At 34.1% G+C, this 57,671-nt stretch carries 51 protein-coding genes and 1 tRNA gene (1 of these 52 running past the window's edge); 38 read left to right on the top strand and 14 right to left on the bottom strand.

Annotation, left to right across the window (positions count from 1 at the left end):
- Together FEM21_RS14160 and rimK are read left to right on the top strand one after the other, a co-directional pair.
- Positions 1 to 178, top strand: partial view of an ATP-dependent Clp protease ATP-binding subunit gene (locus FEM21_RS14160; RefSeq protein ID WP_035661665.1) — the end only. 2,372 nt of this gene lie to the left of the window's left edge; the window shows 178 of its 2,550 coding nt (coding positions 2,373-2,550); the start codon falls outside the window, past its left edge; its stop codon occupies positions 176 to 178.
- Between the two features lie 147 nt (positions 179 to 325).
- Positions 326 to 1,717, top strand: a complete 1,392-nt coding sequence (gene rimK / locus FEM21_RS14155; protein WP_035661661.1) for a 30S ribosomal protein S6--L-glutamate ligase — start codon at positions 326 to 328, stop codon at positions 1,715 to 1,717.
- Here the strand turns inward: rimK and FEM21_RS14150 are convergent.
- The 3 genes from FEM21_RS14150 to FEM21_RS14140 all read right to left on the bottom strand — a co-directional run bounded on the left by FEM21_RS14150 (position 1,698) and on the right by FEM21_RS14140 (position 4,621).
- Positions 1,698 to 2,546, bottom strand: coding sequence for an EamA family transporter (locus FEM21_RS14150; RefSeq protein ID WP_035661658.1), 849 nt, complete (start codon positions 2,544 to 2,546; stop codon positions 1,698 to 1,700). The two genes, rimK and FEM21_RS14150, sit on opposite strands and share 20 nt — an antisense overlap.
- 66 nt (positions 2,547 to 2,612) lie before the next feature.
- On the bottom strand, positions 2,613 to 3,947 hold the full coding sequence (locus tag FEM21_RS14145; RefSeq protein ID WP_035661656.1) for an inorganic phosphate transporter: 1,335 nt from the start codon (positions 3,945 to 3,947) through the stop codon (positions 2,613 to 2,615).
- 29 nt (positions 3,948 to 3,976) lie between these two features.
- Entirely contained in the window at positions 3,977 to 4,621 is a 645-nt protein-coding gene (locus FEM21_RS14140; RefSeq protein ID WP_035661653.1) for a DUF47 domain-containing protein, read from the bottom strand.
- A 666-nt stretch (positions 4,622 to 5,287) separates the two neighbouring features.
- Here FEM21_RS14140 and thrA point away from each other — a divergent pair.
- The 8 genes from thrA (at position 5,288) to FEM21_RS14100 (ending at position 15,602) form a co-directional block, all read left to right on the top strand.
- The gene (gene thrA, locus FEM21_RS14135; RefSeq protein ID WP_035661650.1) at positions 5,288 to 7,735 is read left to right on the top strand and encodes a bifunctional aspartate kinase/homoserine dehydrogenase I; all 2,448 of its coding nucleotides are present in this window, start codon (positions 5,288 to 5,290) and stop codon (positions 7,733 to 7,735) included.
- A gap of 99 nt (positions 7,736 to 7,834) precedes the next feature.
- On the top strand, positions 7,835 to 8,755 hold the full coding sequence (locus FEM21_RS14130; RefSeq protein ID WP_035661647.1) for a homoserine kinase: 921 nt from the start codon (positions 7,835 to 7,837) through the stop codon (positions 8,753 to 8,755).
- A 123-nt stretch (positions 8,756 to 8,878) separates the two neighbouring features.
- Positions 8,879 to 10,168: a threonine synthase gene (gene thrC / locus FEM21_RS14125; protein WP_035661644.1), complete on the top strand. Its 1,290-nt coding sequence runs from the start codon at positions 8,879 to 8,881 to the stop codon at positions 10,166 to 10,168.
- Positions 10,169 to 10,369: 201 nt separating this feature from the next.
- Positions 10,370 to 12,721 (top strand): AAA family ATPase, encoded by a 2,352-nt coding sequence (locus tag FEM21_RS16340; RefSeq protein WP_051627616.1) that lies wholly within the window; start codon positions 10,370 to 10,372, stop codon positions 12,719 to 12,721.
- On the top strand, positions 12,718 to 13,536 hold the full coding sequence (locus FEM21_RS16335; protein ID WP_051627615.1) for an HNH endonuclease family protein: 819 nt from the start codon (positions 12,718 to 12,720) through the stop codon (positions 13,534 to 13,536). Before FEM21_RS16340 ends, FEM21_RS16335 begins: the two co-directional genes overlap by 4 nt.
- A 221-nt stretch (positions 13,537 to 13,757) precedes the next feature.
- The gene (locus FEM21_RS14110) at positions 13,758 to 14,285 is read left to right on the top strand and encodes a hypothetical protein (RefSeq protein WP_152547417.1); all 528 of its coding nucleotides are present in this window, start codon (positions 13,758 to 13,760) and stop codon (positions 14,283 to 14,285) included.
- 289 nt (positions 14,286 to 14,574) lie between these two features.
- The gene (locus FEM21_RS14105; RefSeq protein WP_035661636.1) at positions 14,575 to 15,108 is read left to right on the top strand and encodes a dihydrofolate reductase family protein; all 534 of its coding nucleotides are present in this window, start codon (positions 14,575 to 14,577) and stop codon (positions 15,106 to 15,108) included.
- A gap of 98 nt (positions 15,109 to 15,206) precedes the next feature.
- On the top strand, positions 15,207 to 15,602 hold the full coding sequence (locus tag FEM21_RS14100; protein ID WP_035661633.1) for a VOC family protein: 396 nt from the start codon (positions 15,207 to 15,209) through the stop codon (positions 15,600 to 15,602).
- 122 nt (positions 15,603 to 15,724) lie between these two features.
- Here FEM21_RS14100 and FEM21_RS14095 read toward each other — a convergent pair whose 3' ends face one another.
- Positions 15,725 to 16,204 carry a hypothetical protein gene (locus tag FEM21_RS14095; RefSeq protein WP_035661630.1) on the bottom strand — a complete coding sequence of 160 codons (480 nt, stop codon included), beginning with the start codon at positions 16,202 to 16,204 and terminating at the stop codon, positions 15,725 to 15,727.
- Between the two features lie 142 nt (positions 16,205 to 16,346).
- On the bottom strand, positions 16,347 to 17,132 hold the full coding sequence (locus FEM21_RS14090) for a glucose 1-dehydrogenase (RefSeq protein WP_035661628.1): 786 nt from the start codon (positions 17,130 to 17,132) through the stop codon (positions 16,347 to 16,349).
- Positions 17,133 to 17,392: 260 nt separating this feature from the next.
- On the opposite strand from FEM21_RS14090, the gene FEM21_RS14085 reads away from it, so the two are divergent.
- On the top strand, positions 17,393 to 18,595 hold the full coding sequence (locus FEM21_RS14085) for a PAS domain-containing sensor histidine kinase (RefSeq protein WP_051627614.1): 1,203 nt from the start codon (positions 17,393 to 17,395) through the stop codon (positions 18,593 to 18,595).
- Positions 18,596 to 18,704: 109 nt separating this feature from the next.
- Here FEM21_RS14085 and FEM21_RS14080 read toward each other — a convergent pair.
- The 4 genes from FEM21_RS14080 to FEM21_RS14065 all read right to left on the bottom strand — a co-directional run bounded on the left by FEM21_RS14080 (position 18,705) and on the right by FEM21_RS14065 (position 21,261).
- Positions 18,705 to 18,778 (bottom strand) — tRNA-His (locus FEM21_RS14080).
- 75 nt (positions 18,779 to 18,853) lie between these two features.
- Entirely contained in the window at positions 18,854 to 19,570 is a 717-nt protein-coding gene (gene bshB1 / locus FEM21_RS14075; protein WP_035661625.1) for a bacillithiol biosynthesis deacetylase BshB1, read from the bottom strand.
- A 155-nt stretch (positions 19,571 to 19,725) separates the two neighbouring features.
- Complete coding sequence (locus FEM21_RS14070; protein WP_035661621.1) at positions 19,726 to 20,787, bottom strand: chorismate-binding protein; 1,062 nt, start codon at positions 20,785 to 20,787, stop codon at positions 19,726 to 19,728.
- 45 nt (positions 20,788 to 20,832) lie between these two features.
- A complete protein-coding gene (locus FEM21_RS14065) occupies positions 20,833 to 21,261 on the bottom strand; it encodes a PaaI family thioesterase (RefSeq protein ID WP_035661618.1) in 429 nt (142 codons plus the stop codon).
- A 139-nt stretch (positions 21,262 to 21,400) separates the two neighbouring features.
- Here FEM21_RS14065 and FEM21_RS14060 point away from each other — a divergent pair, with 139 nt between their 5' ends.
- The 7 genes from FEM21_RS14060 to FEM21_RS14030 all read left to right on the top strand — a co-directional run bounded on the left by FEM21_RS14060 (position 21,401) and on the right by FEM21_RS14030 (position 30,725).
- The gene (locus tag FEM21_RS14060) at positions 21,401 to 22,912 is read left to right on the top strand and encodes a hypothetical protein (protein ID WP_035661615.1); all 1,512 of its coding nucleotides are present in this window, start codon (positions 21,401 to 21,403) and stop codon (positions 22,910 to 22,912) included.
- A gap of 278 nt (positions 22,913 to 23,190) precedes the next feature.
- Positions 23,191 to 26,844: a phosphoribosylformylglycinamidine synthase gene (gene purL, locus FEM21_RS14055; protein WP_035661613.1), complete on the top strand. Its 3,654-nt coding sequence runs from the start codon at positions 23,191 to 23,193 to the stop codon at positions 26,842 to 26,844.
- Positions 26,845 to 26,965: 121 nt separating this feature from the next.
- A complete protein-coding gene (locus tag FEM21_RS14050) occupies positions 26,966 to 27,412 on the top strand; it encodes a DUF2059 domain-containing protein (RefSeq protein ID WP_035661610.1) in 447 nt (148 codons plus the stop codon).
- Positions 27,413 to 27,474: 62 nt separating this feature from the next.
- On the top strand, positions 27,475 to 27,900 hold the full coding sequence (locus FEM21_RS14045; protein WP_035661607.1) for an HIT family protein: 426 nt from the start codon (positions 27,475 to 27,477) through the stop codon (positions 27,898 to 27,900).
- Positions 27,901 to 28,076: 176 nt separating this feature from the next.
- Positions 28,077 to 28,469, top strand: coding sequence for a hypothetical protein (locus FEM21_RS14040; RefSeq protein ID WP_035661605.1), 393 nt, complete (start codon positions 28,077 to 28,079; stop codon positions 28,467 to 28,469).
- Positions 28,470 to 28,528: 59 nt separating this feature from the next.
- Positions 28,529 to 29,944 carry an aminotransferase-like domain-containing protein gene (locus tag FEM21_RS14035; protein WP_035661756.1) on the top strand — a complete coding sequence of 472 codons (1,416 nt, stop codon included), beginning with the start codon at positions 28,529 to 28,531 and terminating at the stop codon, positions 29,942 to 29,944.
- Position 29,945: 1 nt separating this feature from the next.
- Positions 29,946 to 30,725: a PhzF family phenazine biosynthesis protein gene (locus FEM21_RS14030; protein ID WP_035661603.1), complete on the top strand. Its 780-nt coding sequence runs from the start codon at positions 29,946 to 29,948 to the stop codon at positions 30,723 to 30,725.
- Positions 30,726 to 31,091: 366 nt separating this feature from the next.
- Here FEM21_RS14030 and FEM21_RS14025 read toward each other — a convergent pair whose 3' ends face one another.
- The 4 genes from FEM21_RS14025 to FEM21_RS14010 form a co-directional block, all read right to left on the bottom strand.
- A complete protein-coding gene (locus tag FEM21_RS14025; RefSeq protein WP_035661601.1) occupies positions 31,092 to 31,280 on the bottom strand; it encodes a hypothetical protein in 189 nt (62 codons plus the stop codon).
- Between the two features lie 131 nt (positions 31,281 to 31,411).
- Entirely contained in the window at positions 31,412 to 31,963 is a 552-nt protein-coding gene (locus tag FEM21_RS14020; protein ID WP_035661600.1) for a hypothetical protein, read from the bottom strand.
- 3 nt (positions 31,964 to 31,966) lie between these two features.
- Entirely contained in the window at positions 31,967 to 32,446 is a 480-nt protein-coding gene (locus tag FEM21_RS14015) for an RNA polymerase sigma factor (protein WP_035661598.1), read from the bottom strand.
- 35 nt (positions 32,447 to 32,481) lie between these two features.
- Complete coding sequence (locus FEM21_RS14010) at positions 32,482 to 32,676, bottom strand: hypothetical protein (protein WP_035661753.1); 195 nt, start codon at positions 32,674 to 32,676, stop codon at positions 32,482 to 32,484.
- Between the two features lie 134 nt (positions 32,677 to 32,810).
- Here FEM21_RS14010 and FEM21_RS14005 point away from each other — a divergent pair, with 134 nt between their 5' ends.
- The 3 genes from FEM21_RS14005 to FEM21_RS13995 are packed head-to-tail and all read left to right on the top strand — an operon-like array spanning position 32,811 to position 34,574.
- Positions 32,811 to 33,149, top strand: coding sequence for an ArsR/SmtB family transcription factor (locus FEM21_RS14005; RefSeq protein WP_035661596.1), 339 nt, complete (start codon positions 32,811 to 32,813; stop codon positions 33,147 to 33,149).
- A complete protein-coding gene (locus FEM21_RS14000) occupies positions 33,127 to 33,630 on the top strand; it encodes an SRPBCC family protein (protein ID WP_035661593.1) in 504 nt (167 codons plus the stop codon). The genes FEM21_RS14005 and FEM21_RS14000 overlap by 23 nt, the downstream gene beginning before the upstream one ends.
- Positions 33,627 to 34,574 carry a DUF6807 family protein gene (locus tag FEM21_RS13995; RefSeq protein ID WP_035661592.1) on the top strand — a complete coding sequence of 316 codons (948 nt, stop codon included), beginning with the start codon at positions 33,627 to 33,629 and terminating at the stop codon, positions 34,572 to 34,574. The genes FEM21_RS14000 and FEM21_RS13995 overlap by 4 nt, the downstream gene beginning before the upstream one ends.
- Before the next feature lie 33 nt (positions 34,575 to 34,607).
- Here FEM21_RS13995 and FEM21_RS13990 read toward each other — a convergent pair whose 3' ends face one another.
- Positions 34,608 to 36,140 (bottom strand): SulP family inorganic anion transporter, encoded by a 1,533-nt coding sequence (locus FEM21_RS13990; protein WP_035661589.1) that lies wholly within the window; start codon positions 36,138 to 36,140, stop codon positions 34,608 to 34,610.
- Between the two features lie 273 nt (positions 36,141 to 36,413).
- Between FEM21_RS13990 and abc-f the strand changes: the two genes are divergently transcribed.
- The 17 genes from abc-f to FEM21_RS16325 all read left to right on the top strand — a co-directional run bounded on the left by abc-f (position 36,414) and on the right by FEM21_RS16325 (position 56,563).
- Positions 36,414 to 38,000 carry a ribosomal protection-like ABC-F family protein gene (abc-f, locus tag FEM21_RS13985; RefSeq protein ID WP_035661587.1) on the top strand — a complete coding sequence of 529 codons (1,587 nt, stop codon included), beginning with the start codon at positions 36,414 to 36,416 and terminating at the stop codon, positions 37,998 to 38,000.
- Between the two features lie 25 nt (positions 38,001 to 38,025).
- Positions 38,026 to 38,478 (top strand): DinB family protein, encoded by a 453-nt coding sequence (locus FEM21_RS13980; protein WP_035661585.1) that lies wholly within the window; start codon positions 38,026 to 38,028, stop codon positions 38,476 to 38,478.
- 418 nt (positions 38,479 to 38,896) lie between these two features.
- Complete coding sequence (locus FEM21_RS13975; protein WP_035661584.1) at positions 38,897 to 40,138, top strand: ribulose-bisphosphate carboxylase large subunit family protein; 1,242 nt, start codon at positions 38,897 to 38,899, stop codon at positions 40,136 to 40,138.
- Positions 40,138 to 41,523, top strand: a complete 1,386-nt coding sequence (locus FEM21_RS13970) for a four-carbon acid sugar kinase family protein (protein ID WP_035661583.1) — start codon at positions 40,138 to 40,140, stop codon at positions 41,521 to 41,523. Before FEM21_RS13975 ends, FEM21_RS13970 begins: the two co-directional genes overlap by 1 nt.
- A 72-nt stretch (positions 41,524 to 41,595) precedes the next feature.
- The gene (locus tag FEM21_RS13965) at positions 41,596 to 42,258 is read left to right on the top strand and encodes an aspartate/glutamate racemase family protein (protein WP_035661581.1); all 663 of its coding nucleotides are present in this window, start codon (positions 41,596 to 41,598) and stop codon (positions 42,256 to 42,258) included.
- 12 nt (positions 42,259 to 42,270) lie between these two features.
- Positions 42,271 to 43,560, top strand: coding sequence for a bile acid:sodium symporter family protein (locus FEM21_RS13960; protein WP_035661580.1), 1,290 nt, complete (start codon positions 42,271 to 42,273; stop codon positions 43,558 to 43,560).
- Positions 43,561 to 43,774: 214 nt separating this feature from the next.
- Entirely contained in the window at positions 43,775 to 45,172 is a 1,398-nt protein-coding gene (locus FEM21_RS13955; protein ID WP_035661578.1) for a Gfo/Idh/MocA family oxidoreductase, read from the top strand.
- A gap of 11 nt (positions 45,173 to 45,183) precedes the next feature.
- Positions 45,184 to 46,734: a glycoside hydrolase family 43 protein gene (locus FEM21_RS13950; RefSeq protein WP_035661576.1), complete on the top strand. Its 1,551-nt coding sequence runs from the start codon at positions 45,184 to 45,186 to the stop codon at positions 46,732 to 46,734.
- Between the two features lie 39 nt (positions 46,735 to 46,773).
- A complete protein-coding gene (locus tag FEM21_RS13945) occupies positions 46,774 to 48,129 on the top strand; it encodes a glycoside hydrolase family 28 protein (protein WP_035661574.1) in 1,356 nt (451 codons plus the stop codon).
- A 91-nt stretch (positions 48,130 to 48,220) separates the two neighbouring features.
- Entirely contained in the window at positions 48,221 to 48,556 is a 336-nt protein-coding gene (locus FEM21_RS16330) for a cupin domain-containing protein (protein ID WP_051627612.1), read from the top strand.
- A gap of 42 nt (positions 48,557 to 48,598) precedes the next feature.
- Positions 48,599 to 49,270 carry a 3-keto-disaccharide hydrolase gene (locus tag FEM21_RS13935; RefSeq protein WP_081824709.1) on the top strand — a complete coding sequence of 224 codons (672 nt, stop codon included), beginning with the start codon at positions 48,599 to 48,601 and terminating at the stop codon, positions 49,268 to 49,270.
- Positions 49,271 to 49,294: 24 nt separating this feature from the next.
- Positions 49,295 to 50,074, top strand: coding sequence for a class I SAM-dependent methyltransferase (locus FEM21_RS13930; RefSeq protein ID WP_035661572.1), 780 nt, complete (start codon positions 49,295 to 49,297; stop codon positions 50,072 to 50,074).
- A gap of 114 nt (positions 50,075 to 50,188) precedes the next feature.
- Positions 50,189 to 50,875 carry an ABC transporter ATP-binding protein gene (locus FEM21_RS13925; RefSeq protein WP_035661569.1) on the top strand — a complete coding sequence of 229 codons (687 nt, stop codon included), beginning with the start codon at positions 50,189 to 50,191 and terminating at the stop codon, positions 50,873 to 50,875.
- Between the two features lie 151 nt (positions 50,876 to 51,026).
- Complete coding sequence (locus FEM21_RS13920; RefSeq protein ID WP_035661566.1) at positions 51,027 to 51,596, top strand: cob(I)yrinic acid a,c-diamide adenosyltransferase; 570 nt, start codon at positions 51,027 to 51,029, stop codon at positions 51,594 to 51,596.
- Between the two features lie 207 nt (positions 51,597 to 51,803).
- Positions 51,804 to 52,025 (top strand): DUF2795 domain-containing protein, encoded by a 222-nt coding sequence (locus FEM21_RS13915; RefSeq protein WP_007138072.1) that lies wholly within the window; start codon positions 51,804 to 51,806, stop codon positions 52,023 to 52,025.
- 85 nt (positions 52,026 to 52,110) lie between these two features.
- A complete protein-coding gene (gene secA, locus FEM21_RS13910) occupies positions 52,111 to 55,458 on the top strand; it encodes a preprotein translocase subunit SecA (protein ID WP_035661563.1) in 3,348 nt (1,115 codons plus the stop codon).
- Positions 55,459 to 55,795: 337 nt separating this feature from the next.
- Entirely contained in the window at positions 55,796 to 56,563 is a 768-nt protein-coding gene (locus FEM21_RS16325; RefSeq protein ID WP_051627611.1) for a toll/interleukin-1 receptor domain-containing protein, read from the top strand.
- Positions 56,564 to 57,671: the final 1,108 nt, after the last annotated feature.

The raw sequence follows: 57,671 nt of genomic DNA, 5'->3' as shown, positions 1-57,671 counted from the left end.
ACAATTTGGTGCAAGACCATTAAAAAGAGCTATTCAAAAGTATGTAGAAGATGCACTTGCCGAAGAAATTATTACTTCAAAAATTGCTGCCGGTGACGAAATTTTCATGGATATCGAAGATGGCGCTCAGGAATTGACCGTTAAAATTCATAAAACAGGAGAAACAACTAATCAATAAACGTTGCTATGCAATTTAACAACAGAACCCGTTACGTTTTCATAACATAACGGGTTTATTCATTTAACATCATTTCCTTTCATCTGGAAAACAAATAACTACTTTTGACGTTGTAACAAAACAATCCCAATTTCAATAAAAATAACAATGAATAAAGTTGTCGTAGGTAGTGAAGAATGGTGTTCTTTTCCTGATTTAGGAATTCCAACAATAAAAGCCAGAGTTGATTCGGGGGCAAAAACCTCTGCATTACACGCTATCAATATTGCACCTTTCATCAAGAATGATACTAATTGGGTAAAATTCGATATTAACCCAATCCAAAATAACTCTAAAACAATTATTCACTGCGAAGCGCCTTTGATAGACAAAAGGATTGTAAAAAGTTCCAGCGGTTTTAGAGAACAACGCTATGTTATTCAAACCAATTTAGAAATTGGCGAAGCCACCTGGCCTATCGAAGTTACTTTAACCAATAGAGATACTATGGGCTTCAGAATGCTTTTAGGCCGCGAAGCCATGAGCGGAAGAGTCTTAGTCGATCCAGAAAAACAGTTTTTATTAGGACAGCCAAGCAACGACAATCTAAAAGAAATCTATAAAAATTCAGAAAAAGCACCTAGCGGATTACGAATTGGATTATTAGCCAGTAATCCTGAATTGTATAGCAATAAAAGAATTATGGAAGCTGGCGAAATGCGTGGTCACGAAATGCATTTCTTAAACATCAAAGAATGCTACATCAAACTGGATGCTAAAAAACCTGAGATTCATTACCGTGGTGGAAAAATCTTAAACGAATTTGATGCTATCATTCCCAGAATCCGTCCGAGTGTTACCTTTTATGGTTGTGCTTTAACACGCCAGTTTGAGGCTTTAAATGTGTTTTGTTTAAACTCTTCTACTGCCATTACACAATCCAGAGACAAACTCTTTTCGTTACAATTATTACTTCACAGCGGTATTGGAATTCCAACAACCGGATTTGCTAATTCACCATTAGACACTGACGACTTAATCAAAATGGTAGGCGGACCTCCATTGGTTGTAAAATTATTGGAAGGAACTCAGGGAAAAGGAGTTGTATTAGCCGAGACTAAAAAAGCTGCCGAAAGTGTTATTAATGCTTTCAAAAGTTTAAATGCAAACATTCTGGTTCAGGAATTCATTAAAGAAGCCAACGGAAAAGACCTAAGACTGTTTGTGGTTGACGGAAAAGTAGTAGCTACCATTCAGCGTGAGGCAATGCCTGGCGAATTTAGAGCTAATATTCACCTTGGCGGAACAGCCTCAATTATAAAAGCTACTCCTGATGAGAAAAAAATAGCTATAAAAGCCGCTAAAGCAATGGATTTAAGAGTTGCCGGTGTAGATATTATTCGTTCTTCAAAAGGCCCTTTGTTGCTTGAAGTAAACTCTTCTCCCGGACTGGAAGGCATCGAAGCAGCAACTAACAAGGATATTGCCGGAGAAATGATTAGAGCTATTGAAAAAAACTTCAAATTAGACACTGCAAATCCTAAACAGAAAGAACAATAAAAAGTATCGAAAGAAGAGCCAAAACTAAACCGAAAAAATTCAGTTTTGATAATTTTTCTTTAAAAATAATTATACCTACAATACTTCCTAGCAAGATAACTCCCATATTCATTCCTGCAAAAACAGTGGATGGATTAGAGGAAAAAGCTTGGTGTGCCTTTAAATAAAATAATATATTTCCAAAATTAAAACAGCCTACTAAAAAACCAAAAACAAGATTCTTAATATCGAATTGTTTTTTACTAATTATCATTTCATACAACACTGCACAAATCATAAAAAACAAGGCAATACTAAAAATTACAAACAAAGAAGTAGTGTAAGGAACGGCCGTAAAAGCAGCTACTTTTTTGAATAGAATATCAATAAATCCGAAACCAAAAAAAACTAAAACAGGATATTTTAAATCTGATTTTGTAGTATCTGCAGTTTTATACAAAACACAAAATAAAGCCAGAAAACCAATTGTGATTCCGATTAGTTTGGTAATCGAAAACACTTCTTTAAAAAGCAACCAAGCCGCTACAATAGACACAAAAAGGGATAATCTTTGAGCTGCATCGGTCTTTACAATTCCTATATTTTTAATCGAATAAATTAAAAACAAAAATACCACAGGCAATAAAATACCTAAACTCACATACAACAAAAATGGTGCATCAGTAGTAACTGCTTCTAAATTGGGAGAGAAAACCGTATAACACAGTAATAGCGCAAAGAAATAATTAAACAATACTATTTGCTTTGCATCTATAGGCCATTTACGGGCAACTTTAAAAATTACACCTACAGCAACACTACAAATTACACTCAACAACAAATACAACATAATAACATTTTTTAAAAAGAAAAGCCATCTGAAATATCAGATGGCTTAGCATATTTTGATTCTTTTTTACAAGAAAATATTCAATACATAATAGCAAATTGCTGCTAAAAGTGCTGAAATAGGAATGGTTAAAATCCATGCCCAAATCAAACTTACGGTTACTCCCCAGCGTACTGCCGAAACACGTTTTGTTAATCCAACACCAATAATAGAACCTGTAATAGTATGCGTTGTACTTACCGGGATTTTTAAATGCTCTGTAAAATACAAGGTTAAAGCTCCGGCTGTTTCAGCCGCAACACCTTCAAAAGAAGTTACTTTGGTAATTTTAGAACCCATTGTTTTTACAATTTTCCAACCTCCACTCAAAGTTCCCGCAGCAATAGCAGAATAACAGGCTAACGGAATCCATTCAGGCATGATTCCCGGAGTTTCACCTTCCGGTAAAGCCACACGCAACCATGTTGGCATAGCATTCAAATCCACACCTTCACTATTCGTATAAACAATTACTGCAGCTGCGATAATACCCATTACTTTTTGAGAATCATTACCTCCATGACCTAAACTAAATGCTGCCGAAGATAACAATTGCATCTTTTTTAGCATTTTCTCTGATTGATGGTAACTCAAACTACTAAAAACCAAGCAAAATAAACTTACTGAAAGAATAATAAAACCTACTAAAAACCATTTGATATTATGCGGATCAAAAGCTACATTCCAAAAATGAGATTCAAATCTTGATTCACCTACGTCATTGATAATCATTTTACTGATAAACCAAATTGTAGCAATCATTAAAGCTACCGTAAAAATCTTTGGATAAATACTTTTTCTGGCTGCATTTAATAACCAAATAGAAATTAAATAAGAAGCTAAAACTCCTAAAAAAGGTGCTAAAAAGATAAAAACAACAATTATAACAACTCCGGTAGGCATCGCTCCTGGTTTTCCGGGATCGTACCAGTTTACAATATTATACCAATGTCTTGTAACAGTCACCCCATCTTCAATCACAGTATAATCTGAAAAACCGTGCATATAAATAGCATGAGCAATAGCAGCTCCGGCAAATCCACCAATTAAAGTATGCGAAGAACTCGACGGAATTCCTAACCACCAGGTTAATAAATTCCAACAAATTGCCGCAATAACACCCGCCAGAATAACAGTTAAATTAATATCAATAGTGTGCGCTGTTTTTGCCACAGTATCGGCTACCCCAAAACCAAAGACCCAATAAGCTAAAAAATTAAAGAAAGCAGCCCAGACAACCGCCTGAAAAGGAGTCAATACTTTTGTAGCAACAACTGTTGCAATAGCATTAGCAGCATCATGAAAACCGTTTATGTAATCAAAAATAAGTGCTAAAACTATAATTGTGATAAGTAAAGTCATAAGTGATTACTTCAAAAAATAAATTAAATTTAAGAATGCTTAACCGAAATCGATTCTAAAACACTCGCTACACTTTTACATTTATCAGTAGCTGATTCTAAGATTGACAATACTTCTTTGTATTTAATGATATTCTTAGCATCGGTTTCGTTTTCAAAAATTTCAAAAACAGCTTTGTTATACACATTATCCGATTTGTTTTCTAACTTCGAAATTTTAGCACAAGCCGCTTTAATTTTATGAGCATTTTTAAAATCTCTCAATTCTTTTACAGCAACTTCAATATGCTGACAAGCTTCAAGATTAATTTCTGTCAATTTTCGAATAGATTTAGTAATCTTATCTACCTGATACAAACGCATAATACTTGATGCACCATGCAAACGATCGGCAACATTATCAATAGAAGTAACCAGTGAGTGAATATCTTCACGGTCAAACGGAGTAATAAAGTTTCTACTCAACTCTAAATTTGTCTGACGCGTAATGTCTTCTCCTCTTTGTTCTAATTCATCTATTTTTTGAAAAAGCACTTCTCTTTCTTTCAAAGGAAGATTTACAGCTTCATGTAAATTAGAAGCCAATTCAATCAAATTACTAGAAGCTTCTTCAAAAAGTGGGAAGAATTTTTTATCCTTTGGTACTAAAAATTGGAAAATACTGTTTATTGACATTTTTTACTTTATTTTTTAGATAGCAAAAATACTTTTTTTTATTTCATGTTAAAGTTATTTCAAAAATTAATCCTGCCTTACAGTGGTTTTTTTCGACTATTTGTTCTTTTTTAAATAAAAAATTAACCAAAACAGAAAATACTTTATGCTACAATGTGCGTAAAAACTGCTTTCTTTTAAAAATTAAACTATTTGATTTGTCAAATTCCTAAAAACAAAAATTGAGGTTCTTAAATGCTAAAATATATTCGGTCTAAATCTTTTTTATTCCTGATGTAGTTATACATTTTCTTAATACAACAAATTATCAAAATAATATTTTCACAAAAAACGGACTAATTCAAAAAAATTAAAAGAAAATCACTATAATTAGACGCAGTAAAACTATATATTTGCTCTTTTTTTTAAAATTTTTCACAAAAACCCAATAAAGGTTTTTGCTTTTTATAAAAAACTGTATTTTTGGGAACTCTTATGATAAACAACAGAACTACATATCAATCTCCGATAGCAACTCAAATTTGGGTTTCAATTTCTGTTACAACTACTACTACCCCTTAGGGGTATTCATCATTACATATAATCCTGATTGATACATACTTTTTTATTAGAAGAAAGATGTTGGGTGTATATAAAATATTGCATTTTTAAAATAAAACAAACAAAATGAAAGTATTAAAATTTGGTGGAACTTCGGTAGCCAATGCAAAAAATATAAAACTAGTTTTAGATATTGTTCTCAACAAAGCTAAAAATGACAAACTTATTGTAGTTGTTTCTGCTCTTAGTAAAGTAACCGATTTATTGCAATTAGCAGCTTCAAAAGCAGCTTCTAATGATGAAACTTACAAAGACATTGTTGCTGAAATTGAGAAAAAACACTTAGACGCTTTAAAAGAATTAATTCCTGTAAGTGAACAAAGCGGTTTATTAAGCCATATTAAAAGAATCATCAACCACCTTGAAACTATTCTGGACGGATGTTTCCTTTTGGGCGAATTATCAGCAAGAACATCGGATACTATTTTAAGTTTTGGCGAATTACTTTCATCTTATATCATTGCCGAATCTTTAAAACAAAATCTAAAAAATAGTAGTTACAAAGACAGTCGTGAGTTGATTAAAACAAACAACAACTACGGAAAAGCCATCGTAAATTTTGAAGTTACTAATTTATTAACAACTGCATTTTTTAGTTCGAATGATTCTCAGGTTGTAGTTATGCCTGGTTTTATTGCTTCGTCTCTTGACGAAATCAATACTACTTTAGGCCGCGGTGGATCTGATTATACTGCAGCTATCATGGCTGGAGCATTAAATGCAACTGAATTAGAAATCTGGACTGATGTAAACGGGATGTTTACTGCTAATCCTAAAATTGTAAAACAAGCTCAACCTATTGCTGCAATTTCGTATCAGGAAGCAATGGAATTGTCACATTTTGGTGCCAAGGTGTTGTATCCGCCAACAATCCAACCTGTTTTAAGAAAAAACATTCCTATTCATATCAAGAATACTTTTGAACCGGAAGCTGAAGGAACTTTTATTTCGAATGTTTCTACTTCAAATGGAAATCCGGCAAGAGGAATTAGTCATATTGACAATATTACTTTGATTACATTGGAAGGTCCAGGAATGATTGGTGTTTCGGGTTCTTCTAAAAGACTTTTCGAAGTTTTATCTAATGTAAATATCAATGTGATTTTTATCACTCAAGCTTCATCAGAGCATTCTATCTGCATCGGAATCCTGACTAGTGATGCCGAAGCAGCTGAATATGCCATCAACAAAGCTTTCGAAATCGAAATTGCTCAAAACAAAATCGATTCCTGCATTGTTGAGAAAAACCTTTGCATCATTGCATTGGTTGGTGAAAACATGAAAAATCACCAGGGACTAAGCGGTAGAATGTTTAGTACTTTGGGTAAAAATAACGTAAACATCCGCGCAATTGCTCAGGGTGCTTCTGAAAGAAATATCTCGGCGGTAATTAACGAAAGAGACGTTAAAAAAGCTTTGAATACTTTGCACGAAAATTTCTTTGAAGAAAACACTAAACAATTAAACTTGTTCGTGATGGGTGTGGGTAATGTAGGTGAAAAATTCATCGAACAAATCCACCAGCAAAAGAAATTCTTAAAAGAAAATCTTAAAATCAATGTTCGCGTTATTGCGTTATCTAATTCAAGAAAAATGCACTTTGATGACGATGCGATTGATTTAGATTCTTGGCAAACAGCTCTTGATAATGGAGAAACTGCTAACAGAGAATTATTTATCGAAAAAGTAATCGCATTAAATTTACGTAACTCTATTTTTGTAGATATTACTGCAAATGCTGATGTTGCTGCTATTTACGAGCACTTCTTAAAACAAAGTGTAGGTGTGGTTACTTGTAACAAAATTGCCTGTGCTTCGGCGTATGACAATTACAAAAACCTGAAAAAATTATCAAGACAATACAATGCCCCATTCTTGTTTGAAACGAATGTTGGTGCAGGATTACCAATTATCGATACGGTTAAAAACTTAATCGCTTCGGGTGATAAAGTACACAAAATTCAGGCGGTTTTATCAGGAAGCCTAAACTTTATCTTTAACAATTTTGACGAAAACAACTCGTTCCATGATGTGGTTAAAGAAGCAGGAGTACAAGGATTTACAGAGCCTGATCCAAAAATTGACTTAAGCGGAATTGACGTAGCAAGAAAAATCCTGATCTTAATTCGCGAAAGCGGTTACCAAATGGAAATTGAAGATATTGAAAACCAATCATTCTTACCTGCTGCCTGCATGGCAACAACTAATAATGAGGATTTCTTCAAATCATTAGTGGAATACAACAGTCATTTTGAAGGAATTTTGGCAGAAGCCAAACAAAAAGACAGTAGATTGAAATTTGTGGCGCAATTTGAGAATGAAAAAGCAAGTGTAGGCTTGCAATTTATTCCAAAAGACCATCCTTTCTACAATTTAGAAGGAAAAGACAATATCGTTTTATTCTACACTGATCGTTATGTAGATCAGCCTTTATTGATAAAAGGTGCCGGTGCGGGAGCTGCGGTTACGGCTTCGGGAATTTTTGCCGATGTAATCAGAATTGGAAATGTTTAAAAGGAGTTGCTAAGTCACTAAGCTGCTAAGATTCTAAGAATAGAAAAAATTTAGAAACTTAGGAACTCAGAATCTTAGAAACTGAGAAACTATAAAAAAATGAATGAAGTAAAAGTATTTTGTCCTGCAACTATTGCCAACCTTTCCTGCGGATTTGACGTTTTGGGATTGTGTTTAGACAATGTAGGTGACGAAATGATTGTTCGAAAAACAGCCGAAAAAGGCATTCGCATCACTAAAATTGAAGGTGCCAATTTACCTTTGGAAACTGAGAAAAACGTTTCAGGAGTTGCTTTATTAGCGATGCTGGAAGAAGTAGATGCCGATTTTGGTTTCGAAATCGAAATTTACAAACACATCAAGGCCGGAAGTGGAATTGGTAGTTCGGCGGCTAGTTCGGCGGGAGCGGTTTTTGCTGCCAATGAATTATTAGGTAGACCTTTTTCCAGAAAAGAATTGGTAAAATTTGCAATGCAAGGCGAAAAACTGGCTTCAGGAAACGCCCATGCTGATAATGTTGCCCCTGCCCTTTTAGGCGGATTTACATTGGTAAGAAGTTCAAATCCTTTGGATATTATCAAAATTGATAGTCCGGACGAATTGTACGCAACTGTAATTCACCCGCAAATTGAATTAAAAACATCCGATGCGCGTTCGGTATTAAAACAAACTGTTTCGCTAAAAAGCGCCATTACCCAATGGGGAAATGTAGGCGGATTAGTGGCAGGATTATACACTCAGGATTACGACCTAATCGGGCGTTCATTACACGATGAAATCGTTGAGCCGTTACGAAGTGTATTGATTCCGGGATTTGATTTAATCAAACAATCAGCATTAGAAAACGGAGCTTTAGGTTCAGGAATTTCAGGTTCAGGACCTTCTATTTTTGCGTTAAGCAGAGGAAAAGAAACCGCCGAAAAAATCGCCAAAGGCATGACCGCCGTTTACGACGAAATCAATTTACCGTATGAAATTCATGTGTGTAAGGTGAACGATACGGGGATGAAAGTAATTTAATTCCTCCCCAACCCCTCCGAAGGAGGGGCTTTAATATAAACGATAATAGTAAATGATATTCCCAGTTTTACCTCCCTCCCCTTTGGGGAGGGCTGGGGTGGGGATTCTAAAATATAGCATAAAATGAAATATTACAGTTTAAACCATAACGCAGCAAAAGTTTCTTTTCAGGAAGCCGTAATTCAGGGATTAGCAGCCGATAAAGGATTGTATTTTCCGGAAAGTATTACACCGCTTCCAAAATCGTTTTTTGACAATATCGAAAACTTAACTAACGAGGAAATTGCTTTTGAAGCGATCCAACAATTTGTAGGAGACGAAATCCCTGCATCGACATTAAAACAAATCATTTCAGAGACTTTGTGCTTTGATTTCCCAGTAGTTCCTGTAGAAAACGGAATCTATTCGCTTGAATTATTCCACGGGCCTACTATGGCATTTAAGGACGTTGGAGCTCGTTTTATGTCTCGTTGTCTGGGTTATTTTAACAAAGATAAAAAAGACAATACGAATACTGTTCTTGTAGCTACTTCCGGAGACACAGGAGGCGCTGTTGCCAGCGGTTTCCTTGCCGTACAAGGCGTTGAAGTGGTTATTCTTTACCCTTCCGGAAAAGTGAGCGATATTCAGGAAAGACAATTAACTACGCTGGGACAAAACATCAAAGCATTGGAAGTTGACGGTGTTTTTGACGATTGCCAGGATATGGTGAAGAAAGCATTCTTAGACGAAAGCTTAGCACATAAAAACCTGACTTCGGCTAACTCGATTAATATTGCACGCTGGTTGCCACAAATGTTTTATTTCTTCTTTGCTTACAAAGCATTGAAATCACAAGGGAAAGAATTGGTTTTCTCTTGTCCAAGTGGAAATTTCGGAAACATTTGCGCAGGAATCATCGCTAAAAAAATGGGTTTACCTGTTACTCATTTTGTGGCTTCAACGAATGTTAACGATACCGTTCCAAGATTTTTAGTAGACGGAAAATACGATCCAAAACCATCTATCGCTACGATTTCTAACGCTATGGACGTAGGAAATCCAAGTAACTTTATCCGTATTCAGGAAATGTATGGAAATGATTTGGAGCAGTTTAAAAAAGATTTCTCTTCTTATACTTATAATGACGAAGAAACTTTAGAAGCACTAAAAAATATTTACAAAACCGACGGTTACATTGCCGAACCACACGGAGCAGTAGGTTATTTAGGTTTGAAAAAAGAATTGGAAAACTACCCGAATGCTATTGGCGTTTTCTTAGAAACCGCGCACCCTATCAAGTTTTTAGATGTGGTAGAACCAGCCTTAGGAATAACATTGCCTATTCCAACTCAAATTGAAAGCGTACTGAACAAAGAAAAAGTAAGTACTAAAATCAAGACTTATGACGAATTGAAAGCCTTTTTAGGATAAGATTCAAAAACACAAATACACAAACGGCTAGGAAGTAATTTCTAGCCGTTTTTTTGTGGTTCATAGCTAAAAAACATTAAGTAAAATAATACAGTGAACTAATTTTTGTAAGATTTATTTATATATTAGCAAAAAAAATAATGTATTGTAAAATCATACATATAAGCGAGTTATGATCAATACAAACAAAACCAGTAAAATATGCCAACTATTTTAAATAAGCAAGGATTAACTTCATTACCGAAAATACCTTTAGCAGAGGTTCATCTACACGCTGAGTACAACCAATTATCTGAAATACCGGACTCGATAGGTTCCTTAGTTAATTTAAACCGACTATATTTAAGAAACAATAAAATTAAAATTTTATCAAAAGAAATTGGCAATTTAAAAAAGCTACAATTATTGTTATTGGGAAATAATCAAATTGATAATTTACCTTTAGAAATTGGTAATTTGACTTCGCTAACACAGTTGAGAATTGAAAATAACAAGTTGAGTGATTTACCTAGTGAAATAGGACTCTTAACTAATTTGACCCATTTATTTCTAGAAAACAACCAATTAAATTATCTTCCTGAAGAAATAAAAAAACTGACAAAACTAGTACATCTTTCAATTAACGGTAATAATTTAAAATTACCTGAAGATTATGCCCCTAATAATCCAAAAAAAACAATTGAATATATTCTTCAACATCAAGATAATTTATCAGCAAAAAACTCATTAATAACTGATAAAGCTTATTATTTTATTAATGCAAGTAAAGAAAACATTACAGAAAACTATAAAAAATTAGTTAAAGATTTTTCAATTTTAAATTCTATAGAATTTATTCCGATTATTTCTGAAGAAGAAATTAATAAAGATACAAACATTGTATTTATTATATGTCCAATTGATGCTCACACAGACACGAGTCTTTTAAATAAAATAGCGAAACAGTGTAAAAAAATGGGAAAAAGATTCTTCATTTTTATTCAAGATCAATTCATCGAAACTGATTTTAATTCAGCCAACCTTGATAATTGGAATACATTCCAGAAAACAAAGGCTTTGGTCAATAAAGATTTCTCAAATGAATTTAACCCATTCAGTTCATATGAAGAATTAAATAATTTAACCTTTGAGGCACTTAAACAACACAAACCAAATATTAAATTAGAGAAGTTAACATTAGAAAACATTGGGCACTTTGACAATTTGGAGATAACATTTGATGATGAAATAACCTGCCTAATTGGAGAAAATGGAAGTGGAAAAAGCACAATCCTAAAATCAATTGCTTTAGCTATTATTGGTGGAAACCATAAAAATATCCAAGAATCAGCTAAACGCAGTTTTTTAAAAATCCTAGGTTTTGATAACGATAAATTTACATATCAAAATGGTCTTATTAAACTCGATTATACTATAGATGGAAAAGAAAATTCTAACGAGATAATTTTAGTTCCAAATGATAATGGTAATGATATTAATTTTTCAGCTACTAATGAATCTAAAATTATATATAACAATTACAACTTAAAATCACTTGTAATTGGTTTTCCACAAGAAAGAGGAATTGATAATAATAGTAATTCAAATTTTATTCAAAGTAAAAACACTCAGCCTCATATCAATGATTTAATTCCTTTAATTAATGGAAGTGATGAATTTAGGTTAAGGTCTTTTTCTGATTGGATTGCAAACCTATATTTTGATTCAATAAAAAAGAACGAAGGCGGTGATTCTTCCTATTCAGAGAGAGTATTAATCGAGACAGTATTTTCAGTTATTTCAAATATTACTAAAAAAGAAATTAAATTCAAGACAGTTACCAAAGTTGCACCTCCTGATGTTTGGGTATTTACTAATGACGCACCAAATGGTATTCCTCTAAGCTTGATTAGTCAAGGATTTAGAATGATGATTGGTTGGATTGGTCATCTTATGCAAAGATTTGTCGATACTTTTCCTCTTTCAAACCCAATCTCTGCTTTTCAAGAAAATGCAATTGTAATAATAGATGAAGTAGATATCTCTATGCATCCATTATGGCAAGTATCTTTTATCGAAATATTAAGGGAAATTTTTCCAAAAACACAATTTATATGCTCAACACATGATCCATTAATTATTGGTGGCTTATTAAAATCACAAGTTCGAATATTCAATGAAACAGATGGAAATATAAATGTTTTTGAACCAGATATTGATCCTAAAGGGTTAGGTGTTGCCGGTATCCTTACTAGTGAATTCTTTGGCTTACCTTCTATTCTAGATAAAAAAACTTTAGAAGACTTACAGGAGAAACGAAGATTACAAATTTTATTCAAAGACGATAAACTTGATGATGATCAAAAAAAGAAACTGATTGTACTGGAAGACAAACTTGAAAAATATGGTTTTACGAAATATCAGAGAGATCCTTTATACCAGAAATTTATTTTTGCTTTTATGCAAAGAGAAGAACTGAAAAAGAATCCAATAAATAGCGTAGAAAAGGGAATTCAGGATAAAATAATGGTAGATATTTTAGATGAAATACTAAACGAAGAGAGAAAATCATGAGGTATATTGACCTAACAAAACTTGAATTACCGGCTGATTGGGAAAATAAAGCTAAAGCTTTAAATAATAAATTATTAGCAGCTAAAGATGACACAGAGAGGGCAGAAATTTTAAAAAAAAATCCCATTTGGCAAGAATTATTTATTCCTTTACAAAAACTTTCCATAGGAAAATGTTGGTATTCGGAAGCAAAAGATATAATGTCAGATAGAGATATTGATCATTTCAGACCTAAAAATGAAGCAAAAAATCTTGACAATATGACTAGAGATGGTTATTGGTGGTTAGCATATGATTGGGAAAATTATAGATTTTCATCAACTTATAGTAATCAAAAAAGATACGATAAATTTGATACAAACAAAGAAGTAGGTGGCAAATCTTCATATTTCCCCCTTTTCCCAAATAGTTATGTTGCATTAACAAAACGAAGGCTAACTGATGAAGATATAATGCTTTTAGATCCAATTGACGAAGATGATCCTTGTCTTTTAACTTTTGATAGTTTTGGTGAAGCTATTCCTAATACAGTTTCATCTAAAGACATTGAAAGAGTAAAAGTTTCAATAAGATTATATCATTTAGATCATACTCCGTTAAAGGAAGAAAGACAAAAGGTTTGGGACAAGTGTCAACGATTTATAAATGAAATTCAAGAAATCAACCTTTTACCAGACATGAGTATTTCAGATAAATCAAGAGTGAAATTTTTAAAACAACAAATTAAAAATATGACTAAAATTGACGAAGAACTTTCATCCGTAGCAATCGCTTGTATTGAGCAGAATAAGCTTTCAAGAATGTTAAGAATATAACGAAATATTACCCTCACTGGCGCTCGTTTCCAACGAGTTCCTACCTATTTCAATAAACAAACGAAGTGTTTGCAACGCGAGTCCCGATAGCGAGGATTTGCAATCCGTGCCCGCAAAGATGAGCAAATACAAATACTTTGTAGAGTTAATTGATGAGATTCTTCCTTCGTCAGAATGACAAATTAAACAGTAACTCTTCCATATTAAAACAAAAATCAAACGTGAAAAAAAACTTTCTCTACCTAGCATTCTTAGCTATATTAACTATTTCAACTAGCAGCTGTTCTGGCACAATTAACACCGTAAAATATTCCGTTCCTGAAAACATAGCACAAAAGAAAGCCTATATAGTTTCGGCTGAAAACTCTCAATACATCCAATTTAAGCCTGGTGTAGTCTTGCCAATGGTAGGCTATATTGTTTTACCTGACGACTCCTCAAAAGAACACGAAATTATTGGCAACACAGATCTTGTTATAAAAAACGAAGTCGAGAAATATGGAATTAAAGCTGAAATTGTAAAAAAAGATGATAAACTTGGGGATTTTGATTTTTTAATTGAATACCATGACACCTGGAGATGGGATTTTAAAAAAATATTAGACAAACTAGAAATAGTGATTATTTCGCCAGAGGGAACTGTGATTTCAAAATCAGAATACAATATTTATAAGAATAAAGAACTACATAACTTCCCCACTCCTGAAAAAGAAGTTCCTAAAATGATTAAAGAACTTTTAGAAAAATAGTACCATAATTGCAAATAACTACAGCAATTATAAACTACCATCACCAAAGTTACAAATACCTTTGAGGAACTTACAATTGCCGTTGAGGAAATTAAAAATGTCGTTGAGCAATTTACAAATACCGTTGAGGAAGTTGTAAAACTCCTTGAGGAAACTGCAAATGCCTTTGAGTGAATTGTAAATAACTTTGAGCAAAATCAAAATGATATTGAGCAATTTGTAAATACCTTTGAGTAAAATAAAACTGCACACTTAACTGCTATTTATTACACCATAAAATTCAAAACAAATGCGAAAACTAGCACTTTTTATTGCCACAAGTGTAGATGGCTACATTGCAAAACCTAATGATGATCTTAGTTTTTTAAAACTCGTTGAAAAGGAAGGCGAAGACTATGGTTATGCCGAATTTACAGCCACTATTGACACCATAATCATTGGCAGAAAAACCTATGATTATGTAGTAAAAGAAATTGGTGTATCTCATTACGATAACGGACAACGCGATGTTTATGTAATAACACGAGAACAAAAACCGCAAGTAGGCAGAACGACTTTCTACAGCGGAGATCTGACCGAATTAGTAAACCGGTTAAAGCAGGAAAAAGGAAAGAATATTTATTGTGATGGCGGAGCTGAAATAATCAATGAATTACTGCAACGCGATTTAATAGACGAGTTGATAATTTCTGTCATCCCCATTTTATTGGGCAAAGGAACAAGACTCTTTAAAGACGACAGACCTGAACAATTACTTGAATTTGTAACTGCAAAAACATTTGATACAGGACTAACACAGCTACATTACAAACGAAAAAAGTAATACCAACACTTTTACACGAATCCTTTTTCTTTGTTAACTAAACAAATAATATAAGCTTATTTCATTAACTTTAATTATTATCTAAAAAGCTAAAGTATATGGAAACTAAAATGATATGGGCGAATCTGGTTTCGCATGATTTGCAAAAAACAATTGAATTTTACACGGGTTTGGGTTTCAAAAAAAACGGACATGAAACTCCCGAACTCGTAAGTTTTACTGTTGCAGAAAATAATTTTGTAATTAACTTTTTCTTACCTAAAAGATTCGAAAAAGCTTTAAATGGCAAAATTACCAATGCTAAAAATGAAAACGAAATTATCTTTTCTTTATCGGCTAAGAGTGTTGAAGAAGTGGATCAATGGCATGAAAAAGTAAAACAAATAGGCGGCACTATTTTTTGTGAACCCGAAAAATTTGAAGTTGGCTATACCTTTGGTTTTGCTGATCCTGATGGTCATAAATTCAATTTTCTATATTGGCCCGGAATGTAGTTTTCCTTTCTATAAAAAATAAAATTAATCTATTTTCGGTTATACTCTTTAAAACAAAAACTGCCATACAATTCATTCGTATGGCAGTTTTTTTATTGTGATCTTGCTAAAACTATTTTGTATTATTTAGCTACGCAGTCAACAGCTAAGAATTTATATTTTACATTGTCAAAATCAATTGGTTTTCCTTTAGCAAAATAAGAACGTCCTAAATAAGTTTCTATTTCACCATTACCTAACACAAGCGTATCGCCTCTTTTTAATATCGCCAACGGATTTTTGAAAGTTGCTTTTTCATTTTTCCCCTGAATAAAACTATAATCTGCAAATAAGGTATCGCCACGGAATGCTCCCTCGATATCTCCTACTCTTTCGGTCATGGCATATACTTTCATTACCATATCTCCCGAAACTTTTCCGTCCTTCAGGGTATTTATTTTTAATTCGATGGTATCATTTTCATACACAGCTTTATAACAGTTTACGCTTATTGGTTTTTCATCCTTGGCAGCAGTGGTTGTAGTATCTTTTGCTTTTTCATCTTTACAACTTTGGAATACCATACCTGCCAATAACAAGCAACACAAACCTAGATTTTTCATAGTAATACTATTTTAGTTAAATATTTTATCAGAATTCTAGTCACTAATTTACATATAAATTGCTGAAATCATCGGATAAAAACATAAAAAAAGCTACATTTTAAAAAAGATGTAGCTTTCGTATTTTAATAATTTTTAAACCTTATTCGGCATTTCCATACATATTAGATTCTCCGCCATCAATCGCAATGGTTTGCCCACTCACATAGCCGTTGTCTTTACTGATTAAGAAAGCTACTAATTTACCAACGTCTTTTGGATCTCCCAAAGCTCTGGTTGGATTGTGTTTTGCATATTGTTCTTCGGCAGCTTTAGGATTTTCGGGATTCACCTGCTTAAAAGCTTCAGCCACCATTGGAGTCAAAATAGCTCCTGGCGCAATAGCATTGGTTAGAATTCCGTCTTTACCATATTCCACCGCTGCATTTTTAGTCATTCCCGAAACGGCATGTTTACTGGCAACATACGGCATTTGATTTAGCACTCCTCTAATTCCTCCCACAGAGGCGACATTTACAATACGGCCGTATTTTTGCTTTTGCATCACAGGAATCACATAGCGTAAACCATAATACACGCCCATCAAGTTAATATCAATTACTTTCTTAAAGATATCCAAATCATATTCGGTAATCGAAGCCTGTTTTCCTTCAATACCTGCATTGTTGTACAAACCGTCGATACGTCCAAACTCCTTTACAGCGGTATCAACATAGTTTTTTACCTGTTCTTCATTAGAAACATCTGCTTTTACCGTTACAATTTTTATTCCCGAATAGTTTTTTTTCAGGTCTTCAGCCGCCTTATCTAAACTTTCGTCATTATAATCTACTAATACCAAATTAGCACCTTTTTTAGCCAATTCTTCGGCAGCAGCAAAACCTAAACCCATTGCAGCACCCGTTATAATAATTACCTGATCTTTCATAATATCTAAATTTTAAATTTTATCATTTTTATAAAGTTAGAAATAGCAACCAGCAAATTCCGTTAATAATCTGCTAATGTTTTCCCAATAACTATGAATGGGAATATTCTTAATTTTATCTGACTTTTATCAAACTTTTAAAAAAGATCAAGATACAAATGAAAAAACGAAACTTATTTTAACAAACGTTGAACGAACATTTTTAAGCAATTTTTGTATGTTTACAATAATACAACTAAAGGTACAACTTACAAACTACTATGCTTACCGATAAAACACTAGAAGAAATTAAACTGGAAAAAAGTGAGGCTTTCAATAAAATTATGCTTGAAAGCAGTCCTGATTGCCTAAAAATTCTAGATGTAGAAGGCCGATTACAGTTCATGAACTTTAATGGATTGTGTCAAATGGAAATTGACGATTTTAATCATTTTAAAAATCAGGTATGGTGGGATTTATGGGGTGATGAAAACAAAAACTTAGTTAAACAATCTGTCGAAACTGCTTTACAGGGTAAAGCAACCGAATTTTCGGCATTTTGTCCAACAGCCAAAGGAAATCCCAGATGGTGGCACATTACGATAACACCTGTAGGTTCGCCCACCAATGGTATTTATCAGTTATTATCCGTTTCGAGAGATATCACTGCACAAAAAAAAGCCGAAGATGAAATTATTGCCCTTAATAATTCGCTAGAAGAAAAAGTAAAAATCCGTACCGAAGAATTGCTTGACAAAAATATCCAGTTAGAAAAAACTAATATCGAACTGGCTACTTTCAACCGCATTGTAAGCCACGATTTACAAGAACCTTTGCGTAAAATACAAATGTTTAGTAAGCTTATTCTCGAAAAAGAAAAAAACATTGATGAATCGCATGTTCATTTCAATCGAATTCTAAAATCGACTGATCGAATGCGCAATTTAATTGATGCTATTCATAACTTTTCTATTTCAAAGCACAGCAAAGTCATTTTTGAAAACTGTGATTTAAATGAAGTTTTGGTTGATATTACAGATTATTTCAGTCACATCATCGAACAAAAAAAAGCCACAATTACTATTGACGATTTGCCTGTTGTAAAAGCTTCAAAAATTTTAATTACTCAGGTAATTATCAATATTCTGGATAATGCTTTAAAATATAGTAAAAATGACATTGCACCATCTATACACATTACTGCAGAAGTGATTAATTCAAATGAGTTCCAGATTCCTGTAGCAACAACGTCAGATTCATTCTATGCCATTACAATAAAAGATAACGGAATTGGCTTTAAAGACGAATACAAATACCAAATATTTGAAGTTTTTAAACGCTTGCACAGCAAAGATGAGTTTCTGGGAACCGGAATAGGATTAGCTATTTGCAAAACCATTATCGAAAACCACGGCGGATGGATTGAAGGAAAAAGCAATGTGGATATTGGTTCTCAATTTATTATCTATTTACCCAAAAATTAAAATTCGAATGGATTTCAACAAGTTTAAAATTGGCATAAAATAATTCGAAAACTACTCAAAATTATAGATACAAAAAAAGCCTCTTCTTTCGAAGAGGCTTTTGCTTTTGGGTGGATGACCGGGTTCGAACCGGCGACCCTCGGCACCACAAACCGATGCTCTAACCAGCTGAGCTACAACCACCATTTGCTTTGCGAGTGCAAATATACAACGTTTATTGACTTCTACAAACTATTTGAGCAAAAAAAATTAATAATTTTACAGTAAATCTGCTAAACTACTGACGGCCAAACACCTTTCTACTGTAAAACCTTCGGCAAATTCTAAACCTACAAGCCTGCCTAAGTCTCTTGAACGATAATTTAAGCTTTCAAAGAAGTTTTTAGAGGTAATTGGCGACTCTGGTTCGGTAGAATTTGGATCATAAAACTGAGAACGGTAAGCTAAAATAGCTTCAATCTTCTTATCGGTAAATCCTGTAATGTCTACCACAAAGTCAGGTTCGAGGTTTTTCCACTGAATATAATGATAAACCAACTTAGGGCGCCAAGCAGTTTGCGGTTCTCCATCAAGCTCCGTTTCTATTTTCATCAAACCTGATAAAAAACAAGCATCCGAAACTAATTTACTTCCTTTTCCATGGTCAATATGACGGTCTTCAACAGCATTACACAAAACGATTTCAGGTTGGTACTTTCGAATCATTTTGATAATCTCGATTTGGTGTGCTTCATCGTTAACGAAAAAACCATCTCTCATGTTCAGATTCTCTCTAACCGAAACACCTAATATTTTTGCAGCAGCACTCGCCTCCTGATCTCTAATTTCCGCCGAACCACGTGTTCCTAATTCGCCTCGGGTTAAATCTACAATACCCACTTTTTTCCCTAAGGAAACTTCTTTTAAAATTGTTCCGGCACAACCTAATTCTACATCATCAGGATGCGCTCCAAACGCTAATATGTCTAATTTCATTATTTCTTTTTTTCCTCCCCCAGCCCCCTCCAAAGGAAGGGGAGACTGTACGGAGTTTTATTGTGTTATTCCTTAATGTTTTAATTTTTGCTTTCTAAAATCTGACTTCCATCTTATAATCTTAACCTCTACCCCCTAACTTCTAACCTCTAACTTCAAAGTACGCTCTTCATCGTCATCGACTTGTTCACGCTTTCTTTCCATTCTTTTTCAGGAATACTTTCTTTCGTAATTCCGCACCCCATGTATAAATGTGCTTTTTGCCCTTTAATTTGCATGCAACGTAAATTCACATACAAATCAGATTTTTGTTTTTTCTCAGTAAAATCCTTTTTGTTCAATTCGCCTAAAAAACCGGTATAATACTTTCGATCGTAATTTTCATTTTCTAAAATGAATTCTTTCGCTAAATCTTTGGGTAAACCACAAACTGCAGGCGTAGGATGCAAAACAGAAACTACCTGATTCAATTTAGATGTTTTATTGATGATTCCCTCAATATCAGTCTTAATGTGCAACACATTTCCCGCCTGAACGGTATACGGACTGGAAATCGCTACCTCTGAAGTTAATCCTTTGAGGTTTTCTAATATAAAATCGGTTACGTATTGCTGCTCGGCAATTTCTTTTTGTTCCCAGACTACTTCGGCAGTACCGTTAAAATTTTGTGTTCCTGCTAATGCCATTGTACAAAACTTTTTGCGGCTGGCTTTCAGTAATCGTTCAGGAGTCGCTCCCATCCACAGTCCTATTTTTGGGTGGTACCAGCAATAACAAAAAACATTAGGAAAACGCTGAATTAATCTTGTAAAAACGGTTACCAAATCAAAATTGGGTACTTCTAAGATTTCTTTTCGGGACAAAACTACTTTGGTAAAATCGCCTTTTTCAATAGCATCAATGGCTTTTTGAATCAAATTTTCGAAACGTGCTTTTTCCTGACCATTTTCTGAATACACAAAATCTTCTTTTTGATTTTCATCCAAAGAAGTAATATCAGCCTCCCAAATTACCGATTGATTTTTAGGAATCAATATCATTTGGTTGCCATTGAAAGGAGCAAATACAAAACCGGTTTCATCTAAAGTTTCAGCAAAATAAAGATGGTCGTTTTTTTGAAAAAAACCTCTCACCTCAGTTTTATAAGGCTTTTTATAAATGACAAATGGTAATTCCTGGGCTTCTTGCTGTTTTACTTTTATAAAAAAATCAATCATAATAGTAGTATATTAAAGATTCGTTTTTCTTCAAAAATCTATTCCTTATTTCTTTCTTTTTGGCAAAACCATATTGGTCAGCTTACAAAGCGAAATCAAATTATCTCTTTCGTCCACAATCCGAATTTCCCACAAATGAATACTCGCTCCCTGATGAATTATTCTCGCCGTTGCAGTAACCACACCTTCACGCTTGGCTTTTAAATGATTGGCCGAAATTTCGATACCGCGCACTTCACTCACTTCAGGATTGATGAATATAAAAGAAGCTGCGCTTCCTACACTTTCTGCTAATGCTACCGAAGCTCCGCCATGTAACAACCCCATAGGCTGATGAACACTTGGATTTACAGGCATTTTAGCAATAAGAAAACCTTCGCCAGCATCAATATATTCAATATTTAAGGTTTCCATTAAGGTATTTTTCGAAATACGATTGCAGTATTCCAGTATCTTTTCTTTATCGAATGTCATGAATTTTATTTTAATCGATTGTAAAAATAAAGAAAAGAATAGAGACTAGCCTCTTTATAAGAAGCATATTCTGCAATCGATTTTAAAATTAAGTTTTAACAAATAAGATTTTTTCTATTTTTACAAAAAAACAAAATCCATGCGTTGCTTTTCGCTACTTTTTATTTTCACTATTCTGATTACTCTTGGTTCTTGCCGTACTGATTTTTCAACAGTACTAAGCTCCGGGAAATTAGTATTTTCAAGAGATACAGTTTTTCTTGATACTGTTTTTTCGACCATTAGTTCCAGTACGTATGTATTGAAAGTGTATAATCATAGTAAAGAAGACATTAGCATTCCTACGATTAAATTTAGCAAAGGCTTAAATTCAAAATACCGCATGACCGTTGACGGAATGCAAGGCGAAAACAACAAAATTTTCAATAATGTAACTTTGTTAGCCAAGGATAGTTTGTATGTTTTTATCGAAACTACTCCCAATATTTCCGATGCGAATCCTAATGATTTTTTATACACTGACGATATTGAATTTGATAGCGGAACTAATTTGCAAAAAGTAGCTTTACTCACTCTGGTAAAAGATGCTGTTTTCTTATTTCCAAAAAATCTAGGCAATGGCAAAACCGAAACAGTCACTTTTGATGATACCGAATTCAGTGGTTTTTATTTGGACAAAAACGACTCTGTAAATGGTAACGAACTGCATTTTACCAATCAAAAACCGTATGTGATTTATGGTTACGCCACCGTTCCCAAAGGGAAAACAGTCATTTTTGATGCCGGAGCCAGAGTTTATTTTCATGCCAATTCAGGCTTGATTGTACCACAAGGAGCTACTTTACAATGCAACGGAAATGCTTCAACAACAAATAAACAGGAAAACGAAATTATTTTTGAAGGTGACCGCCTTGAAGCCGATTATGCGAATATCCCGGGACAATGGGCAACCATCTGGCTTCGTGAGGGTAGTACAAATCACAGCATCAATCATCTTACTATAAAAAATGCTACGATTGGTTTACGAATTGACAATCAGGATCAAACGACCGTTTCAATAAAAAACAGTCAGATTTACAATTCGTCCAACTATGGAATTCTGGCTCAAAATGCTCATATAAAAGGAGAAAACATAGTAATCAATACCGCTGGAAAAGCAGCATTAGCTTGTACTTACGGTGGAAATTACCAGTTTACACATTGTACTTTTAACAACAACTGGAATAGTTCGCAACAATTTGCATTAACAATCAGTAACTACAAATTTAACTCAAATTCTGAAACAAAAGACTTAATCCAAGCCACTTTTAACAATTGTATAATTTATGGCGCTTATGCTAATGAATTGAATTTAGAAAAACAAAACACAGCTATTTTTGAGTATCAATTCAATAATTGCTTACTAAAATCGGATGCTAATAGCTCAAATTCGTTATACAATTTTAATGAGACAGCGCATTACAACAACATCATTTTAAATCAAAGTCCGCGTTTTCTTGATATTGCAAAAAACAAATTGAATATCGACAATACTTCTGCGGCTTTCGCAAAAGGAAATCCTGTTTATGCAATACCTTTAGACATTAACGGAAAAACCAGAACTTCGCCTCCTGATTTGGGTGCTTACCAGAGTATGGCGTTTCCTAAATAAGTTTAAATTTTATTTAACCATAAAGAACACAAAGCTTTCGCTGAAACTTTTTTTTTATGATCTGAAATTATCCGTGTAAATCTGTGGCTAAAAATTAAGCACAAAGAGAAAGCTTTCGAAGTTGCCCGCCTTAAACCGCTTTCTAAATTCTGCAATCTGCTTTTTGTAAACTGAACACTGAATACTAGTGAAAAAGCTACTTTAAAAAGTCATTTTTACACTTGTTGTTACTGTTTTTTTAACCTAAATTTGCATCGCAATTCATCAAATAAAAAACAATGATTCATTTCTTTGAAAACCAAAGCAACGCAATTTTTGCCGTACAAACGCAAGGCGAAATTTCGGCTCAAGATATTTCTAAACTAAACTGGCTTTTTGCCAATGCAAATAAGATAGAGAAATCCGTATTGACGGATTTTTTTGTTGGTCCTCGCGCCACTATGATTACGCCTTGGAGTACCAACGCTGTAGAAATTACTCAAAACATGGGGATTTCAGGAATCATTCGTATCGAAGAATTCTACAAAGTATCGGCTGATTTCACTGATTTTGACCCGATGCTTTCGCAAAAATATACCGAGTTGAATCAGGATATTTTCACTATCAATATTCAACCGGAACCAATTTTAGAAATTGATAATATTGATGCTTATAACAAACAGGAAGGTTTGGCTTTAAGTATTGAAGAAGTTGAATATTTAGATAACTTAGCTACCAAATTAGGCAGAAAACTAACTGATTCTGAAATATTTGCTTTCTCTCAGGCTAATTCAGAGCACTGTCGTCACAAGATTTTCAACGGAACTTTTGTAATTGACGGTGAAGAAAAAGAAACTTCTCTTTTCAAATTAATCAAGAAAACATCTCAGGAAAATCCTAACGACATTGTTTCGGCTTACAAAGACAATGTGGCTTTTGTAAAAGGACCAAAAGTGCAACAATTTGCTCCAAAAACTGCCGACAAAGCTGATTTTTATGAAGTAAAAGAATTTGATTCGGTTATTTCATTAAAAGCAGAAACACATAATTTCCCAACAACTGTTGAGCCTTTTAACGGAGCTGCTACAGGTTCCGGAGGAGAAATTCGTGACCGCTTGGCTGGTGGACAAGGTTCGTTGCCATTAGCAGGAACTGCGGTTTACATGACTTCTTATTCTCGTTTAGAAGAAGAAAGACCATGGGAAAATGCCGTTGCCGAAAGAAAATGGCTGTACCAAACACCGATGGATATCTTAATCAAAGCTTCAAACGGAGCTTCTGATTTTGGAAATAAATTTGGTCAACCGTTGATTACCGGTTCTGTTTTAACATTCGAACATGAAGAAAACGACCGTAAAATTGGTTACGATAAAGTAATCATGCAGGCAGGTGGAATTGGTTACGGAAAATTAGATCAGGCTATCAAACACAAACCACAAGAAGGCGATAAAATCGTTATTCTAGGTGGAGAAAATTATAGAATCGGAATGGGTGGTGCTGCGGTTTCTTCTGCAGATACCGGAGCTTTTGGTTCAGGAATTGAGTTAAATGCTATCCAACGTTCGAATCCGGAAATGCAAAAACGTGCTGCTAATGCTATTCGTGGATTAGTCGAAAGCGATAACAATCCAATTGTTTCTATTCACGATCACGGTGCTGGTGGACACTTAAACTGTCTTTCGGAATTAGTGGAAGAAACAGGAGGTCTAATCGATTTAGATAAATTGCCTGTAGGTGACCCTACGCTTTCTTCAAAAGAAATTATTGGTAACGAATCTCAGGAAAGAATGGGATTAGTTATTGGTCAAAAAGACATTGATACTTTACAAAGAATTGCCGACAGAGAGCGTTCGCCAATGTATGAAGTAGGAGACGTAACCGGTGATCACCGTTTTACTTTCGAATCAAAAACTAATGGTGCTAAACCAATGGATTATGCTTTGGAAGATTTCTTTGGAAGTTCTCCAAAAACAGTAATGACCGATAAAACTATTGATTACAACTATAAAAACTTAGATTATTCTAAAGATAAAATTGCTACTTATTTAGAGCAGGTGTTACAACTGGAAGCTGTTGCTTCTAAAGACTGGCTGACTAACAAAGTAGACCGTTGTGTAGGTGGAAAAGTAGCAAAACAGCAAACTGCAGGTCCATTACAATTACCATTGAATAACTGTGGTGTAATGGCGTTAGATTTTCAAGGAAAAGAAGGAATTGCAACTTCAATAGGCCACGCTCCTATCGCTTCCTTAATTGACCCTGTTGCCGGAACAAGAACTGCTATTGCCGAATCATTATCAAATATTGTTTGGGCTCCAATAAAAGACGGATTGAAAGGAGTTTCATTGTCGGCTAACTGGATGTGGGCTTGTAAAAACGAAGGTGAAGACGCTCGTTTGTACGCTGCTGTTAAAGCTTGTTCTGACTTTGCTATCGAATTAGGAATCAATATTCCAACAGGAAAAGATTCACTTTCGATGAAACAAAAATATCCAAACGATGAAGTAATTGCACCGGGAACGGTAATTATTTCGGCTGCGGGTAACTGTACTGATATTAGAAAAGTAGTAGAGCCTGTTTTACAAAGAGATGGTGATTCTATTTACTATATCAATTTATCTCAGGATGATTTCAAATTAGGAGGATCTTCTTTTGCTCAAATTTTGAATACTATTGGTAATGAAACGCCAACAATTAAAGACGCTGCTTTCTTTAAAAAGGCATTCAATACGGTTCAGGAATTAATTTTGGATAACCAAATTGTAGCGGGTCACGATATTGGAAGTGGTGGTTTAATCACTACTTTATTAGAAATGTGTTTTGCTGATGTGAATTTAGGTGCTAAAATTGATTTCTCTGTTTTCGAAGAAAAAGATATCATCAAATACCTTTTTGCTGAGAATATCGGAATTGTGTTCCAGGCGAAAGAAGACATTGCTTTAGAAAGTAAATTAAACGCTAACGGAGTTTCTTTCTACAAATTAGGAACAGCAACAAATGAAGCTACTTTAAACTTTGGCGGTTGCCAATTAGATATTGCTAAATACAGAGACGTTTGGTTTAAAACTTCTTTCTTATTAGACCAAAAACAATCTAAAAACGGAACAGCTCAAGAGCGTTACGATAATTATAAAAACCAGGCATTAAACTTTAGTTTCCCTGCTCATTTTACAGGTAAAAAACCTGAAATTGATGCTTCAAAACCAAGACCAAAAGCAGCTATTATTCGTGAAAAAGGAAGTAATTCTGAGCGTGAAATGGCAAATGCAATGTATCTTGCTGGTTTTGATGTAAAAGACATCCACATGACTGATTTGATTTCAGGACGTGAAAATTTAGAAGATGTTCAATTCATTGGAGCTGTTGGTGGATTCTCTAACTCAGATGTTTTAGGTTCTGCTAAAGGTTGGGCCGGAGCTTTCAAATACAACGAAAAAGCTAATACAGCATTAAAAAACTTCTTTAAAAGAGAAGATACATTATCTGTTGGAATCTGTAATGGTTGCCAATTGTTCATGGAATTAGAAGTAATTAATCCGGAGCACGAAATACACGGAAAAATGCTGCACAACAATAGTCACAAACACGAAAGTATCTTTACTTCGGTAACAGTACAGGAAAATAATTCAGTGATGTTGTCAACTTTAGCCGGTACTACTTTAGGAGTTTGGGTTTCTCATGGTGAAGGTAAATTTAATTTACCAATGGGTGAAGAAAACTACAACATTGTTGGTAAATACGGTTACGATAGCTACCCTGCAAACCCTAATGGATCTGATTTCAACACAGCAATGTTGTGTGATGCTACAGGTCGTCACCTGGTAACAATGCCGCATATTGAGCGTTCTGTTTTCCAATGGAACTGGGCAAATTATCCAGCTAACAGAAACGATGAAGTTACTCCTTGGCAGGAAGCATTTGTTAATGCCAGAAAATGGATTGAAAACAACTAATTTTTAGTTTTAAAATAATGAAAAGCGTTCTCGAAAGAGAGCGCTTTTTTTGTGAGATAAATCTTTTTTACGAATAAGAAATTGTATATTCGAAATCTAATTATAAAACCAAAATAACTACATGAAAAAATCACTTTTAATTCTAAGTTTCTGTGTACTATCTTTCTCAGCGAATGCTCAAAACACTTCAAAAAGCGAAAAAATAAATCAACTGCTTGAATTAACAGGTTCTGGAAAAATAGGAATTCAGGTGATGAATCAAATGATGGAGCATCTTAAAAGTTCTTCCTCTGATTCTAAAGCCAAAATCGAATTTTTGGAAGAATTTAAAAAAGAAGTAAAAGCAGAAGATATACAAAATATGATTATCCCTATTTACGATAAATATTATACTGAAAGTGATATTGACCAATTAATTACTTTTTACAACTCCCCTATTGGAAAAAAAATGATTGCTACTATGCCTCAGGTAATGACAGAATCTATTATTGCAGGACAAGCTTGGGGAAAACAAATTGTAGAAAAATACCAAGCTAAACTTAAAGAAAAAGGCAATTTGGAAAAATAAAATAGTATCGATAGCTTTGCTAACGCTATTAAAACAATTTATAATTTATTAAAGAAAAAAATATGCCTACACCAGTTTCAGAATGTTTGTATTGTCAGGAAAATGAAACATTACACAACCTAATGATTAAAATTACCGACTTGAAAGTTTCTCAATTGTTCCTGTTTAAAGAGCAATCGTACACAGGTCGTTTAAATGTTGTTTACAAAGATCACGGAGTTGAATTTCATGAGTTAAGCGATGAACAACGCAATGCTTTTATGGACGATGTTAATACCACAGCAAATGCTATTGCAAAAGCTTTTAATCCTGATAAAATAAATTACGGTGCTTTTTCAGATAAATTATCCCACTTACATTTTCATATTGTACCTAAATATGCTGATGGTTATGGTTTTGGGAATGTTTTCGAAATGAACCCAAATAAAACTTTACTTTCAGATGCTGAATACGATGCTTTAATCGAAAAAATTAAAGCGGTTTTATAAAAAATCAATCGCTTGTTTATAACTACAATCCTCTTTTTTAATCGGTTAAAAAAGAGGATTTTTTATTTTCTGCCAATTCGTTTTAAGCAATTAATCTGTAACCATAAACAAAAGCATTTCTGTATCTGTACTTGTTTTTTAGTAATAAATAATTTTACATTCTAAATAAGTAAGTCATGGAAACAATTTTAAAACAACAGCAAAATATCAGCTTTAGAGCAGTTACAATCTCTGACCTTAAAAGTATAATTCGTCTGTACGAACAAAAGCAAAATATTCCTTTTTCAGGATTAAATATTCCATTCGATACTGATTTTGGTCTTCCACTTTATGTAGCTGAATATGATGATAAAATTGTAGGCTATTCCTATGTAACATTAGATTCAGATGAACATGCTTTACATACAAATATTAATTCTAAATTTTCTGATACTCTAATTAATGAAAATTTAATGAAAGAAACCGAAGTTATTTTTAAGAACGAATGGCAAAATAATTCTAATAAAAATCTGTCAGCAGCTATTTCACAATTTGTAAAATGGTTGAACGATTCCAATTCTCAAAATTAATACGGTTACAGTTTGAAAATTTACTAATTTTATTGGACACAAATAATTTTGTAATCAAAATGCAAAAAGAAATTTTATACCTGAAAATTGCAACAATAATTGAAGAACAAATTACGTCCGGCACTTTAAAAACAGGCGATAAATTACCTTCAATCCGCACGGTACAAAAAATTTACAACGTAAGTATTAATACGGTAAAACAAGCATTTTTAGAATTAGAAAGTAAATCATTAATAGCTTCCAGACCAAAATCAGGATATTATGTCAGCCGGGGATTCCAGTCTAATTTAGCACTTCCTTCGATGCGCCAACTTAAATTATCTGAAAAAGAAAAAGCTCCTGAAGACTTAATTAGTAAGGTTTTCAACACTTTTACAGATAAAAACATTACTCAGTTTTCACTGGGAGTTACTGATAAAAGTATGTTGCCTATTGCTAAATTGAACAAAGGCGTGATAAAAATTTTGCGAAATTTAGAAGATAGCGGTACCGCTTATGAACCGGCTCAGGGAAACATTAATTTAAGACGAAATGTTGCCAAATGGTCTTTCACCTGGGATGGTCATTTAAATGAAGAAGATATTGTAACGACTTCGGGAGCGTTAAATGCTTTATTGTATTCGTTAATGACGGTGACGAATCCAGGCGATACGATTGCCATTGAAAGTCCTGTTTATTTTGGAATTTTACAAATGATTAAATCATTAGGTTTACATATTATCGAACTTCCTACACATCCAGTTACCGGTGTTGCTATCGAAGATTTAAAAAAAGTGTTACCTAAAATTAAAGCCTGTTGTCTGGTTTCTAATTTTAATAATCCAATAGGTAGTTGTATGCCAGAGGAAAACAAGAAAGAAGTTGTTCAGTTGCTTACATTACACAATATTCCTTTGATTGAAGATGATTTGTACGGCGATATTTTTTTTGGCACCAACCGACCAAAACCCTGCAAAGCATTCGACGAAGAAGAAATTGTAATGTGGTGTGGTTCGGTTTCAAAAACTTTGGCTCCCGGTTACAGAGTCGGTTGGGTTGCTCCGGGAAAATTCAAAGAAAAATTAATTCGTCAAAAACTGATACAAACCTTATCCAGTCCGCCGCTTTATCAGGAAGTAATTGCTGATTTCATGGAACACGGCAGATACGATCATCATTTAAGAACGTTACGAAACACATTATATACTAACTATTTGCATTTTCAGCGTACTATAGAGAATCATTTTCCTGAAAATACTAAAATTTCCAAACCACAGGGAGGCTTTGTTCTCTGGCTCGAACTTGATCCTAAAATTGATACAGCTCTGTTATATGACATTGCTATTCAGCATAAAATTAGTTTTGCTCCCGGTCGAATGTTTACCCAACACGATCAATACAATAATTGCATGCGATTGAACTTTGCCGTAAAATGGGATGAAAAAACAGAAAATAGCCTAAAAAAATTAGGACAATTAATTAAACAACAATTGTAAGATGAAATTATATCAGATAGATGCCTTTAGCAAAACCGTTTTTTCAGGAAATCCGGCTGCTGTTTGCCCACTGGAAGAATGGTTAAGCGACGAAATATTGCAAAAAATAGCTGAAGAAAACAATCTTTCGGAAACGGCTTTTTATTTAAAAAAGGACAATCAGTACGAAATAAGATGGTTTACACCAAAAGTAGAAGTTGATTTATGCGGACATGCGACACTGGCAGCAGCTTTTGTATTATTCAATTATGAAAATTATAGCGGTAATGAAATCAGCTTTTTTTCTCCAAGAAGTGGCGTATTAACTGTTACTAAAGAAGCCGATTTACTTTCTTTAAACTTTCCTGTTGATCAATTAGAAACTATTCCGTTAAATTCTCAAATAACTGATGGATTCAATATAAAACCTATTCAGGCTTTTAAAGGAAAAAGCGATTACATGCTACTTTTTAATAATGAAGAAGAAATATTAGATTTAGAACCTAATTTTGAAAAAATTATTCAGCTTCCTGTTCGCGGAATTATTGTCACAGCTCAGGGGAAAAATTCGGATTTTGTTTCCCGATTTTTTGGTCCAAAAGCCGGCATCAACGAAGATCCGGTAACTGGTTCAGCTCATACAACACTCATTCCCTACTGGTCAAAAGAATTAAACAAAACGAAATTATCTGCTATTCAGCTTTCAGACCGCAAAGGCTATTTAGAATGTGAATTGCTGGGAGACAGAGTTCGCATTAGCGGACACGCAAAATGTTATTTAATAGGTGAATACTTTTTGTAAAAAAATAAAAAAATCAGTAAAAAACCGGTTTGTCTGTTTCATCCGTGGGCTATTTTACCGCAAAGCTTCGCAAAGTTTTTCACAGAGTTTCGCAAAGTTTTTTTATTTAGTCCGCTAAGCGGACTAAATAAAAAATAGGCCACAGATTACACTGATTGAACAGAAAAAACGGATTTTCTATAGCTCTTTGTAAATCATAATCTGTTAAAATCAGTGTAATCTGTGTACCATTCTCAATAATTGGTATTAGAAACCGATAATCATATTATTTTTATTAAAAAAGAAAAGCCACTTTAAAACTAAAGTGGCTATCTATAAAAATTCATCAAACCCTAAAATGACAAATTCTATTTTTTTATTATATTTTTAATCAATATCTAATGAAATGTTATCCATAAAAATTCCTGGCTCTCTTTCAGTATGCCAGTAATCAACTAAGATACTCAAAACCACATCTTTTAAACCATTAAAAGAACTTTCTGTTTGATGCTCTTCGTCTTTAATAACTTCAATAAGCAAATCATTTACCTTTTTAATCTTATCTGAATTTGTCATTTGGCTGGTCGGTTTTAGAAGTTAATTTTCCTTTTTTTAACTTTGATAAAAGTATATCAATTCTACTTTTACGACAATACCCACTTTTAGTGATTTTTTAATATCATTTTAACTGGAAAAAAAGATTTATCTTACTTATCAACGTTGAATGACACAATTGCTTGCCGAATTCGCTTTAATCTTTGATTCCAAATGAGATACAAAACCCATAATTGGATTAAAAAAACAAAACAGATTACAGCTAATGAATAATATTTTGTAGTAGTAAATTGAATTCCGTAACTAAAGAATACCAATAATCCACAGATAAATCCAACTCTACTAATAACTGATACTACAGCATATTTCTTCAATCGGTAGTAAACTTGTTCTAAAGCTTTTTTTACATTCGCCCCATCACTTAAGTATTTATTGAAATGATACCCATAAAAACTATGAAAAATGGGAAAACCAAGGCTAATCACTAAAATCAAATTAATCCAAAAAGGTTTCTTAGCTCCATCAAATAGCCAATAATAACTTAGCAGAAATACTAACCAAGCTGTAATTTCAATCCCAATTTGCTTTCTAATTGATTTTAAAACAGGATGTTTATTTTCCTGTAATAGTAACAACATTGCTTCATCGGTTTTTAAATTTGGCTGTACTTTATTCCAATCCGATTTTAAATCGTCTAATTCCATAATTTATTGCATTAAGGTTTTAATTTTTGTTTTGATGCGATTGAGTTTTACCCCAACATAATTTTCATTTATCCCAATAATTTCTGCAATTTGCTGATACGACAATTCTTCAAAATACAAACTAATCAAAGCTTTTTCGCTTTCGTCAAGTAATTTTAAAACAGCAAATAAACGTTCTTGTCTCAAAGCCATTTCATCATTGGGATGTTCCTCTGCAAAATCTGGTAATTGATTCGAATAATTTATTGCAGCGTTTTTTTTTCGAAAAGAAGCAATCGCAGTATTAAGCGCAATGCGATAAATCCAGGTACTCAACTTCGATTCTCCTTTAAATTTAGAATAGGATTTCCAAAGCTGAAAAACAATTTCCTGAAATAAATCTTCGCGATCTTCAAGACTATCCCGGTACAAGCGACAAAGTTTATGAATCATTGCGTTGTACTGAGATAACAGGTTTAAAAAATCTTTTTCGAGTGATTCCATTCTATTATTTCATTTCGAATACAGACTAAGATACGTTAATTTGACTGTTCTTCAATATTTAATTGCTTCTTAATCATATTAATGTCTTTAATAATTTGCTTGTTTTGAATTTGCAGACTATCTATTTTTTCCTGTAGTTTTTCATCTCTAATTTTTGATCTTCCTTCGGGCGAAGATTCTTTCCCGCAGCTTACTACTATAAAAAGCAGCATTAGTAAAATTGTTCTCATAATGAATAATATTTTTAATCTATTAGTTGTTATAATTTTAAAAAACTTACATTCAAAGTAAAAAAAATTAAAAAAATATTGCGCAACCAAACAATTGCATTAAATTAGCAACCAATTAGTTTCATTATTTAAAAATGAGAAGAGATATTTTTCAAGCCATTGCTGATCCTACCCGAAGAGCCATTATAAGCCTTATTGCTGTTCAGGCAATGACGCCTAATGCTATTGCAGAACATTTTGACACCAGCAGACAAGCGATTTCTAAACACTTGCGAATACTTTGGGAATGTGAATTATTACAGCAGGAGCAAAAAGGAAGAGAAATATATTACCAGTTAGAAGTAAATAAAATGAAAGAAATTGACCAATGGCTCGCACAATTTAAAGCCATTTGGGAAAACCGATTCAATGAATTAGATAACATATTAGCAACCCTTAAAAATAAAACCGATGAAAACAAATCTGCAATTTGACTTTACTGTCAATAAAGAAAACAACACTGTAAATGTAAAAAGAGAATTTGCTGCTCCACTTAACTTAGTCTGGGATGCCTGGACCAGAGCTGAAATATTAGATTTATGGTGGGCACCAAAACCGTATAAGACCGAAACAAAATCAATGGATTTTAGAGAAGGTGGTACCTGGTTTTACGGCATGGTAAGTCCGGAAGACGAAACACACTGGTGTAGAAACGATTATAAAAAAATTGATGTTTTAAAAAGCTTTTCAGGACTGGATGCTTTTTGCGATGAAAACGGAACAATTAATACTGATTTTCCTCGTACGGTTTGGAACAATACATTTACTGAAAACGAAAATACAACCACAGTAAATATCGTTGCTGAATACGAAAAACTAGAAGATTTAGAGCAAATTATCGCTATGGGATTCCAGGAAGGATTCACAATGGCACTAGGCAATTTAGACGATTATTTAAACGAAATGACAAAATGATTTCCAGAAAACGTCTTAATGCAATAGCTGTTATTTGTTTTTTTAGCCAAATGAGTTTTGGTCAAATCAATATCAAAATTGAAGCTGACAAAACTTATTTTACCGAAGGCAAAGACAGTATTTTATCGTACCAAATTGCCCCAAAATCAATCAATGGAAAATATAGCCGTTCTAATTATATTCATCCGTTATATACTTTAGATGGAGCTGTTTTAACCGAAGATTTCCCCGCTGATCATTTGCATCATCGGGGAATATTCTGGTCCTGGCATCAATTGTATATTGATGATAAAAGAATTGGAGACGCCTGGGAAATTGAAAATTTTAAATGGGAAGTTACTTCTGTAAAAGAGAAAAAGCAAAAAGATAATAGCAAAGCCATTCAGGCAAAGGTACTTTGGAAATCTCCTTTGTGGAAAGATAAAAGAGGAATCGAAAAAGCTTTTGTAAAAGAAACAACTACAATCAAAGTACATCCAAAACAACAAAAATACCGTTGCATTGATATCGAAATTGCATTATTAGCACTGGAACCCAACATGAAAATTGGCGGATCAGAAGATGAAAAAGGTTACGGCGGATTTTCTCCACGAATAAAACTCAGCGATGATGTATTATTTACAAGTTCAAACGGAAAAATTACACCAACAAATCTACCTATTCCCGCCAGCGAATGGATGGATATTTCGGGATCTTTAATTAATAAAGAACAAAAAACAGGAATGACAATATTATGCAATCCTAAAAACCCGGGGTTTCCTAATCCATGGATTTTACGGGCTAAAAAAAGTATGCAAAATGCGGTTTTTCCTTATCCAGGTGCAAAAGCTATTCCGTTATCGAACAAAAAACCTCTTGTTTTGAGCTATCGATTAGTTATTCATGATGGTGATGCAAACGAAATTCCAATTAAGGAGATTTATAAAGATTATGCTAAAAATTGAAATTGACTTTTGCTATTGGAATTGTTATTGTAATTAATTCGAAACCACTTTATAAGTAGGATCTTCGATAATATTTACCTCAATAATTCCTTTGGCATTATGCAACAATTGCTGACAATCTTCGCTTAAATAACGTAAATACACTTTTTTACCCGCTTTTGCATAACGCTCGGTAATCTTATTTACGGCATCAATAGCACTCATATCGGCAATTTTACTTTCTTTAAAATCAATCACTATTTCGACAGGATCATTCAAAACATCAAATTTTTCGGCAAAAGCAGTTGTAGATCCAAAAAACAAAGGACCAAATATTTCATAATGCTTCACTCCTCTTTCATCAATATATTTTTTAGCACGAATACGTTTTGCACTTTCCCAGGCAAAAACTAATGCCGAAATAATAACTCCAATCAATACCGCAAGTGCCAAATTGTGCAACAAAATAGTGATAACAGCTACTGTAATTCCCACAAAAATATCGTGTTTTGGCATCTTATTGATAATTCGAAAACTAATCCATTCAAAAGTTCCTATCGCCACCATTATCATCACTCCTGTTAAAGCCGCCATTGGTAATTTTTCGATTACAGGAGCGCCAAATAAGACAATACAAAGTATCGTTAAGGCTGCAACAATTCCTGATAATCGCGCTCTCGATCCTGCTGATAAATTCACTAAAGTTTGAGCAATCATTGGGCAGCCACCCATCCCAAAGAAAAAACCATTTAAAATATTAGCACTTCCCTGAGCCACACATTCTCTGTTTCCGTTACCTTTAGTTCCTGTAATTTCGTCAACTAAATTCAAAGTCAGCAAACCTTCAGTCAAACCTACACAAGCCATAATTAATCCGTAAGGAAGAATGAGTTGGAAAGTTTCCAAATTCAAAGGAATATTCGGAATATGAAAAGGAGGAAATCCTCCACTTACCGAAGCAATATCAGCCACTGTTTTTGTTTCGATTCCAAAAACTAAAACCAATCCAAAAACTACCATAATTGCTACTAAAGAAGCCGGAATAGCTTTAGAAATCTTTGGAAATCCTAAAACAATTCCAATAGTCAAAGCTACTAAACCTAACATTATATACAATGGATTTCCTGACAACCAGACGCTTTCGCCATTAATCACCGTTTTAAACTGCTCTAATTGCGACATAAATATGACTACTGCCAAACCGTTTACAAAACCAAACATAACGGGCTGAGGCACTAAGCGAATAAATTTTCCGAGTTTAAATACGCCTATTAAAATCTGGATTACTCCTGCCAATGCTACTGCCGCAAAAACATAATCCAAACCATGCGATTTCATTAAGGCGATTAATACAATTACCGTTGCTCCTGCTCCACCAGAAACTAAACCTGGTCGTCCGCCAAAAATTGCCGTTACTAATCCCATTATAAAAGCAGCATACAAACCTACTAATGGCGGAAATCCAGCCAAAATAGCAAAGGAAAGTGATTCTGGAATCATGGTCATAGCAACCGTTAATCCGGCTAATATTTCGGTTTTATAATTTACTTTTTGCGAAAAATCAAATAAGCTAAAATACTGTTTCATTCTTTTATTAAAAGATTATAGAATTAAATCGCAACTAAATCAATTAGTACGCTTTTTTCAAGAATTGCAAAAGTAAGTTTTTTTAAGAGCGGTTCAAATTAAATCGAAACTAGCTACTCTTTGAAATGAAAATTATTTTAAAAATGTAAAAATCTGTATATTTGCAGTCTTAAAATACTACTATAAATGTGATAACTAATTTCTTTCAGGCTATTTAAAGACACAAACCTCAACAGGGTTTGTAAATTCTATTACTCTTTAAAGAAAGAAATTATGCTTATTTTACAAAACATTAGTTACATCCATCCTAATAAGGATTTGTTGTTCAGCAACATTAATTTAACTGTAAATCGTCAAAATAAAATTGCTTTAATAGGCAATAATGGCGTAGGAAAATCGACTTTATTAAAAATAATTGCCCAGGAAATTCAAGCTTCTGAAGGGCAATTAAAAACAGAATCTAAACCGTATTATATTCCGCAAATAATAGGGCAATACAATCATTTAACCATTGCCGAAGCTTTGCGAATTGATGAAAAATTACAGGCATTACACGAAATTTTAAAAGGAAATGCATCTGAAACCAACTTCAATCTGTTAAATGACGACTGGACTATTGAAGAACGCTGTAACGAAGCTTTAGAATACTGGCAACTTGCAGATTTAGATTTGAATCAAAAAATGGAAAGTTTAAGTGGCGGACAAAAAACTAAAGTTTTCCTCGCCGGAATTGCCATTCATCAACCTGAATTGATTTTGCTGGACGAACCCAGTAATCATTTGGATAACCAAAGTAGAAATCTATTATACGATTTTATCCAATCTTCAAAAAGTACTTTGATTGTGGTAAGTCACGACCGAAAATTACTCAATCAATTAGATACTGTTTGTGAATTAAATCCTAACGGAATTTCAATTTATGGAGGCAATTATGATTTTTATCTGGAGCAAAAACAAATTGAAACTTCGGCTTTGTATCAGGATATTCAGAGCAAAGAAAAAGCCTTGCGTAAAGCCAAAGAAAAAGAACGCGAAACAATCGAAAGACAACAAAAACTGGATGCCCGCGGAAAAGGAAAACAGGAAAAAGCAGGTGTTTCGAGAATCATGATGAATACCTTGCGTAACAATGCTGAAAACAGTACTTCGAAACTAAAAAATGCACATGCCGAAAAAGTAGATGCTATTTCGCAGGATTTACAGCAACTGCGCAAAAATGTCAACGATTTTGATAAAATGAAATTTGGTTTCGATAATTCAAATTTGCATAAAGGCAAGATTTTGTTTACTGCAGAGCAAATAAATTTTAGCTACAATGAAAAAAATCTCTGGAAAGAAAATTTAGATTTCAAAATCACAAGTGGCGAACGTATTGCCATAAAAGGCACCAATGGCTCTGGAAAAACGACTTTAATACAACTTATTTTAGGTAATTTAGAACCACAATCAGGCAAAATTTACAAAGCCGAAAGTAAATCTATTTATATTGATCAGGATTATTCGTTAATCAATAACAATCTAAAAGTGTATGAGCAGGCGCAAACATTTAATCATTCGGGATTACAGGAACATGATATCAAAATGAGACTAAATCGTTTTTTGTTTTCAAATGCAAGCTGGGATAAAGTGTGTAATACACTGAGCGGTGGCGAACGAATGCGGCTTATGCTTTGTTGTTTGACCATCAACAATCAAGCGCCAGACATTATTATTCTGGACGAACCAACAAATAATTTAGATATTCAAAATATCGAAATTTTAACGCGTGCCATCAATGAATATCAAGGCACATTGATAGTTGTTTCGCACGATGAGTATTTTTTAGAACAAATAAATATTCAAAACAGCATACAACTTTAGTATTTAATCAACCAAAATTAACCTAATGAAAACCAACGCTTTTTTTAAAGACGCATTCGAATACACCTATTATTTCAATCAGCAATTAATTCAACTATTCGAAAAGAATAACCAACTAATTCCTGAAAAATCAATCCAATTATTGAATCATTTAATCAATGCGCAGGAAATATGGAACGAACGCATTCTGGAGCGTAAACCAGCTGTTAGCGTTTGGGAAATTAGACTATTCGAAAATTTAAAAAACTATAACGAAACTAATTATACTAATAGTTTAAGTATTTTAAACAGCACCGAATTAAGCCGAAAAATTGAATATAAAAATTCGGCGGGAACTGTTTTTACTAATTTAGTTCAGGATATTATTTTTCACATTATCAATCACGCTACTTATCATCGGGCACAAATTGCAACGAATCTAAAAGAAAACGGTATAGAACCCATTAACACCGATTATATTTTCTACAAAAGAAAATAATTTTATTTGTTACCTAAAAATCCAATTTTATTTCTCTCGGTAAATTTGCAAATGATTCTGAAACATGAATTATTTGCGAACTTACTGTATGAAATTTGAAAAGCAGAATTACCTAAACCTAAAATCATTTCTTTATTTTGCGGCTCGTTTAAAAAATCCACGCTCGTGCGCGAATCCTTTCGCGTTCGAAACCTACTCAAAATAATCATTTATTTTATAAAAACAACTCCCAACCGGGTTGCTTTTTTAATTTGCATTATTTACTATTATTTTCGAAAACTATTTATTACTTTCGAAAAAAGCAAAATTAACTTGTATTTGTAATTATAAGTGTTATTTTTACATAACACAGATTTTTAGAAAACAAATCACTCAACACCAATCCTATAATAGGAGTTATTATAATCAAGAAGAAATAATGGAAAGAATCTTTGCCGAATATTACATCGAAACTCCATATGAGGTAGAACAAGCCGCAGCAGTACTGGCAGGTGAGCAATCTTCAGGAACTTTTGTATCTGTTCCGGGAGAAACGGCGGAACTTAAGGAACGTTTTGCTGCCCGTGTAGAAAACATTGAAAAACTGGATATTGTTGACGAACCTTCGATTCCCGGAAACAGCATTCCCGGTAAAAAATACCAAAGAGCCAGAGTTCAGGTAAGCTGGTCTATTGAGAATTTTGGCTACAATTTACCGGTTCTTATTAGTACTTTACAGGGAAATCTATACGAAATCAGTCAGTTTACAGGTTTAAAACTAATGGATTTTGATGTTCCTGATTCTTTTAAAAATCATTATCGAGGACCACAATTTGGAATCAAAGGCTCAAAAGCCTCTTGCGGTGTTACTGACAGACCAATGATTGGAACTATTATCAAACCTAGTGTGGGAATGAGTCCTGAAGAAACAGCAGCCTTAGTAAAAACATTAATCGATGCCGGTATCGATTTTATCAAAGATGATGAATTAATGGGATCGACTGCCAACTCTCTTTTTGATAATCGTGTAAACGTTATCATGAAAGTGATTAATGAGCATGCGCAAAAAACTGGCAAAAAAGTAATGTACGCATTTAACATCAGCGACGAAATTGACCAAATGCAACGAAAATACGACTTAATCAAAAAGCACGAGGGAACTTGTGCTATGATTAGTATCAACAGCGTGGGATTAAGTGCTACCAAAAAAATATGTGATCAGGGTGATTTAGTGATTCACGGACACCGAAATGGCTGGGGAATGTTAAATCGTCATCCTTTATTAGGAATTGAATTTCCTGCTTACCAAAAAATTTGGAGATTGGCAGGTGTTGACCAAATGCACGTAAACGGAATCCAAAATAAATTCTGGGAATCAGACGATTCGGTTGTTAAATCGATACAATCCTGCTTGAAACCTTTTGTATGCGGAAACAATCCGTTACCGGTTGTTTCTTCAGGACAATGGGGCGGACAAGCACCTGAAACGTATAGAAGAACCCAAACTACCGATTTATTGTACATGGCAGGCGGCGGAATTTTAGCACATCCTATGGGAGCAACCTCCGGAGTAAATGCCTTACAACAAGCCTGGAAAGCCGCTGTTGACGGATTATCTGTTGAGGAAGCGGCTTTACAATATCCTGAATTTGCAGCATCAGTTAAAAAATTCGCAAAATAATGAACAAAGAACATTCTTTACTGTTGGCATATTATGGAGATGATTTCACAGGCTCCACGGATGCTTTGGAATTCCTAACTTTAGCCGGTATAAAAACCGTTCTTTTTCTTAGGTCACCGCTTCATAAGGATTTAGAGCTTTTTCCCGGAGTGCAAGCCATAGGTTTGGCAGGAAAAAGCCGTTCGATGTCTCCAACAGAAATGGAAAGCGAATTGTATCCTGCTTTCGAAACATTGAGAGATTTTAATCCGGAGCAGGTACATTACAAGGTTTGCTCGACTTTTGATTCGGCTCCACATGTTGGAAATATTGGTAAAGCAATCGAAATAGGCAGCGAAGTTTTCAATCAAAAAACAACGTTTATTTCTGCTGCTGCACCGCATTTAGGCAGGTATTGTGCTTTTGGAAATTTATTTGCCAGAATGGGAACCACCGGAAATGGTGAAATTCACCGTCTTGACCGTCATCCATCAATGAGTAAGCATCCTGTCACTCCTGCCGATGAAGCTGATTTGAGATTTCATTTGGTAAAGCAAACTTCAAAAACAATTGATCTTATCAACCTCAACACTATTGAGACTGGTACTGCAGCTGTTTTAGAAGTAATTCAGGAAAAAGAAGAAAAAGAAATCCTGTTTTTGGACGGAATGAACCAAACACATTTAAAAACCATTGGTGAAGTTTTTCATCATTTAGCGAAAGAAAAAACTATTTTTTCGGTAGGTTCTTCCGGAATCGAAATGGCGTTAGGATTAGCCTGGAAAGACGAAAATATAATTAATAAGCAATTTGAATTCAAACATCCTGGTCTGGCTTCTCCTCTACTTGTTATTTCCGGAAGCTGTTCGCCAGTTACGGCGGGGCAAATAGAATATGCTCTTGAAAATGGTTTTGAAGGTATCGCTTTAGAAAGTAAAGTCATGCATCACGATCATCAGGAACAAAGTATTGCTGATGTTGCCAAAGCAATTATTGGTAAACTTAAACAAGGACAAAACACTATTTTGCATACCAGCATTGGGACTAACGACCCAAGAATTACCGAAACCGAAGAGTATTTAAAACAAAGCGGACTTAACGAAAAAGAAGTACAGAAACAGAGCAGCAAAATTTACGGTCGTGTTTTAGGACAGATTATCAAAGAAGTTTTACAATCGGTAAAAGTGCAACGGATATTATTTGCCGGAGGTGATACTTCTAGTTATGCCGCATCCGAATTAGGAATTTTTGCCTTAGAAATGTTAGCACCGTTAGCTCCTGGAGCACCACTTTGTAAAGCTATTTCGGAAGACGAATTGGTAAACGGATTAGAATTAAATTTCAAAGGAGGTCAGGTAGGCGCTGCCGATTATTTTATAAAAGTACTAAACGGAGAAAAATTATGATAAAATGAATCTAACCTGAAGTTACCAATAAACCTATAACCTATCAACCACAAAAAACTATAAATATTAAATATGAAAGCAAAAACATTAGGATTTGTCCACACCTCGGCCACATTAGTTCCTTTATTCCAACAATTAACTTCTGAACATTTAAGCGGTGTCGAAACCTTTAATATTGTTGACGATAGCCTGATTAAAGATGTTATCAAAAAAGGGAAATTAATGCCTAATACCGCGGCAAGAGTGGTCAATCACGTAAAAGCAGCCGAAGAGGCAGGAGCCGATGTAATTTTAGTTACCTGTTCTTCCATTGGCGTAGCCATAGAAACAGCAGCCACTTTATCGAGCGTGCCAGTAATTAGAGTAGATCAGGCAATGGCTGACGAAGCCGTACAAATAAGTGATAAAATTGGTGTAATTGCCACCTTACCTACTACACTGGAACCTACGAGTGATTTGGTTCGAAGACGTGCCTTAGCAGCAGGAAAAAATGTGAACATTGTTTCTAAATTATGTGATGGTGCATTTGAAGCTTTAATGAGTGGCGATGCAGCAAAACATGATGAAATGGTTGCTAAAGCCTTAAAAGAATTGATGCAGGAAGTAGGCGTTATTGTTTTGGCTCAGGCTTCAATGGCGCGTGTTGTTGATGGTTTGACTGATGCCGAAAAAGTAGTTCCTATTTTAGCCAGTCCGGCAATTGCGATGAAAAAACTAGCCGAAATTTACTTTTAATATCTTTTTATTATGCGTAAATTTTTTCTGTGGGCTAGTCCTGCCTTATTTATTTTGGCAGGCATTAGCTGGTTTTTAGATATGGATACTATTTGGAAAATAAGCTTTATTGCTGCTTTTTCAAGTATGGCTATTGGTATAGGTCATAGCAAACTTTTAAGTGGTTACCAATATACTTTTTGGATTATTACTGCCGTATGTGCCGGATTGATTTATCCGCAAACTTTTTTACATATTGGTTCAATCGATTTACGAAATAAATGGCTCATTCTAATCATTATCCAGATGGTAATGTTCGGGATGGGAACACAAATGAGTATTGAGGATTTTACAGGTATTCGAAAATCAGGAAAAGGCGTAATAATTGGGCTTTTAGGTCATTTTACAATTATGCCAATCAGCGGTTTTATTCTTGCCAAAGCTTTTAATTTCGAACCCGAAATTGCTGCCGGAATCATTCTTATAGGCTCATGCAGTAGCGGTTTAGCCTCGAATGTAATGACTTATATTGCCAAAGGAAATTTGGTATTGTCTGTTACAGTAACAGCTATTTCTACCTTAGTCGCTCCTATTATGACTCCGTTTTTAATGAAAATATTTGCCGGAACGATGGTCGAAGTACAATTTTTTAATATGATGATGGAAATTATCAAAATTGTTTTAGTGCCATTAGCAGCCGCGATGATTCATGATATTCTTAAAAACTACGGAGAAACAGCACGAAAAAGAATTGATATCTTGACTGTAATTTCAGCTATTTGGTTGCTTGTTTTATTCTTTATCAATGATTCATTAAATTATGCATCGGATAGTCCGATAGCTCATATAATTGAAATTAGCTGCTTTATTGCCGGAGCTTTTTTAGTAGGGAAATTTTATCATTTAGCCTACAAAGCATATCCTAAAATTGATAGTTTAATGCCTTATTTTTCGATGTTCGGAATTATTTATTTCACTCTTGTTACCACCGCTGCGGGTAGAGATAATTTATTGCAAATAGGTTTTTTACTTTTTATAGTCGCTGTTCTGCATAATGGTGCTGGTTATTTCTTTGGTTACTATTTAAGCCGTATTTGTGGATTAGACAAAAACAGCAGTCGTACGATTGCTTTTGAAGTGGGTTTACAAAACGGAGGTATGGCATCAGGATTAGCTGGTTCTATGGGAAAACTAGCTACTATTGGTTTGGCATCAGCCGTTTTTAGTCCCTGGATGAATGTTTCAGGTTCTTTGTTAGCTAATTTTTGGAGAAAAAAAGCTGAGGCTGAAGAAAAAGAAGAAACCGTTTTAGTCAGTTCATAAATCAATTTTCCTTCTTATTTCACATAAAAATCATCTGGTATTATTTCTAAAATATCAGATGATTTTTTTATTTCTTTTTAAAATTAAACCCCATTTCAGCCAACAAAACAAAATCAAAACTAACAAGCAATCAATAAATTAATTACATTTAAAAGACCAAAAAAAACCAAAAATTATTTATTGAATTTATTAACCTATTAAACCTAAAAATTTTATGGACATTACTAGAAGAAAATTTCTAACGTCTATAAGCATGCTTGCAGCTTATACGGCATTTCCGCTCAGTTCTTTTGATTTTGATACTACTAAAAAACTTCGTGTTGTTCTCGTAGGAACAGGAATTAGAGGCATTAGTTTTTGGGGCAAAAGATTAATTCAGGAATACTCCGATATTCTTGAATTTGTAGGCCTTAGCGACATTAATCCGGGACGATTAGAATATGCTAAAAAATTCATGGAAGTCAATTGTCCTACATTCGTCAATTTTGATGAAATGCTCAAAAAAACAAAACCTGATTTGATTATTGTAACTACTAAAGATTCTACTCACCATCAGTTTATCGTAAAAGGTTTAGAATCAGGTTATGATGTCCTTACCGAAAAACCAATGACTACCGACGAAAATAAATGTCAGGAAATTTTAAATGCCGAAAGAAAATCAGGTAAAAAATTAATTGTTGGTTTTAATTATAGATGGAGTCCTTACATCACTAAAATAAAAGAATTATTAGCCAATAATACTATTGGCAAAATTACTTCGGTCGATTTTCACTGGTATTTAAACACCTATCACGGCGCTTCTTATTTTAGAAGATGGCATGGTGAAAAAGAAAGCGGAGGCACACTTTGGGTACACAAAGCCACGCATCATTTTGATTTACTTAATTGGTGGCTTAATTCTGACCCAACAGATGTTTTTGCATTAGGCGATTTAGAACATTATGGAAAAGCGAATCCATTTAGAGGCAAAAATTGCAGAAGCTGTGATCATAAAACGACTTGCGACTATTATTATGATATAACAAAAGACAAACAATCGATGAACTTATATGTTGCCAATGAAAAATACGATGGCTACATTAGAGACAACTGTCTTTTTAGGGAAGAAATTGACATCTATGATAAAATGTCTGCACAAATAAAATATGCTAATAATGCTATTGTAAACTATTCACTTACTACCTACTCCCCTTTTGAAGGCTGGAGATTAGCTTTTAATGGCACCGAAGGACGCATTGAAGCCTCATTAGATATTCCGTACGATAAAAGAACTAAGGTGGATCAAGCTGAAATGCATGCCAAAGAAATGGAACAATCTGCTTTAGAAGAAGCCAATCACGAAACAATTATAGTCCATAAACTTTGGAAAGATTTTGAAAAAGTAACGGTTCCAACTGAAAAAGGAGGACACGGAGGAGGTGATCAACGACTTCATGATAAAATATTTAAAACTGCTAATACCGCCGACCCTTATGAAAGATCAGCAGGAAGTAGAGACGGCGCCATGTCTGTCTTAATCGGTATTGCTGCCCGAAACAGTATTGAATCAGGAAATCCAATTAAAATTACTGATTTAACCGATTTAACACCAATGCCTAAGAGAGAAAAATAACGTTCTAATCAATGAAACACCATCTACTTGCTTTATATTTTACTGTATTTATTTCAACACTAACCTATGGTCAAAAAAGAGGTTCCTGGGGAGATCAGGGAAATGGAACTTATATTAATCCAATTATAAATGCTGATTATTCCGACCCGGATGTGATTCGGGTTGGAAATAAATATTATATGATTTGTTCTGAATTTCATTACATGGGAATGACTATTCAGGAATCAGAAGATATGGTCAACTGGAAAATTATTGGTCGAATATACAATCGCCTGGATTTTCCAGCTTACGATAGTTTCAAAAGATATGCCGGAGGCAGCTGGGCTCCGGCAATCCGTTTTCACGACAATAAATTCTGGGTTTATTTTTGCACAATTAATGAAGGATTATTCATGACCAATGCCAGCAATCCCGCAGGCCCGTGGTCTCCACTTCTACTGGTAAAAAACATTGAAAAATGGGAAGACCCCTGCCCGTTCTGGGATGATGATGGTCAGGCGTATTTGGGACATAGTGTACATGGTGCTGGTCCTATCATCATTAACAAAATGAGTGCTGATGGAACAAAATTGCTGGATGAAGGCAAAACAGTTTATACAGGTCCTGTAGCCGAAGGAACAAAAATCTACAAACGCAATAATTATTATTACATCAGTATTCCTGAAGGTGGCGTTTCAGAAGGATGGCAAACCATTTTACGTTCCAAAAACATTTATGGCCCTTATGAAAAGAGAGTCGTTTTAGAAAAAGGAAGCACGAATGTTAATGGTCCACACCAAGGAGCAATTGTAGATACTCCAGATGGTGAATGGTGGTTTTATCATTTTCAATCAGCAGGCGCTTTAGGCCGTATATTACATTTACAACCTATGTTTTGGCATGACGACTGGCCAGTTATTGGAACTGACATTGATCGAAATGGTATTGGGGAACCGGTATCGGTATGGCAAAAACCGAATATTGGCAATACATTTCCAATAATTGCTCCACAATCGGATGATGAATTTAACTCTAAAGACTTAGGTCTTCAATGGCAATGGAATCATAATCCAATAAATTCACATTGGTCGTTAACAGATAAAAAAGGATACTTGGTATTAAAAGCTAAAAAAGCATCAAATATCATGGAAGCTCACAATACTTTTACTCAAAAAGTAATGGGAAATACTGGAGAAGTTACGGTTCAAATGGATGTTAGTAATATGATTTCAGGACAAAAAGCGGGTTTAAGCAGTATGTCTAAAATTTACAATTCCATTGGAGTTAAAAACCATCAAGGAAAATTATATGTATTTTTTGAAGGAAAAGACAAAGAATACGAAGAAGTTCTGATTACCAATAAAACGATTTTCTTTAAACTGAAACTGGACTTTACACAGCAAAAAAATCATTTCTTTTATAGTTTGGATAATAAAAACTTCAAAGCTATTGGATCTGATTTCAATGCCGAATTTGGTTACTGGAAAGGCAGCCGAATCGCATTGTTTAGTTATAACGAATTAAACGATGGTGGCTTGGCAGCATTTAATTTTTTCCATTACAATTATGACGGACCTAAATAATTTAATTCCTTTTACTAATTAGCTACATTTCTATAAACCATGAATAAAAATAACTTCCTACTTTTCTTTTTACTTTCATTTTTAATAATCAATGCACAAAGCGACAAATCAGTTTATAATGTTTATGATTTTGGTGCCAAAGGCGACGGAATTACAAATGACCAAAAAGCCATTCAAAAAGCCATCGATGCTTGTAAAAAAACAGGTGGTACAGTACTTTTAGAAAAAGGGATTTTCTTAACCGGACAATTGCTATTGGTAAACGATTTGACATTAAAAATCGATGCTTCAGCAACTATTTTAGGAATAAAATCAGATGATGAAAAAGATTACCCACATCATCTGATTGACACAAAATATCCTAATAGGATGCTTGAAGATTGCCAAAGAAGATTAATTTACGGTAACAAAGTAAAAAATGTCACCATAACCGGAGGCGGAACTATTAACGGACAAGGTGACTACGAGCCGTGGATGCATGTTAAAGAAATTGGCACCGAAAAAGACCGTCCTTCAATCCTTGCCTTTGTAGGTTCTAAAAACATTACGGTAGCTAACATCACTATGATAAAACCTGCTTGCTGGACTCAGGTTTATATAGAATCAGAAAATATTACTATCCAAAAAATAAAAGTAAATACAGGACAGCTTACACCCAACCGTGATGGAATTGATATTGTAGATTGTCACAAAGTACTTATCGAAGACAGTTTTATCGAATCTGAAGATGATGGAATTTGTTTTAAAAGCGGTAGTGAATTTGGCTGTAAAGACATTATTGTGAGACGATGTGTCTTAGACAAGCTGAATGTAAAAGCCGGAAACTGTTTCAAACTCGGAACCGATGGTTTAGGAAGTTTTATGAACTTTGATGTTTCTGAACTTACACTGAAAAATGCCTACCAAAATTCAGCCTTCTGTATAGAATCTATGGATGGAGCGGTAATTGATAATTTGAATTTTCGTGATAGCCAAATTTCAAATTGCGGACAAGCCATTTTCATTCTTTTAGCCGACAGAAAAAGAACCGTTCCTGATAGAAAAACCCGCATTGGAACCATTTCAAATATTCATTTTAAAAATATATCAGGAACTGATTTCACCCAACAATATCCTTCGATAATTACAGGAATAAAAGGTCATAATATCCAGAATGTTACTTTCGAAAATCTAAATTTCGAATTGAAAGGAGGAATTCAAACCACCAATCAAACGGTTATGGAATACGATGGTAAATATCCCGAAGGCAGTTATTTTGGAAATACAAATGCTTTTGGATTTTTTGTGCGACATACCGACACGGTAACTTTCACAAATTGTAAAATCACAGCAAAATCAGCAGATAAACGTCCTTGGCTAATTCAGGAAAACACTCAAAATATTTATATCAAATAGTTTAAAAAATTAAACATTTTACACATAAAGGCCAGATGAATTGTGTAATAAAATTTTATTTAAGTACTTTGAATCCAATTTTAGATCAATCATGGAAGTAATTAAAAATACCGAAGGTTTTGAAGCTGTAAATTCAAATCCTTCCCTAATGCGAAAAGTAGTCCATTTAGATCACTTAATGGTAACCATCATTGAATTTCTTAACGGACCTATGGAAGTTCCAGATCCACCGCACAAACATGTTCATGAGCAAATTACTTATGTGGCTACTGGTTCTTTAAAGTTTTTTATCGAAGATCGTGAATATCTCTTACATGAAGGAGATGTTTTTAAAGTAGCATCAAACCTAAATCACAGCATCCAGACCTTAACGGAATATGTAAAATTGGTAGACAGTTTTACTCCGCTTCGTGAGGATTTTATCTAGTTTATTTTTTTCTAATCTTACCAATTCAAAATGCTATTTTTTATGAATTCTATATTTCGTTCATTATTAATTATTCTGGTTTTATTTTCGCAAAATACTAATGCGCAAAAACGTATTAAACTTTTCAATCAAAAAGATTTAAAAGACTGGTATGCATTTGGCGATGAAAAAGGCAAACAGGATAACGCTGCTAATCTTTTTTCGGTGGAGAATAATATGATTCGAATGTACGGACCAAAAGCAGGTTACTTAATGTCGGAGCAGTCTTTTCGTAATTTCGAATTAACAGTAGAATACAAATGGAATACCGATACTAATTTTGTTCGAAAAAACAACAGCAAAAACAGCGGTGTAATGTATCATGTTCCTGCTGAAACTCCCGATGTTTTATGGCCAAAAGGAATTCAGTTTCAAATAAAAGAAGGAGCAACCGGAGATTTTGTTTTTCTTCAGGAAGTGACTTTAAACATTAACGGAACTACAATTACTCCAGGAAAAAGTGTTGTTTCTAAACGTTTTGCAGATGCCGAAAATCCTATTGGAGAATGGAACGAATTAGTTGTTATTTCTAAAAATGGAAAAATCACTCAAAAACTGAATGGTAAATTAGTAAACGAAGGCACTGAATCTTCGGTTACTGAAGGTCGAATTTTACTGCAATACGAAGGTTTTCCAATCGATTTTAGAAAAGTAACTATTAAAAAACATAAATAATTCAGGCATCAATTCCACTTAATTATGTTTTTCCAAATTAAAGCGTATTTAAAATTTCTTTGGCATTCTAAAAACGAACATGCGGTGCACTCGCCTTTTGTTTTCAGTTTACTTACCAAATGTTTTTATGACAAAAAAACAAAAGCCGATTATGCTATTTTAGACCAATATCGAAAAACACTTCTGGAAAAAAAAAACACGGTTGAAGTAACTGATTTTGGCGCTGGTTCTAAAGTTTTTAAATCTAATATTCGTCCCATTAATCAAATTGCAAAAACGGCAGGAATTTCCAGAAAACGTGCCCAATTATTATATCGTATCACTAATTATTTTCAGCCGGTAACTATTCTGGAAATAGGCACATCATTAGGATTAGCCACTGCTGCCCTAGCCTTAGGAAATGAAAATGCTTCAATTATAACTTTAGAAGGTTGTCCTAATACTGCAAATCAATGTCAATTGCAATTACAAAAATTTAATATCAATAATGTAAAAAATATTGTTTCTGAATTTTCGGAATATTTTAAAACTCATAACTCACAACTCATAACTCAAGACTTAATCTACTTTGACGGCAACCATTCTAAAAAAGCTACTTTAGATTATTTCGAAATTTTATTACCCACAATAAATAATGATTCGGTATGGATTTTTGATGATATTCATTGGTCTGCTGATATGGAAGAAGCCTGGGAAACCATCAAAAAACACCCAAAAGTTAGTGTAACCATTGATACTTTTCAATGGGGATTCGTTTTCTTTAGAAGAGAACAGCCCAAAGAACATTTTATCATTCGCAATTAAATGCGTTTTTTCCTTAATAAATTCATAAGATTTTTACAATAATCAGCACTTATTAATAAATGATTTTTTAGCTTTGGTTTTTCGAAAATAATTTCTAAAATCGAGACCAAAACCATGAGTGATCTATTAATTAAAATAAATGATATTAAACGAAATTTTGTACTGGGAAACGAAATTGTTTATGTCTTAAAAGGAATTAATTTAGAAATCAAAAAAGGCGAATATGTTGCTCTTATGGGACCTTCAGGTTCTGGAAAATCGACTTTAATGAATCTTTTAGGCTGTTTAGACACGCCTACTTCGGGAACTTATATTTTAAATGGCAAAGATGTCAGTAAAATGAAAGATGACGAACTAGCCGAAATTAGAAACAAAGAAATTGGTTTTGTGTTCCAGACTTTCAATTTGTTGCCGAGAACTACAGCCCTTGACAATGTGGCATTACCTATGATTTATGCCGGACATCCAAAAACCGAAAGAAATAAAAGAGCTACCGAAGTTTTAAAACAAGTGAATCTTGCCGAAAGAATGGATCACCAACCCAATCAGCTTTCGGGTGGGCAACGCCAGCGCGTAGCCATAGCCCGTGCTCTGGTCAACAAACCTTCTATTATTCTTGCTGACGAACCTACCGGAAACTTAGACAGTAAAACTTCGGTAGAAATCATGAAGCTTTTTGGGGATATTCATGCACAGGGAAATACCGTAATTCTGGTAACTCACGAAGAAGATATTGCTGCTTATGCGCATCGCGTTATTCGTTTACGAGATGGATTGATTGAAAGTGATACTTCTAAGTAAGCAGTGTTCAGATTGCAGATTTTAGAAGACAGAAGACAGAAGACAGAAACACTGATTGGAGAAATCAAAATAATTTCTCAAATTTCTTGAATCTATGATCCAAAAAAACTTAGAAGCCCATTAACTTAGAAGCTTAGCAACTTAAAAAAAAATGAAAATATACACTAAAACTGGCGATAAAGGAACCACAGCGCTTTTTGGCGGAACCAGAGTTCCTAAAGATCATATTCGGATAGAAAGCTACGGAACGGTTGACGAATTGAATTCTTACATCGGATTGATTCGTGATCAGGACATCAATACACATTACAAAGAAAATTTAATCGAAATTCAGGATCGTTTGTTTACTGTGGGTGCCATTTTAGCAACTCCTGCTGAAAAAGAAATATTAAAAAACGGTACTCCACGATTACAAAATTTAGGAATTACAGCAAATGATATCGAATTATTAGAAAACGAAATTGACACTATGGAAACAGCACTTCCGCCAATGACTCATTTTGTCTTGCCAGGAGGTCATCCTACCGTGTCACATTGTCATATTGCACGCTGTATTTGTCGCCGTGCTGAACGGCTAACCGTACATTTAAGCCATAACGAAGCTATTGCTGAAATAGTTATTAGTTATTTAAACCGACTTTCTGACTATCTCTTTGTGTTGGCACGAAAGTTGTCGCATGACTTAAACGCCGAGGAAGTAAAATGGATTCCGAGAAAGTAAAACTTTCTTAAAATTCCAATTTTTTAAAATCCCAAATACCAATCTTTCTAAAACATTTTTTGGAATTTGGAATTTAAATATTGGGATTTATTATTCCTTTTTGGAGTTTAAAAAACACGTTCTTAACTTTAACAAAAAATAAACTTAATTTTACTTGTATCTTTCAGTAAAAAATTTATTTTTGCACAAAACTAAATAGACATAAAGATGTATTGGACATTAGAATTAGCATCCTACTTAAGTGATGCCCCGTGGCCTGCTAACAAAGATGAACTTATCGACTACGCTATTAGAGCTGGAGCACCACTTGAAGTAGTGGAGAACTTACAGTCTATAGAAGATGAAGGCGAAATATACGAATCGATGGAAGAAATTTGGCCAGACTATCCGACTGATGAAGATTATCTTTGGAACGAGGACGAATATTAGAAAATATCTCAAGAAAAAAGTCTCAGCAGAGGCTTTTTTTTTGGTTCAAAATACAGACAACATTAATTAGAAATACAAATATAATATGAGCTTCATAAATAGCATTATTAAAATTTTTGTAGGTGACAAATCAGAGAAAGACGTTAAGTCATTACAACCCTACTTAAATAAAATCAAGACTTTTGAAAGTAATTTAACAGCATTGTCGAATGACGAATTAAGAGCGCGCACTATTTTCTTTAAAGAAACAATAAAAGAATCACGTGCTGCAATCGATGCTAAAATTGCTGGTCTTCAGGCCGAAGTTGAAAAAATCGAAGACATTGACAAAAGAGAAGATATCTATACTGAGATTGACAGTTTAGAAAAAGAAGCTTACAACCAATCAGAAAAAGCCTTAATGGAAATTCTTCCGGAAGCTTTTGCTGTGGTAAAAGAAACGTCAAGACGTTTTAAAGAAAACTCAGAAGTTAGCGTTACTGCAACAGCTAAAGACCGTGAATTTTCGGCTACTAAAACTTATGTTAGCATTGAAGGTGATAAAGCCGTTTGGTTAAACAAATGGAATGCTGCCGGAAAAGAAATTACCTGGGACATGATTCATTATGATGTTCAGTTAATAGGTGGTATGGTGTTGCACCAGGGTAAAGTTGCTGAGATGCAAACAGGAGAAGGAAAAACATTAGTAGCAACCTTGCCACTTTACTTAAATGCCTTAACTGGAAACGGAGTACATTTAGTAACCGTGAATGACTACTTAGCAAAACGTGATAGCACATGGAAAGCACCTTTATTCGAATTCCACGGTTTAACTGTAGATTGTATTGACAACCACCAACCGAATTCAGAAGGAAGAAAAAAAGCCTATGATGCAGACATTACTTATGGTACAAATAATGAATTTGGTTTTGACTACCTAAGAGACAACATGGCACATTCGCCATCTGATTTAGTTCAAAGAAAACACAACTACGCTATTGTCGATGAGGTGGATTCTGTATTAATTGATGATGCAAGAACGCCATTGATTATTTCTGGTCCGGTTCCACAAGGAGATCGTCATGAGTTTAACGAATTAAAACCAAAAATCGAATCTTTGGTTGCTTTACAACGTCAGTTAGCAACTAGTTTCCTTACTGAGGCTAAAAAATTAATCAAAGAAGGAAACACTAAAGATGGTGGTTTCATGCTTTTAAGAGCTTACAGAAGTTTACCTAAAAACAAAGCTTTGATTAAGTTTTTAAGTGAAGAAGGAATCAAACAATTGCTTCAAAAAACGGAAAACCAATACATGCAGGACAACAACCGCGAAATGCCAAAGGTTGACGAAGCACTGTATTTTGTTATCGAAGAAAAAAACAATCAGGTAGAATTGACTGATAACGGAATCAAATTCCTTTCAGGAGACACTGATGCTGACTTTTTCGTTCTACCAGACATTGGAACCGAAATTGCCAATATCGAAAAACAAAAATTAGACAAAGACGCTGAAGCCGAAGAAAAAGAAAAATTATTCCAGGATTTCGGAGTTAAAAGCGAGCGTATCCACACTTTGACACAACTTTTAAAAGCCTACGCTTTATTCGAAAAAGATGTAGAATATGTGATCATGGACAACAAAATTATGATTGTCGATGAGCAAACAGGTCGTATCATGGATGGTCGTCGTTATTCTGATGGTTTACACCAGGCTATTGAGGCTAAAGAAAACGTAAAAATCGAAGCTGCGACTCAAACCTTTGCAACGGTAACTTTGCAAAACTACTTTAGAATGTACAACAAACTAGGTGGAATGACGGGTACTGCAGTGACTGAAGCTGGAGAACTTTGGGAAATCTACAAATTAGATGTTGTCGAAATTCCAACAAACAGAGGAATTGCCCGAATTGACAAAGAAGATTTTATCTATAAAACAACTCGTGAAAAATTCAACGCAGTTATCGAAGACGTAACGCAATTATCTCAAGCAGGTCGTCCGGTACTTATTGGAACAACTTCTGTTGAGATTTCTGAATTATTAAGCCGAATGCTTAAAATGCGTGGTGTAACTCACAACGTTTTGAATGCTAAAATGCACAAGCAAGAAGCGCAAATTGTTGAAGAAGCTGGTAAAGCCGGTGTTGTTACTATTGCAACCAACATGGCTGGTCGTGGTACCGATATTAAATTATCTCCAGAAGTAAAAGCTGCCGGAGGTTTAGCAATCGTTGGTACTGAGCGTCATGATTCCCGTCGTGTCGATCGTCAGTTACGTGGTCGTGCCGGTCGTCAGGGAGATCCGGGAAGTTCACAGTTTTATGTTTCTCTGGAAGATAACCTAATGCGTTTATTTGGTTCTGAAAGAGTAGCTAAAGTTATGGACCGAATGGGTCTTGAAGAAGGCGAAGTTATCCAGCATTCGATGATGACAAAATCTATCGAACGTGCTCAGAAAAAAGTAGAAGAAAACAACTTTGGTGTTCGTAAACGTTTGTTAGAATATGATGACGTTATGAATGCGCAGCGTGAAGTAGTTTACAAGCGTCGTCGTCATGCTTTGTTTGGTGAGCGTTTAAAACTGGATATCGCTAATATGTTGTACGATACTTGCGAATTATTCGTTCAAAATACTAAAGCAACTAACGATTATAAAACATTTGAGTTTGATTTAATTCGTTATTTCTCTATCACTTCTCCTGTTACTGAAGCAGAATTCTTAAAATTCAACGAAATTGAATTAACCGGAAAAGTGTACAAAGAAGCTTTAAAATACTATAATGAAAAATGTGAGCGTAGCGCCAGAGAAGCTTTCCCTATCGTGAAAAACATTTTTGAAGATCCAAACAATCAGTTTGAGCGCATTGTAGTTCCGTTTACTGATGGTGTAAAAACCCTAAGCGTAGTAACTGATTTAAAGAAAGCTTACGAAACTGAAGGAAGACAATTAGTAGCTGATTTCGAAAAGAACATCACTTTATCAATTGTTGACGAAGCATGGAAAAAACACTTACGCAAAATGGACGAGTTGAAACAATCGGTTCAATTAGCCGTTCACGAGCAAAAAGATCCATTGCTTATCTATAAATTTGAAGCTTTCAACTTATTCAACAGCATGTTGAACGGAATCAACAAAGAAGTAATTTCATTCTTGTTCAAAGGTGATTTACCACAACAATCGGCTCCGGAAATTGAAGAAGCAAGAGAAGTAGTTCGTCCAAAAGAAAAATTACAACTGACTAAAGACGAAATTCCAAATAGCGAAAACGCCAACCGTGAAGCGGGCGAAACACAACCGCGTCAGGTAACCGAAACTATCGTGAGAGATATGCCAAAAATCAATCGCAACGATACGGTAACCTTACAACAAATAGCTACCGGAAAAACAGAATCTATGAAATACAAAAAAGCAGAAGCTTTATTAGCAACTGGAGAATGGGTTATTGTTAACGAGTAACAGCGTGCAGAATTCAGTCGGCAGTAAGCAGACCGCATAAATTAAGAAGTCCCCGATTACGAAAGTAGTTGGGGATTTTTTTTTAGGAGCAGCACTTTTTGTGTTTTTAATTAACTTCCCTCCCGCTTTCGCCTTTATCTCTTCGCTACGCTACGAGGATATCGGCTCTATCGGGGCTAGTTCAGAAATAATGTTTTTATCAAGATATTTTTTACTCTAAAAATTCTTCTGTTAATTTGTGAAAGTCTAGCAAATGCTTGCTAAATAAATTAGCTTTAAGCAAATTCAACTACAATAATAGCATTTAGTTATATTTGCCGATATAAAAATTAAACTAATGAAAATATTTATTTCACATTCATCAAAAAATGCAAATTATGGACAAGCCATAGTAGATTTATTAGTTGCAATTGGCGTAAATAGCGAGCAAATTATTTTTACGAGTAATGATGCTTTTGGAATTCCCACAGGTCAAAATATTTTTAACTGGTTAAAAGCAAAAATCACTGAAAAACCACACGTTGTATACTTACTTTCAACAGCTTACTACTCAAGCATTGCTTGCTTAAATGAAATGGGAGCTGCATGGGTCGTAGAAAATGAGCATACAATGATCTTCACTCCAGAATTCAATATATCAAGTTATGAATTTCAAAATGGTGCGCTTGATCCAAGAGAAATGGGTTTTAAAATTAATAACCACGACAGAGTGGTTGAACTCATTGAAACACTTCGCAGAACTTTTCCAATCTCAACAAATGCTGTTTTAGTCGGACAAAAAATCAGAGAATTTATTGAAAAAGTTAATTCTTTTCAAGTACCAAATGAGAGTTTACCAATTAATAAATCTAATGTCGAAGAACCAAAAGCCTTAAATGAGTGGAAAAAAAGCACAGCTCAAAAAATTTACAATAATTTTTCAATCTTGGAACAACAATTTTTTAAATCAATGATAAATAAATCGGGTGTATTTGAAGCACAACGCGTTCCACCTTCATCCATTAAAACATTTATAGAAAAAGACATAATTGTAAACACTGAGAATGGTTTGAAACTGACAGAATTAGGAAGATCTATATGGATGGAAACTATATTTATTTCCTAAACCCGACCGCTCGGATATACAAACGTTAGCCCCGATCGCTCGGATGTGCGCAAACGTTAGCGCAGAATTGCATTCTGTGCCCGCAACAATGAGCAAATAAAGTAAGCTAAATTACTTTGTCGAGTTACTTGTAAAGATTCCTCATTCTTCGGAAAGACAAGATTGTCGGAATAGTTATTTTGAAACCAGACCGCTCGGATATGCACAAACGTTAGCAGAAATTTAAACAACATATATAATTTGGAACCAATTAAATTTCAAGATGTCAATATATTTATTCTAATAGGAATTGAACTATTTCTATTCGGACTTGTCTATTGGAAATATAAAAGCGAAAAAATACGACGGAAAAAGCTAGAATATCATTATGAAGATTATGGATACGGAAGAATGCAGTCTTGGAGACCTTTCATTATTCCTATTGCAGCATTTATATTTATATCATGGCAATTAATTAATAGACTTTATAATTACATTTATTTTTAACACACACATACGTTCGGATATCCACAAGTTAACCCGATCGCTCGGACATACACAAACGTTAGCGCAAAATTGCACCCAAATCGCGCGGATTTTCAATCCGTGCCCGCAACGATAATCAACTTTGTAGAATTACTGGATGAGATTCCTCATTCTTCGGAATGACAAGATTGCGGGAAACACATCAATATTGTAAAAATCAACTTGACAAAAAAACAAGATGGATAAACGAAAACTAATTTACTTCTTATTAATTGGAATATCGATTTTAGGAATTTTGACAACAATGTATGGAATTCTAAACACAATGGTCAGTTTGAAATATGAAACTGAGAACATTAATGACTGTATTTCAAATATAAGCAACGAAAATCTTTGTCATACAATTAGAAATTTAAAAATAGTATTATCAATCTGTTTTATTTTATTAATTGTATTAATTTATTTCCGAAGGAAAATATTGAAATACAATCGCCCAGATATATACAAACGTTAGCGCAGTCCCGAAGTTTCGGGAGCATTCTGTGCCCACAACGATACACAACTTTGTAGAATTACTGAATGAGATTGCTTCGTTCCTCGCAATGACATAGTACGCGATTTAAGTCATCCTATGTTTGCACAA

It is taken from the genome of Flavobacterium seoulense, assembly GCF_000695795.1.
GTDB lineage: Bacteria > Bacteroidota > Bacteroidia > Flavobacteriales > Flavobacteriaceae > Flavobacterium > Flavobacterium seoulense.
The sequence above is the reverse complement of the archived record's forward strand: the minus strand, read 5'-3'. Positions and strand labels throughout refer to the sequence as shown.

Excerpts from the sequence above, each read along its gene's own strand:
- FEM21_RS14085 (WP_051627614.1), top strand. The coding sequence starts at position 17,393 with ATGCTTACCGATAAAACACTAGAAGAAATTAAACTGGAAAAAAGTGAG.
- FEM21_RS14035 (WP_035661756.1), top strand. The coding sequence starts at position 28,529 with ATGCAAAAAGAAATTTTATACCTGAAAATTGCAACAATAATTGAAGAA.
- FEM21_RS13945 (WP_035661574.1), top strand. The coding sequence starts at position 46,774 with ATGAATAAAAATAACTTCCTACTTTTCTTTTTACTTTCATTTTTAATA.
- FEM21_RS13975 (WP_035661584.1), top strand. The coding sequence starts at position 38,897 with ATGGAAAGAATCTTTGCCGAATATTACATCGAAACTCCATATGAGGTA.
- FEM21_RS14090 (WP_035661628.1), bottom strand. The coding sequence starts at position 17,132 with ATGAAAGATCAGGTAATTATTATAACGGGTGCTGCAATGGGTTTAGGT.
- FEM21_RS14150 (WP_035661658.1), bottom strand. The coding sequence starts at position 2,546 with ATGTTGTATTTGTTGTTGAGTGTAATTTGTAGTGTTGCTGTAGGTGTA.
- FEM21_RS13950 (WP_035661576.1), top strand. The coding sequence starts at position 45,184 with ATGAAACACCATCTACTTGCTTTATATTTTACTGTATTTATTTCAACA.
- thrA (WP_035661650.1), top strand. The coding sequence starts at position 5,288 with ATGAAAGTATTAAAATTTGGTGGAACTTCGGTAGCCAATGCAAAAAAT.
- FEM21_RS13935 (WP_081824709.1), top strand. The coding sequence starts at position 48,599 with ATGAATTCTATATTTCGTTCATTATTAATTATTCTGGTTTTATTTTCG.
- secA (WP_035661563.1), top strand. The coding sequence starts at position 52,111 with ATGAGCTTCATAAATAGCATTATTAAAATTTTTGTAGGTGACAAATCA.
- thrC (WP_035661644.1), top strand. The coding sequence starts at position 8,879 with ATGAAATATTACAGTTTAAACCATAACGCAGCAAAAGTTTCTTTTCAG.
- FEM21_RS14045 (WP_035661607.1), top strand. The coding sequence starts at position 27,475 with ATGCCTACACCAGTTTCAGAATGTTTGTATTGTCAGGAAAATGAAACA.
- FEM21_RS13915 (WP_007138072.1), top strand. The coding sequence starts at position 51,804 with ATGTATTGGACATTAGAATTAGCATCCTACTTAAGTGATGCCCCGTGG.
- rimK (WP_035661661.1), top strand. The coding sequence starts at position 326 with ATGAATAAAGTTGTCGTAGGTAGTGAAGAATGGTGTTCTTTTCCTGAT.
- FEM21_RS14050 (WP_035661610.1), top strand. The coding sequence starts at position 26,966 with ATGAAAAAATCACTTTTAATTCTAAGTTTCTGTGTACTATCTTTCTCA.
- FEM21_RS16325 (WP_051627611.1), top strand. The coding sequence starts at position 55,796 with ATGAAAATATTTATTTCACATTCATCAAAAAATGCAAATTATGGACAA.
- FEM21_RS14145 (WP_035661656.1), bottom strand. The coding sequence starts at position 3,947 with ATGACTTTACTTATCACAATTATAGTTTTAGCACTTATTTTTGATTAC.
- FEM21_RS13970 (WP_035661583.1), top strand. The coding sequence starts at position 40,138 with ATGAACAAAGAACATTCTTTACTGTTGGCATATTATGGAGATGATTTC.
- abc-f (WP_035661587.1), top strand. The coding sequence starts at position 36,414 with ATGCTTATTTTACAAAACATTAGTTACATCCATCCTAATAAGGATTTG.
- purL (WP_035661613.1), top strand. The coding sequence starts at position 23,191 with ATGATTCATTTCTTTGAAAACCAAAGCAACGCAATTTTTGCCGTACAA.
- FEM21_RS13925 (WP_035661569.1), top strand. The coding sequence starts at position 50,189 with ATGAGTGATCTATTAATTAAAATAAATGATATTAAACGAAATTTTGTA.
- FEM21_RS14060 (WP_035661615.1), top strand. The coding sequence starts at position 21,401 with ATGCGTTGCTTTTCGCTACTTTTTATTTTCACTATTCTGATTACTCTT.
- FEM21_RS14030 (WP_035661603.1), top strand. The coding sequence starts at position 29,946 with ATGAAATTATATCAGATAGATGCCTTTAGCAAAACCGTTTTTTCAGGA.
- FEM21_RS13930 (WP_035661572.1), top strand. The coding sequence starts at position 49,295 with ATGTTTTTCCAAATTAAAGCGTATTTAAAATTTCTTTGGCATTCTAAA.
- FEM21_RS14095 (WP_035661630.1), bottom strand. The coding sequence starts at position 16,204 with ATGAAAAATCTAGGTTTGTGTTGCTTGTTATTGGCAGGTATGGTATTC.
- FEM21_RS13955 (WP_035661578.1), top strand. The coding sequence starts at position 43,775 with ATGGACATTACTAGAAGAAAATTTCTAACGTCTATAAGCATGCTTGCA.
- FEM21_RS14130 (WP_035661647.1), top strand. The coding sequence starts at position 7,835 with ATGAATGAAGTAAAAGTATTTTGTCCTGCAACTATTGCCAACCTTTCC.
- FEM21_RS14000 (WP_035661593.1), top strand. The coding sequence starts at position 33,127 with ATGAAAACAAATCTGCAATTTGACTTTACTGTCAATAAAGAAAACAAC.
- bshB1 (WP_035661625.1), bottom strand. The coding sequence starts at position 19,570 with ATGAAATTAGACATATTAGCGTTTGGAGCGCATCCTGATGATGTAGAA.
- FEM21_RS13990 (WP_035661589.1), bottom strand. The coding sequence starts at position 36,140 with ATGAAACAGTATTTTAGCTTATTTGATTTTTCGCAAAAAGTAAATTAT.
- FEM21_RS16340 (WP_051627616.1), top strand. The coding sequence starts at position 10,370 with ATGCCAACTATTTTAAATAAGCAAGGATTAACTTCATTACCGAAAATA.
- FEM21_RS14065 (WP_035661618.1), bottom strand. The coding sequence starts at position 21,261 with ATGACATTCGATAAAGAAAAGATACTGGAATACTGCAATCGTATTTCG.
- FEM21_RS14105 (WP_035661636.1), top strand. The coding sequence starts at position 14,575 with ATGCGAAAACTAGCACTTTTTATTGCCACAAGTGTAGATGGCTACATT.
- FEM21_RS16330 (WP_051627612.1), top strand. The coding sequence starts at position 48,221 with ATGGAAGTAATTAAAAATACCGAAGGTTTTGAAGCTGTAAATTCAAAT.
- FEM21_RS13980 (WP_035661585.1), top strand. The coding sequence starts at position 38,026 with ATGAAAACCAACGCTTTTTTTAAAGACGCATTCGAATACACCTATTAT.
- FEM21_RS14010 (WP_035661753.1), bottom strand. The coding sequence starts at position 32,676 with ATGAGAACAATTTTACTAATGCTGCTTTTTATAGTAGTAAGCTGCGGG.
- FEM21_RS13920 (WP_035661566.1), top strand. The coding sequence starts at position 51,027 with ATGAAAATATACACTAAAACTGGCGATAAAGGAACCACAGCGCTTTTT.
- FEM21_RS14140 (WP_035661653.1), bottom strand. The coding sequence starts at position 4,621 with ATGTCAATAAACAGTATTTTCCAATTTTTAGTACCAAAGGATAAAAAA.
- FEM21_RS14040 (WP_035661605.1), top strand. The coding sequence starts at position 28,077 with ATGGAAACAATTTTAAAACAACAGCAAAATATCAGCTTTAGAGCAGTT.
- FEM21_RS14025 (WP_035661601.1), bottom strand. The coding sequence starts at position 31,280 with ATGACAAATTCAGATAAGATTAAAAAGGTAAATGATTTGCTTATTGAA.
- FEM21_RS13965 (WP_035661581.1), top strand. The coding sequence starts at position 41,596 with ATGAAAGCAAAAACATTAGGATTTGTCCACACCTCGGCCACATTAGTT.
- FEM21_RS14015 (WP_035661598.1), bottom strand. The coding sequence starts at position 32,446 with ATGGAATCACTCGAAAAAGATTTTTTAAACCTGTTATCTCAGTACAAC.
- FEM21_RS14070 (WP_035661621.1), bottom strand. The coding sequence starts at position 20,787 with ATGATTGATTTTTTTATAAAAGTAAAACAGCAAGAAGCCCAGGAATTA.
- FEM21_RS16335 (WP_051627615.1), top strand. The coding sequence starts at position 12,718 with ATGAGGTATATTGACCTAACAAAACTTGAATTACCGGCTGATTGGGAA.
- FEM21_RS13995 (WP_035661592.1), top strand. The coding sequence starts at position 33,627 with ATGATTTCCAGAAAACGTCTTAATGCAATAGCTGTTATTTGTTTTTTT.
- FEM21_RS14005 (WP_035661596.1), top strand. The coding sequence starts at position 32,811 with ATGAGAAGAGATATTTTTCAAGCCATTGCTGATCCTACCCGAAGAGCC.
- FEM21_RS13960 (WP_035661580.1), top strand. The coding sequence starts at position 42,271 with ATGCGTAAATTTTTTCTGTGGGCTAGTCCTGCCTTATTTATTTTGGCA.
- FEM21_RS14100 (WP_035661633.1), top strand. The coding sequence starts at position 15,207 with ATGGAAACTAAAATGATATGGGCGAATCTGGTTTCGCATGATTTGCAA.
- FEM21_RS14020 (WP_035661600.1), bottom strand. The coding sequence starts at position 31,963 with ATGGAATTAGACGATTTAAAATCGGATTGGAATAAAGTACAGCCAAAT.